This window comes from Candidatus Synechococcus calcipolaris G9 (assembly GCF_029582805.1).
GTDB lineage: Bacteria > Cyanobacteriota > Cyanobacteriia > Thermosynechococcales > Thermosynechococcaceae > Synechococcus_F > Synechococcus_F calcipolaris.
Map to the genome: position 1 here is coordinate 346,029 of NZ_JAKKUT010000008.1, position 47,207 is coordinate 393,235.

At 49.8% G+C, this 47,207-nt stretch carries 45 protein-coding genes and 1 other RNA gene (1 of these 46 only partly in view); 29 read left to right on the forward strand and 17 right to left on the reverse strand.

Annotation, left to right across the window (positions count from 1 at the left end; all coding sequences use genetic code 11):
* The 5 genes from rfbB to bioF all read right to left on the reverse strand — a co-directional run.
* A protein-coding gene (rfbB, locus tag L3556_RS15990; RefSeq protein ID WP_277868330.1) for a dTDP-glucose 4,6-dehydratase crosses the window boundary here: on the reverse strand, positions 1–1,003 show its 5' portion. The gene continues 74 nt to the left of window position 1, outside the view; the window shows 1,003 of its 1,077 coding nt (coding positions 1–1,003); it begins with the start codon at positions 1,001–1,003; its stop codon lies off the left edge, out of view.
* Positions 993–1,520: a hypothetical protein gene (locus tag L3556_RS15995; protein ID WP_277868331.1), complete on the reverse strand. Its 528-nt coding sequence runs from the start codon at positions 1,518–1,520 to the stop codon at positions 993–995. Before L3556_RS15995 ends, rfbB begins: the two co-directional genes overlap by 11 nt.
* Positions 1,521–1,524: 4 nt before the next feature.
* Complete coding sequence (locus tag L3556_RS16000; protein ID WP_277868332.1) at positions 1,525–3,129, reverse strand: hypothetical protein; 1,605 nt, start codon at positions 3,127–3,129, stop codon at positions 1,525–1,527.
* A 79-nt stretch (positions 3,130–3,208) separates the two neighbouring features.
* The gene (locus tag L3556_RS16005) at positions 3,209–3,994 is read right to left on the reverse strand and encodes an ABC transporter permease (protein WP_277868333.1); all 786 of its coding nucleotides are present in this window, start codon (positions 3,992–3,994) and stop codon (positions 3,209–3,211) included.
* 55 nt (positions 3,995–4,049) lie between these two features.
* On the reverse strand, positions 4,050–5,246 hold the full coding sequence (bioF, locus tag L3556_RS16010) for an 8-amino-7-oxononanoate synthase (protein ID WP_277868334.1): 1,197 nt from the start codon (positions 5,244–5,246) through the stop codon (positions 4,050–4,052).
* A gap of 114 nt (positions 5,247–5,360) precedes the next feature.
* Between bioF and L3556_RS16015 the strand changes: the two genes are divergently transcribed.
* Entirely contained in the window at positions 5,361–6,734 is a 1,374-nt protein-coding gene (locus tag L3556_RS16015; protein ID WP_277868335.1) for a hypothetical protein, read from the forward strand.
* Positions 6,735–6,797: 63 nt separating this feature from the next.
* Here the strand turns inward: L3556_RS16015 and L3556_RS16020 are convergent, their stop codons facing one another.
* From L3556_RS16020 to L3556_RS16030, 3 genes are all read right to left on the reverse strand, one after another.
* Positions 6,798–7,664: a tetratricopeptide repeat protein gene (locus L3556_RS16020; protein WP_277868336.1), complete on the reverse strand. Its 867-nt coding sequence runs from the start codon at positions 7,662–7,664 to the stop codon at positions 6,798–6,800.
* A gap of 139 nt (positions 7,665–7,803) precedes the next feature.
* Entirely contained in the window at positions 7,804–8,985 is a 1,182-nt protein-coding gene (locus L3556_RS16025) for an IS110 family transposase (protein ID WP_277868337.1), read from the reverse strand.
* A gap of 274 nt (positions 8,986–9,259) precedes the next feature.
* Entirely contained in the window at positions 9,260–9,598 is a 339-nt protein-coding gene (locus L3556_RS16030; protein ID WP_277868338.1) for a hypothetical protein, read from the reverse strand.
* 495 nt (positions 9,599–10,093) lie between these two features.
* Here L3556_RS16030 and L3556_RS16035 point away from each other — a divergent pair, with 495 nt between their 5' ends.
* Together L3556_RS16035 and L3556_RS16040 are read left to right on the forward strand one after the other, a co-directional pair.
* Positions 10,094–10,321, forward strand: coding sequence for a helix-turn-helix transcriptional regulator (locus tag L3556_RS16035; protein WP_277868384.1), 228 nt, complete (start codon positions 10,094–10,096; stop codon positions 10,319–10,321).
* Complete coding sequence (locus L3556_RS16040; protein ID WP_277868339.1) at positions 10,314–10,838, forward strand: hypothetical protein; 525 nt, start codon at positions 10,314–10,316, stop codon at positions 10,836–10,838. The genes L3556_RS16035 and L3556_RS16040 overlap by 8 nt, the downstream gene beginning before the upstream one ends.
* A 53-nt stretch (positions 10,839–10,891) precedes the next feature.
* Here the strand turns inward: L3556_RS16040 and L3556_RS16045 are convergent, their stop codons facing one another.
* Positions 10,892–11,449 carry a site-specific integrase gene (locus L3556_RS16045; RefSeq protein ID WP_277868340.1) on the reverse strand — a complete coding sequence of 186 codons (558 nt, stop codon included), beginning with the start codon at positions 11,447–11,449 and terminating at the stop codon, positions 10,892–10,894.
* 191 nt (positions 11,450–11,640) lie between these two features.
* Here L3556_RS16045 and L3556_RS16050 point away from each other — a divergent pair, with 191 nt between their 5' ends.
* The 9 genes from L3556_RS16050 (at position 11,641) to L3556_RS16090 (ending at position 20,354) form a co-directional block, all read left to right on the forward strand.
* A complete protein-coding gene (locus L3556_RS16050; protein WP_277868341.1) occupies positions 11,641–11,949 on the forward strand; it encodes a hypothetical protein in 309 nt (102 codons plus the stop codon).
* Positions 11,950–12,182: 233 nt separating this feature from the next.
* Positions 12,183–13,634, forward strand: coding sequence for a hypothetical protein (locus L3556_RS16055; RefSeq protein ID WP_277868342.1), 1,452 nt, complete (start codon positions 12,183–12,185; stop codon positions 13,632–13,634).
* Positions 13,635–13,639: 5 nt separating this feature from the next.
* Positions 13,640–16,126 (forward strand): hypothetical protein, encoded by a 2,487-nt coding sequence (locus tag L3556_RS16060; protein ID WP_277868343.1) that lies wholly within the window; start codon positions 13,640–13,642, stop codon positions 16,124–16,126.
* Positions 16,127–16,130: 4 nt separating this feature from the next.
* Positions 16,131–16,943 (forward strand): hypothetical protein, encoded by an 813-nt coding sequence (locus L3556_RS16065; protein WP_277868344.1) that lies wholly within the window; start codon positions 16,131–16,133, stop codon positions 16,941–16,943.
* A gap of 96 nt (positions 16,944–17,039) precedes the next feature.
* Positions 17,040–17,582, forward strand: a complete 543-nt coding sequence (locus L3556_RS16070) for a hypothetical protein (protein ID WP_277868345.1) — start codon at positions 17,040–17,042, stop codon at positions 17,580–17,582.
* A gap of 235 nt (positions 17,583–17,817) precedes the next feature.
* Positions 17,818–18,282, forward strand: coding sequence for a hypothetical protein (locus L3556_RS16075; protein WP_277868346.1), 465 nt, complete (start codon positions 17,818–17,820; stop codon positions 18,280–18,282).
* A gap of 15 nt (positions 18,283–18,297) precedes the next feature.
* Positions 18,298–18,540 carry a hypothetical protein gene (locus L3556_RS16080; RefSeq protein WP_277868025.1) on the forward strand — a complete coding sequence of 81 codons (243 nt, stop codon included), beginning with the start codon at positions 18,298–18,300 and terminating at the stop codon, positions 18,538–18,540.
* Positions 18,540–19,466: a glycoside hydrolase family protein gene (locus L3556_RS16085; RefSeq protein ID WP_277868347.1), complete on the forward strand. Its 927-nt coding sequence runs from the start codon at positions 18,540–18,542 to the stop codon at positions 19,464–19,466. Before L3556_RS16080 ends, L3556_RS16085 begins: the two co-directional genes overlap by 1 nt.
* Positions 19,467–19,724: 258 nt before the next feature.
* Complete coding sequence (locus tag L3556_RS16090; protein ID WP_277868348.1) at positions 19,725–20,354, forward strand: ribonuclease H-like domain-containing protein; 630 nt, start codon at positions 19,725–19,727, stop codon at positions 20,352–20,354.
* On the opposite strand, the gene L3556_RS16095 is transcribed toward L3556_RS16090, so the two are convergent.
* Entirely contained in the window at positions 20,345–22,213 is a 1,869-nt protein-coding gene (locus tag L3556_RS16095; protein ID WP_277868349.1) for a tetratricopeptide repeat protein, read from the reverse strand. The genes L3556_RS16090 and L3556_RS16095 overlap by 10 nt on opposite strands.
* Before the next feature lie 15 nt (positions 22,214–22,228).
* Complete coding sequence (locus L3556_RS16100; RefSeq protein ID WP_277868350.1) at positions 22,229–22,975, reverse strand: Uma2 family endonuclease; 747 nt, start codon at positions 22,973–22,975, stop codon at positions 22,229–22,231.
* Between the two features lie 199 nt (positions 22,976–23,174).
* Between L3556_RS16100 and sat the strand changes: the two genes are divergently transcribed.
* From sat to L3556_RS16165, 13 genes are all read left to right on the forward strand, one after another.
* Positions 23,175–24,350, forward strand: a complete 1,176-nt coding sequence (sat, locus tag L3556_RS16105) for a sulfate adenylyltransferase (RefSeq protein WP_277868351.1) — start codon at positions 23,175–23,177, stop codon at positions 24,348–24,350.
* 31 nt (positions 24,351–24,381) lie between these two features.
* On the forward strand, positions 24,382–25,062 hold the full coding sequence (locus L3556_RS16110; protein ID WP_277868352.1) for a TVP38/TMEM64 family protein: 681 nt from the start codon (positions 24,382–24,384) through the stop codon (positions 25,060–25,062).
* A gap of 7 nt (positions 25,063–25,069) precedes the next feature.
* A complete protein-coding gene (locus L3556_RS16115; RefSeq protein ID WP_277868353.1) occupies positions 25,070–25,972 on the forward strand; it encodes an S-methyl-5'-thioadenosine phosphorylase in 903 nt (300 codons plus the stop codon).
* 40 nt (positions 25,973–26,012) lie between these two features.
* On the forward strand, positions 26,013–27,458 hold the full coding sequence (locus L3556_RS16120) for a circularly permuted type 2 ATP-grasp protein (protein WP_277868354.1): 1,446 nt from the start codon (positions 26,013–26,015) through the stop codon (positions 27,456–27,458).
* Positions 27,459–27,495: 37 nt separating this feature from the next.
* Entirely contained in the window at positions 27,496–27,909 is a 414-nt protein-coding gene (locus tag L3556_RS16125) for a ChuX/HutX family heme-like substrate-binding protein (protein WP_277868355.1), read from the forward strand.
* Between the two features lie 96 nt (positions 27,910–28,005).
* An RNA gene (gene rnpB / locus L3556_RS16130) (RNase P RNA component class A) lies at positions 28,006–28,369 on the forward strand.
* A 166-nt stretch (positions 28,370–28,535) separates the two neighbouring features.
* A complete protein-coding gene (locus L3556_RS16135) occupies positions 28,536–31,844 on the forward strand; it encodes a tubulin-like doman-containing protein (RefSeq protein WP_277868356.1) in 3,309 nt (1,102 codons plus the stop codon).
* Between the two features lie 114 nt (positions 31,845–31,958).
* Positions 31,959–32,093 (forward strand): hypothetical protein, encoded by a 135-nt coding sequence (locus L3556_RS16140; RefSeq protein ID WP_277868385.1) that lies wholly within the window; start codon positions 31,959–31,961, stop codon positions 32,091–32,093.
* A gap of 23 nt (positions 32,094–32,116) precedes the next feature.
* Entirely contained in the window at positions 32,117–33,760 is a 1,644-nt protein-coding gene (locus L3556_RS16145) for an MBL fold metallo-hydrolase (RefSeq protein ID WP_277868357.1), read from the forward strand.
* Between the two features lie 175 nt (positions 33,761–33,935).
* Positions 33,936–35,258, forward strand: coding sequence for a BCD family MFS transporter (locus L3556_RS16150; protein WP_277868358.1), 1,323 nt, complete (start codon positions 33,936–33,938; stop codon positions 35,256–35,258).
* A 64-nt stretch (positions 35,259–35,322) separates the two neighbouring features.
* Positions 35,323–35,751 (forward strand): LptA/OstA family protein, encoded by a 429-nt coding sequence (locus L3556_RS16155; protein ID WP_277868359.1) that lies wholly within the window; start codon positions 35,323–35,325, stop codon positions 35,749–35,751.
* Positions 35,711–36,505 carry an LPS export ABC transporter ATP-binding protein gene (lptB, locus tag L3556_RS16160; RefSeq protein ID WP_277868360.1) on the forward strand — a complete coding sequence of 265 codons (795 nt, stop codon included), beginning with the start codon at positions 35,711–35,713 and terminating at the stop codon, positions 36,503–36,505. Before L3556_RS16155 ends, lptB begins: the two co-directional genes overlap by 41 nt.
* Before the next feature lies 1 nt (position 36,506).
* The gene (locus tag L3556_RS16165) at positions 36,507–37,643 is read left to right on the forward strand and encodes an LptF/LptG family permease (RefSeq protein WP_277868361.1); all 1,137 of its coding nucleotides are present in this window, start codon (positions 36,507–36,509) and stop codon (positions 37,641–37,643) included.
* Between the two features lie 23 nt (positions 37,644–37,666).
* On the opposite strand, the gene L3556_RS16170 is transcribed toward L3556_RS16165, so the two are convergent.
* The 4 genes from L3556_RS16170 to L3556_RS16185 all read right to left on the reverse strand — a co-directional run bounded on the left by L3556_RS16170 (position 37,667) and on the right by L3556_RS16185 (position 41,784).
* Positions 37,667–38,599, reverse strand: a complete 933-nt coding sequence (locus L3556_RS16170; protein ID WP_277868362.1) for a branched-chain amino acid ABC transporter permease — start codon at positions 38,597–38,599, stop codon at positions 37,667–37,669.
* A gap of 400 nt (positions 38,600–38,999) precedes the next feature.
* Complete coding sequence (locus L3556_RS16175) at positions 39,000–39,560, reverse strand: hypothetical protein (protein WP_277868363.1); 561 nt, start codon at positions 39,558–39,560, stop codon at positions 39,000–39,002.
* A gap of 251 nt (positions 39,561–39,811) precedes the next feature.
* The gene (locus tag L3556_RS16180) at positions 39,812–41,476 is read right to left on the reverse strand and encodes a helicase HerA domain-containing protein (RefSeq protein ID WP_277868364.1); all 1,665 of its coding nucleotides are present in this window, start codon (positions 41,474–41,476) and stop codon (positions 39,812–39,814) included.
* 149 nt (positions 41,477–41,625) lie between these two features.
* Positions 41,626–41,784: a hypothetical protein gene (locus L3556_RS16185; RefSeq protein WP_277868365.1), complete on the reverse strand. Its 159-nt coding sequence runs from the start codon at positions 41,782–41,784 to the stop codon at positions 41,626–41,628.
* Between L3556_RS16185 and L3556_RS16190 the strand changes: the two genes are divergently transcribed.
* Positions 41,768–42,355, forward strand: a complete 588-nt coding sequence (locus L3556_RS16190) for a hypothetical protein (RefSeq protein ID WP_277868366.1) — start codon at positions 41,768–41,770, stop codon at positions 42,353–42,355. The two genes, L3556_RS16185 and L3556_RS16190, sit on opposite strands and share 17 nt — an antisense overlap.
* A 16-nt stretch (positions 42,356–42,371) precedes the next feature.
* Here L3556_RS16190 and L3556_RS16195 read toward each other — a convergent pair whose 3' ends face one another.
* The gene (locus tag L3556_RS16195; RefSeq protein WP_277868367.1) at positions 42,372–42,560 is read right to left on the reverse strand and encodes a hypothetical protein; all 189 of its coding nucleotides are present in this window, start codon (positions 42,558–42,560) and stop codon (positions 42,372–42,374) included.
* Between the two features lie 301 nt (positions 42,561–42,861).
* Between L3556_RS16195 and L3556_RS16200 the strand changes: the two genes are divergently transcribed.
* From L3556_RS16200 to L3556_RS16210, 3 genes are all read left to right on the forward strand, one after another.
* Positions 42,862–44,055: a homospermidine biosynthesis protein gene (locus tag L3556_RS16200; RefSeq protein ID WP_277868368.1), complete on the forward strand. Its 1,194-nt coding sequence runs from the start codon at positions 42,862–42,864 to the stop codon at positions 44,053–44,055.
* Positions 44,056–44,189: 134 nt separating this feature from the next.
* A complete protein-coding gene (locus L3556_RS16205; protein ID WP_277868369.1) occupies positions 44,190–45,458 on the forward strand; it encodes an ABC transporter substrate-binding protein in 1,269 nt (422 codons plus the stop codon).
* The gene (locus L3556_RS16210; RefSeq protein WP_277868370.1) at positions 45,439–46,779 is read left to right on the forward strand and encodes a mechanosensitive ion channel family protein; all 1,341 of its coding nucleotides are present in this window, start codon (positions 45,439–45,441) and stop codon (positions 46,777–46,779) included. Before L3556_RS16205 ends, L3556_RS16210 begins: the two co-directional genes overlap by 20 nt.
* Positions 46,780–46,814: 35 nt before the next feature.
* On the opposite strand, the gene L3556_RS16215 is transcribed toward L3556_RS16210, so the two are convergent.
* Positions 46,815–47,207 (reverse strand): Hsp20/alpha crystallin family protein (locus L3556_RS16215; RefSeq protein WP_277868371.1); only part of this gene is annotated, 393 nt, incomplete at its 5' end.

Genomic DNA, 47,207 nt, shown 5'->3' on the forward strand with positions numbered 1-47,207 from the left:
GGTCAAGATACCACTGAATCGTTTTACGAATACCACTATTAAAGGTTTCCTGGGGAGACCAACCTAGTTCAGATTCTAATTTAGAACAGTCGATGGCATAGCGGCGATCGTGGCCGGGACGATCCTTAACATAGGTAATTAAAGATCGGTAGGGAACCTTAGGATTGGGCACTAATTCATCTAGCAAGTCACAAATTGTTTCTACCATAAACTGGTTCGTGAGTTCCATTTTACCGCCAATGGCATAGATAGAACCAGGTTGTCCAGCACAGAGAATGCAATAAAGGGCTTCGCAATGATCCGTCACGTAGAGCCAGTCGCGGATATTTTGACCATCTCCATAGAGGGGAAGGGGATGACCGTCTAATGCATTCAGAACCATTAAGGGAATTAATTTTTCGGGAAACTGGTAGGGCCCATAGTTATTGGAGCAATTAGTTGTCAGGGTAGGTAAACCATAGGTGTGGTGGTAAGCCCTCACTAAATGATCTGCCCCTGCCTTAGAAGCGGCATAGGGACTATTAGGGGCATAGGGGCTATTTTCTGTAAAGGGTAAATCTTCAGGATTTAAGCTGCCGTATACCTCATCCGTAGACACATGGAGGAAACGAAATGTTGCTTGTTGAGTTGTGGGTAAGCCTTGCCAGTAACTAAGACTTGCTTCTAACAGCCGAAACGTACCCATAATATTGGTCTGAATAAACGCATCGGGTTCAAGAATCGAGCGATCGACATGACTTTCTGCCGCAAAATTTATTACCGCATCAGGTTGATATTGCTCAAAAAGATGGAAAAGGAGTTGGGTATCGCCAATATTGCCTTTAATAAAAGAGTACTCTGAATCCGTGGTTAGAGAAGCTAAGTTAGACACGTTAGCCGCATAGGTTAGCTTGTCAAGATTAATAATTTTAGCCCACTGCTTCTGACGCGCCAGCAGGACAAAATTAGAGCCAATGAAGCCCGCCCCGCCGGTCACTAAATAAATAGGGGTATCAACACTCATTTTTACTAAACGTAAATAACTGATTCTGATCCTGCTCTAGGACATAAATCTGATCAAATCCTTTCTCTTTAGCAATTTTACATAGATCAGATAGGGGCATATTTTCCTGGGACTGGGGTGAGATTTGACTATAGTAGGAAAAGCCTACAGTGCTAATATTTTTCTCAAAAAAACAGTCGGGCAACCCACCAATAAGAGGAATACCAGAAACGGCTGGGATAATGAAAGGAGATGAAATACAGTTGTAATGGAGCCAGTTCCAAAATAAATCATAATCTTTAGAAATGTATACGAGGGAGCGACGTTTTTCAACCACAGGTAACCGATCTAATGCTTTTAGCTGCTCATAAATTTCTATTTGCTCAGCATTACTATAAGGCCGATTGCTATAGTACCACATGCTATATACACGGTAGGTTAAATTAATCATTGCTCCAACGATAAATGGAGCTAGTAAGATACTCCAGTACAGTTTTTGGAGAGAAATTTCGCCAATTTTTCTGTAAATATTTTCCATGGTTTTATTTCCTGGATTTTAGATCGGGAGAGTTTTTCAAAGCAGAAGACCGGTATAAAGTTTCTGGAATAATAGATAACAGTAAAACTCGAGAAACCCAAATTTGAACATCAAAGAAATTATAGGAATCATAAAAACCAAAAACAATACTAGGAATAACTCCCAACAAGCAAAATAAGAATAATATTTCTAAGTCCAAAAACTGGTTACTCTGAAACTTTGCTCGGACATTTTTAATGTGATGCACTCCCGCAAACCTAAATCGGAGAAAGGCATAAACAAAGGCCCAAAAGAATAGGAGGTAAAACCACCACAGGTGCAATAGGCTGTGATTGGCAACACGAAGATAACCAAAAAAATGAAATTGAGTGGTATATTCGCCTACTGCGGCAGAGGCATAAGCCATTTTAAAGCTGATAGAAAAGGCGATCGCCGAAATCACTAAACTAGCAATAAGTGAGGGGCTGATATAGGTTTTGAGGCGATAAGCCATTAAAACAATAACAGCAAAGAATAAGGCTCCTGTAGAAATCTTGCTGAGGGTACATAGAAAAATCAACAATGGTAGTAAATAAAAGTAATAGTCCGAATAAAAACCTAATTCACTGGGTACGTCATGACTAATCGAATCATCACTCCCCAAGTCTTTTTTAATTAGAGACTTGGTTACCCGATTAAAAATTTTTGTTTGAGTAAAAACAGAGAAGGTAATAAACAGAAACAGAATTGAAAAGGTCAACGATGGCGGAAAGGTAATGGCCAACCAAATACCGGTCAACCGAGTTGGGAAAAACCCAAACATCAGCAAGGAAAAACAGAGCCAAAATTCCCAAGTTTTCCAAAAGGTTTGCTGTTTTTTTTCTCGATCTCTAAAAATGAGACGAATCTCAAATAGGAGATGAAGAAAAGCATGAAATAACATCGGAATAAAAATAACTGGAAAAATAATTTTGTAAGCGGTATAGGAATCCGTATTCACTAGATTTGCAAATTGGGCAATAAACCAATGGCTACCATAGTGGTAGGGAACATAGGGAATGCCATCTAGTCCAGTCGAGGAAAAGCCGTGGGTACGCATCATACTACTAATAGCAGCATGGAAAAAGGCTTCGTAGTCTGGTTGAGAATAGTAAGGGCTAGGGGGACTTAAAAATTCATGTCCCCAAATTGAACCACTTAGAAATAATGAGAAAATAAAGCCAATAATCAGAAGAAATAGGATATCATTTTTTTTGAAAATTCTAATTGAACAATAAATTTGCTGATAGAACAAGAAAATTACACCAATGATCAGTAATAATCCTGACCAAACATGATTAAATGAAAAGCCTGTTAATCCGATTAAACTGAGTAAGAGCGTAACTATGAGAAGATTAATATTTCTGTTAGATAGGAGAGGTCGCAGAATCGGTTTTTTATGAGATAAATCTACCAAGGCACTAGGTAGAAATATGGTCAATAAAGATAATGCCATGACTAAGACGATGGGTGTCATGGGTTGATTTAACCTAAAGGTCATTAGGTAGTACATTAAAGCAATACCAACGGACAAGGTAGACACAAATAGGCTGATAAAAAAATTATCTCGCAAGCTCAAAATTGGCTTCATTCAGAAAGTCCTTTTATTTTTATCTGGAATTTACTAAAAACACACAAACTTATGTTTATAGATCATTGAAAATCAAGGTTTAGAAATTTCGTCGAGCAAATAGCCACGTTGCCATAGACAAAAGCAAAATTGTATAAATGATGCCGTATATTGCGTTCATTACTAATATCGATGGCTCTGGTAAGATACCATAAACTGCGTCATTCTTTAGGTTTAGGCGGGATAAATCGGGCAAAATCAGGTAAATACTCTGCATGATATGACGAACCGCCGAACTCTCCATGGTTTGACTGAGGGCAACAAGATTCTGGCTAAAGTGTCCCATAAAATAGAGGGCAATGGTCAGGAGCGTGGCAATTAGGGAACTGGTCATCACCCCCAACAACACAGCGGCGGCTGCCATGAGACATAGTTCTAGGGCAATAAATAGGGACGCTAAACTCAACGCACCTAGAGGATAGTCAAAGCCATTAAAACTATTAATAATGAAAAAAACAAGGGTCATTAAAGCCACTAAAACAGCTAAAACTCCGGCTAAACCTAGGTGTTTGCCAATAATAAATTCCCCACGACTAATGGGTTTGGCTAACATAACCAGAACCGTCCGTTTTTCAATTTCCTTATTGATGAGGCTACTACCGACAAAGGCAACAATCACTAAACCAAATAGATCAATGGCTCCCATGCCAACATCTAAACTGATCTTGGACTGATTGCCGGCGGAGACTTCACTTAAGACCATGACGGCTAAGGCATAGGCGATTGCAAAAACAGCCGTGACATATAAAATTCGTTCTCTGAAAATTTCTTGAAAAACATTGCGGGCAATGACCCAGATGCGACCCACATTGACGGCTACGTTCATGGATGCTTTCTTCCCTTCCAACAAGGACAACTCATGCAAATTATTTAGCTAACCATCATTCTAAACAACCTGTTCCCCCTGAGGGTAGCAACTGCTCTAAACCCGCTAAAAGTGCTTCAATGTGAGCTTTGGTATGGTTGGCCATTAAGCTAATTCGCAGGCGACTGTGGGGGACGGTGGGGGGACGAATTCCACTAACCCAGAGACCGAGATCGCCCAAGGTGCGACTCCAGGCTAAAGCCGTTTGGGCATCAGGGGCGGTGAGACAGACAATGGGGCTGGGAATCCCTGGGGTGAGGCTAGGATTGTGAAGCCGATCTAATTTTTTCAGACCATGATGCAGTTGATCAATACGTTGCCATAGATTTTCCCTAGGTTGATTGTTATTTTGAATCACGTTTAGGGCAGCCAAGGCAGCAGCAGTATCGGCGGGAGATAGGGCTGTGGAATAGACCCAGGTGGCCGCCCGATGACGGATAAATTCAATGAGCATCTGGGAACCGGCGACGTATCCGCCTAAGCTTCCTAGGGCTTTGCTGAGGGTTCCCACTTGAATCAGGGGTTGGCCTGAACAGTTGACCTGCTCGATCCATCCACTCCCCCTAGGGCCAAAAACCCCCGTGGCATGGGCCTCATCCACGAGTACCATTGCCTGAAAATCCTGGGCTACCTTAAGGAGTTTGGGAATGGGGGCCAGGTCTCCGTCCATGCTAAAGAGGCTATCGGTGACAATGAGACAGCGGCGGTATTGGTGGCGATGGTGATGGAGCAGTTGCTCTAGGGCCGCAATATCTAAGTGGGGATAGTCTATGGTTTTGGCACCACTGAGTTTTGCACCGTTTTTAAGACTGGAATGGTTATAGCGATCTCCTAAAATCAAATCCCGTTGATCGACCACGGCGGCGATCGCCCCCAGGTTTGCCAAGTACCCAGAACTAAATACTAGAGCCGCTTCCGTACCCTTAAATGTGGCTAGGGCTTGCTCAAGTTCTTGGTGGATTTGCCGATGACCCGTTAGCAGCCGAGAGCCGGTGGCCCCTGTTCCCCAGATTTCCAAGGCATTTTGGCCGGCTTGAATCACCTCCGGGTGGTTTGCCAATCCTAAATAGTTATTACTGGCAAAATTAATGAGTTCTCGGCCCTGAACCATGGCGATCGCCCCCTGACAGGTGGAGCATTGGGGCTGACGATACCAATGGGCGCGGTGAATTGTTTTCAGGGCCGGAGCCAGCCAGTCATAGGGATCTTGCATGGGATGCGTTTAGGCAGTCTTAACCCTTAAAAATTAGAGATAGTCTCCAATCTAGCTAAAAATTGCCCTCAAAAAATGCGATCCTAGGACTGACGGTGCAGCAGGGCCCAACTCATGACCATATCCTACGAAAGTAACTTTTTTCGTTTTTGGCGGCGGCAATGGCAGGGTCTAACGCACCAGTGGCACAGAACCCAACGGCAGGTGAGGTCTTCCCTTTCCTTTGGGGTACAGTCTTTGATCTATCCCTTTTTACAATTCCTTAAAAATCAACCCTGGTTGACCCCAACCCTTCAAGAACAGATTCATCATCAGGGACAGCACCTTCGGGCTAGTACACGACCCCCACACCCCCCCTCTGTAGATGAACCCCTAGATAGTATTCTGGCCAGCTTGGAATTTGAATGGCTTGCCCCTAGCCCCTCTCCCCTACAACTTAGTCCTGAGTCTCAGGGCACACCCAGGCTTAACAAGCAGTCTCCTGGCCGTTTTCAGCCCTTGGCCTGGGCACAACGATTGGGCCGGGGATTCATTCGCAGGATCCGTAAAACCGAGCCTCAGCCTATAGTGATTCAGTTAGACTCCTCTCGGTATATTGCTGGGATGCCCCAAACTCATACTTCGTTGCCCGCGTTTGCTCCGACTTCCCTAGCACCACTCCCATCATCTACCCTAACTTCCCCTAAACCCCTGTCCCTTGTTCAACGTCTGGGGCATTGGTTCGGAAAATTAACTCAACTCAGGAAACAGGGTCAAGGGTCTACGGAACTGCAAGTTATCGAAAAGGGATGCATTGAGAAAGAGTCTAGCCAATTAGCGATCGCAACGATCAAAGGATCGATTCAGGGGGTGGCCTGTCAATTGGGCGATCGCCAGTTAGTTTTAGTGAATACTGCCAATCAAGTCTTGGCCCTCCTTAGTCCTGAGCAACAGCGAATTTTACATCACCGGATTTTTTGGCACGTAGCCCGCTATTACCAGCGATGTTGCCAATGGTCACGGCGTTGGGGCATCCAGGGTTCTAGTCGTCAATGTCCTAATCCTCAATTTCCAGGGAAAGAACCCCAGCGTGCGCCTGTCAAATCGTTGCCTGGGGCCCTCAATCTCTGGGAGCGATTTTCATTGTGGCTATCGGGCTTAGGCTTACCCACGGCCCAACCCCGTTTTGCCCTCGTTGGGTCAATTTCGCCAATAACCCCAGGGGCATCAATCTTTGAAGTAGAGAACATAGAGAACACGATCGCCCCAGTCGCTACCGCCGTCAATGCCATCCATGAATTCAACAGAACGTCCCAACGGATGGAGAGCAGGGATCGCCAGTACGCAGAACAACTGATTATTGATATTGACGCGGCATTTATGGGCTATGAACTCCATTGGCTAGAGAAATGCCTCCTTTGGTGCGATCGCTGGCTGACGCGCCTAGAACACACCCTAGAGTGGTTCATTCAAGGGGTGATTCAATTCATCCTGGGAACGTTTCGCTAGATATTTTCCCGGACAATCAGAAATATTTTAAGCCAATAGATTCAAGCTGTAATCAGGTTGAGCCTATTCGGGAGTTGTTGCCGGTTCTAGCTGGGAAACCACCGCCTGCAACCGGGGATTGGCCAGCAGAGCTTGGGTATCACTCACGAGGCGATCGCCCCAGAGATTTTCTCGCTGAAATTCCACCGTGGCATAGCGGCTATCCAGTTGGATCGCTTCTTCCGCTAGGGGGAGAGCCTGGGCCACCTGACCTTGCTTAAATAGGGCCGTGGCTAGGGCCAGTTTCGGTTCGCTAGCTTTGTCGTCCAGGTCAACCGCTGTTTGCCAGTTTTGAATGGCTTGACGAATATTTCCCTGCTCGTACTGAATTAAACCAATATTATTAAAGGCTGGCCAAAACTTCTTGTCTAGGTTAATGGCTTTGCGGTACTGAGCGATCGCCCGACTGCCTTGGTCAAGCATCATATAGGCATTGCCCAGATTAAACCATTCCTCCGGGGTATCATCTTTGATGGCCAACCCCTGCTCTATCGCCCGCACTGAGCGGCCATAGTCCTTAGTGCGAAAATAGGCTGAACCCAGATTAAAATACACCCCAGAATTTTCTTGGTTCAGGGCCAAGGATCGCTCTAGGGCCGTAATCGCTTCTTCGGCCTGGCCCACCGTCAGATGGAGTCCCCCCAATAGGGCCCATATCTCATAGGTATCCGGGGCCAGTTGGGCCGCTAATTTAGCCCGGACAAGGGCATCCCCAAATTGTTGAAATTGGGCGAGTTGCAACGCCTCTTGGGCCACTGTCAAGCCATCCCGCTCCATATCGGCTGGATTAGGCTCTAGGGTGCGTGGCAATAGAACCTGGGCCCTGGGGGCAGGGGCAGCAATACTGCTCAAGAGAATGGCTAAAATAAACGTTGATAAAAATTTAACCACGGAACTAAAGCCTTCCTGGAAATAGATCGGTTTGTTGCTATGAAAATAATCCTAGCGTCTTCCCTCTAGTCTACTGATCAATCAACAAAAAAGACCCAACCATGATGATCGGGCCTTTAATCTGTGTCACGGGATGGTTTTATTCTGACAAGGCATCTAACAAGTCATAGAATAGCCACTCAACAGCCTTGCGGATAACCCGCGATCGCACTAACTTGATCGGCGTACCTGTTGCCTTCAGGCGGTCAAGTTCTAGGCTTACCTGTTGGCCGCGATCGCTCTTGGGCCGGCTACGCTTAACTTCTATCCTGGTAAAGAGCCACTGCCAGAGGGATAGGCGGCATAGGGTTGATCCTCCTGGTATCCAGCGTTCAGATTTACCGCTGGAGTCTTCCACCAGGCCCATGCCTAGCATTAGCTTAAAACTGTTGAGTGACCGATACCGCTTGCTAGGCTTGCCATTGTTCCCCTTCACTGTTTCCACTATTTCCAGTCCATCAGTACCTAGGAAATTCTCAAGCGGATAAATATGGCTCAAGATGCAACTAGCAACCCGATCACCAAAGCCATATTGACTAAAGACCCGTTGATAGGCGGCAAAACAAGGATTGTGGTATAGGCCAACCATTTCGGCCTCAATCTGGCTGATCTTGTCTTCAATCGTGACTAATTGGTTAGCTAGGAATTGGGTAAAGTCACTCAATCCACTGCCTATGCTGGATTCCAGGCAACGGCCATAGATCGTTTGCATCCTGGCAGGGATGGCCCGGCCGGCAATGAACCGCCATAGTGCCCCTTTGGTTTTAGACTGCGATACCTCGGGCCATTCATGGCTTAACTGTTGTCTCAAGCGGTTCTTAATCTCAGTGGTTAGGGATTCAAGATAACGAATCTGTAAGCCCGATTGTCTCAACTGGTAGCCTGTTGAGTGTAGATCAAAGGCTAGGAAATAGCCTGATTGTCCTAAGTGGCACTGCCCGTACTGTGCCAATGCAAAGGCATCCGCTTGATCATTTTTGTTGGGCAGTCTTAGGGTCAATCGGTAGGATTTTAGTTGAGCATGACCAACCCAAAGCAGTTTTACTCCTGACCCTGCCAGATGATCGGCCCACAATTTTCCGTAGTGAACTCCTGTAGGCTCTAAAACGGCATAATCAGGTTTCAATGCAAGTAAGGCTTTAATTCCAGCGGATTCAGCATCATACCTAGCGATCATCTCCCTATTTTCCCTGAACCATTCTCTGGGCTGATCTACGGGATGATCCAAACTCGCAGCATAAATGAACGAGTTAGAAATATCTAACCCTACAATTCTGGCCATTTAATTAACTCCATCGGGTGAATTTCCAACACTCCCCAATTTTTAGGCTCTGAATCACCCAAACTGTCGCTATTCCCTCTCAAGCCCAAAGGGGAACAGATTTAGGCAAGTGGTTAGGCCGAGAAGACGCAAAGCCCTTAGGCCATTTCAGTCTCAAGCCCTACCACTTGCTTGCATCTGTGCCGATCAGGGTTGGAAGCTGACCCGCGATCGCCCCAATGGATAGGGGCAATTTCGTTCCCTGGCTTCAAGGGAACTCATCAGGCGGATTAATCTAAAACGTGAAGTAATCAGCCTTGTTTAGGGATTCGTACTGGCTGGCTGTGTCAACGGCGGCATCCCAATCTGAGCTAGTTGATTCCTGTTCATTAGGAAAATTAGGGCAGGCTAGACGAACGATCGCGCGATCTGTGATGTCATCCAGAAACGCTAGGATGGCTCGCAGTCTGATCGCCCCCGCACCTGAAACTTGGATCCGTGACTCCCCGATCTGCAAAACAAAAATCATTGCTTTGCCTTCGGCCTGAAATTCAGTAATACAGTCAATCGCTTGTAAGTTAACCCAGTGGTTTCCCACCTTAAAAAAAGTTGGGATGTCTACAAAATCATTCATGGCAGTTAGAGCGATCGTCAGTTCTTAGCCGCGATCGCGATACGGTGAAAAAAAAAGACAGTGACTCCAGGCGGATTAAAAATCATCTGGGTTATCTTGTGGAGGATTTACGGCCCTGACCGAAAACACTGGAAAGTATTGCTCGATCCATTTCTCAAGCTCTAGGGCCTCTGCCATTTCGATAAACAGGGGATCGCCGTCCACAAAGTCTAAACGTACAATCTGAATCTCAGAATCTATCCACTCAATCCTTACTAAGTGTTCAAGGTTGAACGTTGTTTGAATTCTGGGCAGAAATATAAAGTTAGGCATGGGGGAATTAGCGATCGCCGGTTCTTAGCCGCGATCGCGTTAGGGTGAAAAAAAGATGAAAACTCCCTGAGCGATTGCCAACCGGCGATCGCTTTGTTTGTTTTCTGGTTTAAGCGTAAATCAATTTACGCTTACCGTCAATCAGTTTACGGTAAAATGACTAAAAACTACTTATCACCGCTTATGCTACTCAGAACTAAAGTAGGCCTTACCCAGATTGAGCTTGCCGAAGCTTTAGGAGTAACTGAGGCCACAGTTAGAAATTGGGAACGTGGCCGTAGCGTTCCACAGCTATCTATTCCACAGGTAAAGGCCCTTTGCAGAGTTTTGGCAATTTCACTAGACGATCTACCCGATAGCTTTGGCCCTCAACCGATTGAGACTAATCGCCAGGTGCTAGGTGATGGCTAAAGAATTTCATCAGTTCACCATGGATGAGGCCCTGGAGGCCCAAGACCTGGAGCTTGCAAAAAAGCGATTCATTGGGGCCTACTTTGATCTAGATGAGCCAAAACAAGAATCAGAAGTTTTACCCGTTGCTGATGGTTTTGATCCGGTGGAAGTTAGGAAACTTCCCTTATGGCAGCAAATTTGTCGGATGACATTGCCTAAAAATCGGCATAACCCAAGCGATCGCCCCCCATTGAATCCCAGAGAAACCAAAGTAGTAGCTACTAAAAACCCCCCAAAGCCCCCAAAATGCCCCCAAGGGTTTTTAGGCGAATCAACCCAAGCCCAGGAGGATCAGCCTGTTTCTAGCGGTTCTGATGTATGCCAGAATCAATTAGACAGACTGAACCACGACAATCAAACCGCTGGATGGCTAGAACATCGTAGAGTTAATGGTCATGGCCCCTACCTTTACTATTGCTGGAGGGATGCCCATGGCAAACGCAAGGCAAAGTATCTAGGGAAGCAAAACCGTTAACAGCCCCATGCCTACAGCAAAGCGATCGGAGTATCGCGGCGGCCCAACAACTATTAGAGCAGCGCGATCGCCCGTTCTATTTCAGGCTTGGAAGTGTCTATGTATCGCTGTAGGTTTTCTAGGCTACGATGCCCACTAACTTGCTGAATTACCCTTGCGTTCACTCCAGCCCTCGCCAATGTAGTGATCGCCCCCCTCCTGGCAGAGTGTGAAGAATAGCCAACCATCCTTAATTTTTTGAAAGCCTGGGATAGAGCCAGTTTGTAAGTATCAGTGGGAACGGGCCGATTAGGATTCAGATAAGACGGGAACAGCCATGGGCCATCATCTAGGGGAATCTGACTCAATAGGCGGAATATGCTAGGTGTTACCGGAATTTCCCTAGTTACCCGATCCTTGCGGGTGGCCCGAGAAATTACGATCGCCGCTAACGGCTTGCCACGGGAATCAAAACAATCGGCCCGCCGTAACTGGCAGATGGCCCCGGCCCGTTCTACACAATGCCAAGTTAGCCCCAAGATAAATTTATGGGGTGGATTTAGGGCATTGTAAACCTTTGCAAAGGTTTCCGGTGTTAGCGGTTCTGCCTGGCCATTTCGATTAATTTTCACTACGTCTTTAACCGTTAGAATGCGATAAAATACGAATTGAAAATCTCCTAAACAGTTTCTCTAAACCCCAATCCCTTGAACTGGTAACGGTTCTAGGGATTCTTACTAATAGGTATTTTACTTAAAATACGCTGTTGTCAGTGTTAAAAAACAAGGCTTATTCTGATAGTAATTCTAACGGAATAAAAAAAATGACTGCATTCACTACAGCCAACATCCCTAGTAATGTGAATACCTTGGAAGAACTTGCAGCATGGGCAGCTTCAGCCCTAGCTGAGGTCAACCCATCCGCTACTATCGTGGTGGCCCCAGGTCAAGCGGCCCGGGCGGCAAACGTGCAAAGCGTGTTTTTTGAAAATCAATCAACCAACCCGGAACGGTTAGCGATCGTCCTATATCTCCCCTTGGTTGCTGGTTGGCGCGGTCAGGGAAAAATTTGGAGTAATGGGGTGGGCGAATTGTCAGCTACAGCATTACCAACTAGCTACACATCAAACTAGGTAAGGGTAGTTGATTCCCCCCCATCTAGTTCCAGCGGCCGAAGCTTATAAAGAAGAATTACTACGCCAGCGTATCCAGGAGGCGCATCGGCCACTCCCTGACCTTGGGAAGATACCGAAGCACCCAAACCCCCATCCTGGCTCTTTGCCCCCTCAGACCCCGGCCCCAACATAACACGGTAGGGCCCATTTCACTGCGATTTGAAAAGGTCGTAGGTCGCACCGGCTGGTTTATGAGAAATGGGGCCGGCTCCACTTGGTTCGTTTCTGGAGTCACTCAAGGCGGCATTCTGAATGACATTCAAGGAGGTGAGGTATCGTTCTCGCCCGTAGGTCAGCCCCCAATCACGCCTAGCGATCGCTTTCCCCCAACCCCTAGGCCATCTCCTGGAGCTACCCCGGCCAGCCCCCAATCACGCCCCCCGGCCGTTCCTGGAGCATCACCGGCTAACCCCCTACCCAGTCCACAGCCAGAAGCCCCGGCGGCCAACCCTAATAATCCCGTTCCCCCGGCCGGGCCCAACAATAGACCCGTACCAATTCCAGGCGATGCCAACCCGCCGGCCTGGCCATCCTCCCCTAACCCTGAACGGCCCCACGATCCGGCCTATCCCAACAATCCCCCGGACTACAACCCTAACGCCCCCTACTCTCCCCATGCCCCGGCAAGCCCCAACCCATTCAACCCCGATCAGCCTTTGGGTGATCCACCCGTTGAAACTGTCACCCCTAGCAATCCTGACCCCATCCCGTCGGCTACTGAGAACACAGGAACAACCCGGCAACCATCACCCCAACCCCAACCTTTACCCATCACATCCCCCGTACCAGGTGAGCAGGTCACATCTACCACTGACCCCAACCCCCAAGGCCAGGACAATCCCAACCCTAGCCCCAACCCAAATTATCAATTCACCCCCGGCCCGGAAAATCCAACAAACTCAGCAAGCGCGTGCCGGTTTGAGTTAGGGCCATACGGGTTAATTATGACCCTCCTAAACAAAATTCTGGAGGCCTTGAATAAGGAGGATGAACAAGGGGCGGCCAATGGGCCCCAGTTAGAACAAGTTCAGTTAGCCTACGTTACGGGGTCAAGTGGTAGTCGCCAACTAAACAGCCATCAGTTTCAAGTCTTGCCGGGTACAGTACCGGCCGCTACGATTCAAGATTTCAACCAAACGGCCCAATGGGCATTAGTTGATCCGGGCGACTATTCCCGGAAAACCTACGAATTGTTAGGCGGGGGCACGATTTTTAATGAGAATCACCAAGCGGTGATCGCCCCTGAACAACAGGTTAGGCAATCCATAGATCAGATGGCCCCAGATGGTGAGAACCCCGGAAATATTCAAGTATTGGGAATTGCCGGCCTCATTACCGGAATCATTGGGGCGGTGGCATTTCGTCAAGGGTTGCACACATTCCCCCGGTCAATAGAAACATTTGATGAGGTTACAGGCGATCCGGCGGTAGCAGTGGCCAAGAATGCCCTTATAAAGAAGAATTACTACGCCAGCGTATCCAGGAGGCGCATCGGCCACTCCCTGACCTTGGGAAGATACCGAAGCACCCAAACCCCCATCCTGGCTCTTTGCCCCCTCAGACCCCGGCCCCAACATCCCCTAAAATCCCACTCCCTAAAATCCCCAAATTACCCAAACTGCCCAAGCCACCAAGCGGGTTAGGTGGTTTGGGAAAATTGCTAGGGCCGGCCCTTGCCGTCCCTGTTTTGATTGATGAGGTTGGCAAGCTAGAGGATATATCTCGCCAAAGGCAAGCCAGACAGCGAGAGCTTGAAGACTTCTACAACAAAAAACTAAGGGATGCTAACGATGGCTCACCCCTGGCTAACTTTCGGGATGTAGTCACTCGCACCGCGTTGGGGATGCCATTAGTTGACCTAAATCCCCCCGTCAAATATCCCCCCGGCGAAAATGGGCCCTTCTATCCAACAGAAGCCAGCGAAGCCATTACCTATACGGTCAAGTTTTCTAAAACTCAATATAGGCAGAGTGGCACAAGCGGAAACTGGATCACTTCGTCTAATGGTGGCACCTGGGGGAACACGGTAGGGCCCATTTCACTGCGATTTGAAAAGGTCGTAGGTCGCACCGGCTGGTTTATGAGAAATGGGGCCGGCTCCACTTGGTTCGTTTCTGGAGTCACTCAAGGCGGCATTCTGAATGACATTCAAGGAGGTGAGGTATCGTTCTCGCCCGTAGGTCAGCCCCCAATCACGCCTAGCGATCGCTTTCCCCCAACCCCTAGGCCATCTCCTGGAGCTACCCCGGCCAGCCCCCAATCACGCCCCCCGGCCGTTCCTGGAGCATCACCGGCTAACCCCCTACCCAGTCCACAGCCAGAAGCCCCGGCGGCCAACCCTAATAATCCCGTTCCCCCGGCCGGGCCCAACAATAGACCCGTACCAGTTCCAGGTGATGCAAACCCGCCGGCCTGGCCATCCTCCCCTAACCCAGAGAGACCCCATGATCCGGCCTATCCCAACAATCCCCCGGACTACAACCCTAACGCCCCCTACTCTCCCCATGCCCCGGCAAGCCCCAACCCATTCAACCCCGATCAGCCTTTGGGTGATCCACCCGTTGAAACTGTCACCCCTAGCAATCCTGACCCCATCCCGTCGGCTACTGAGAACACAGGAACAACCCGGCAACCATCACCCCAACCCCAACCTTTACCCATCACATCCCCCGTACCAGGTGAGCAGGTCACATCTACCACTGACCCCAACCCCCAAGGCCAGGACAATCCCAACCCCCAAGGACAGCCTAACTATCAGTTCACCCCCGGCCCGGAAAATCCAACAAACTCAGCAAGCGCGTGTCGGTTTGAGTTAGGGCCATACGGGTTAATTATGACCCTCCTAAACAAAATTCTGGAGGCCTTGAATAAGGAGGATGAACAAGGGGCGGCCAATGGGCCCCAGTTAGAACAAGTTCAGTTAGCCTACGTTACGGGGTCAAGTGGTAGTCGCCAACTAAACAGCCATCAGTTTCAAGTCTTGCCGGGTACAGTACCGGCCGCTACGATTCAAGATTTCAACCAAACGGCCCAATGGGCATTAGTTGATCCGGGCGACTATTCCCGGAAAACCTACGAATTGTTAGGCGGGGGCACGATTTTTAATGAGAATCACCAAGCGGTGATCGCCCCTGAACAACAGGTTAGGCAATCCATAGATCAGATGGCCCCAGATGGTGAGAACCCCGGAAATATTCAAGTATTGGGAATTGCCGGCCTCATTACCGGAATCATTGGGGCGGTGGCATTTCGTCAAGGGTTGCACACATTCCCCCGGTCAATAGAAACATTTGATGAGGTTACAGGCGATCCGGCGGTAGCAGTGGCCAAGAATGCCGTAGATGTCACCCTAACCACTAACTCAACGGGTAAGGCGATCATGACGGGGTTAAAGAAGGCCCAACAATTCCTAAACACCATTAGTCAAAGGCTTCACTTTGATCGCGTGACCAATTATCTAACCTTGATCACTACCCTACATAATGGGGCGATGCTATCTAGAAATTTGGGAATCTCAATCCTATTTCTGCTAGACAATGCTTTACAGATTCCTGGCTGGCAACCAAAAGACGAGGAGGGCAACGTGATCAGCGTTGCTCAGTTATTGGGGTCTACTGTAGAGCAATTCCTAATTTCAATCATGGGGGAAGAACTCTATAACGGCGGTGTCAAAACTTGGCATCAGTTGAACAGAATCTATCAAGCGGCCGCGAATATTGTTTGGTCTATTCAATCCATCGGCTATTCAATCCTAGAAGCAATCGAAATTGTAGGGGAATACGTTGCAAAAATTGGTAATGCTCTTAAGCGGTTTAGGGCAGTAGGGGAGCGGGCCTATAGCTGGATGAATCCCCGGCCCAATTTTTCCAATAGATTTTTTACCAGACTTCAGGCCACCCAGGAATTAGTAGATAACCTGGACGCGATCGCCGGGGAAGTGATCAACATTCAGAGCCAAACAGAATTACTAGGCACTCAGAAGCAGGAATTAATGGACGCTCTCGCCGGGGATACTCCAGAGGGTGAAATTGCCGATAACACGGCGATCAAGGATGACTACGAATCGGCATTAGATGATAGTCAATCCCCGGAAATTGAGGATTCACACTTATACCCCCCATCTCCAGAGGATTAACCTAATGAGTTTGCCAGAAGACTTTGATCCGTGTGCCCATCTCTACAGCGTGTTCCTGTCTGCCCATAACCGCTTAGTCAGAGATGAGTTTAAGGATATAGACGATGATGATTTAACCGTACCCAGAAGTAGCCTAAGAATCGCTTGCCTGGTAGAGCGTGAGGATTCGGCCCCCATGTTGCTCCTTAGACTATGGCTGTTTTATGGGATTGTGCGAAAAATGGCCGATATGCAGGCCCCAATCTATGGCCTGCCTACGGATCAGTATCAAGAACAGCAAACCTTTAGGCCCCTGGTTAAACTTCACTTCAGACAAGACCCGGAGGCCGTACCTAGCGATCGCTCTCCAGTGAGGGCCGATGTTAGTTTTAGGCTTCGCAATGAAACTTACCAAACAATCACCCCGGCTAAATTAACCCAACTAGCAAACCGGATCAAAGTACAGTTTGGCGGCGGTGAAGGTTGGCGGTGGTCACGCGGCAAAAAACTAATTACCTACAAGCAACCAGAGAACGGGTTCAATTTCCAAATCTATGCCCTAAGTCAAGCTGAAGCGGTTGGACTAATCCAAAAAATTTGTGCTGTTGCTGAGGTTCCCTACGATGCCAGTTTGATTGTTGAACACTCCAGTAGCCAAAATTACCCAGAGTTAGGGCCACCGGCCGTTATCCTTCAGGAATCAATCAGGCTACCCGCTAGACGTAGGACGGCCTTTGTCAGATTCAGATGGGCCAGCATTTCGATATGGGGCCTCACCCATGATCGCGTTCTAGTAGCTCGGGCCACTGATCGCCGGAATCCAATAGTTGAATTTTGACGTAACAGCACAGGACGAACCCTATAGGGTTTGTTAGCTTCGTTTGCAGTCTAGGGCAGTGGTTAAAGTGGTTTTACAACTAATTCAGGTTCCACAATGGGCAGACGGCACGGATCACGATATTTACGAATTTTGCGCGGGCCTAGCGGTACAGCAAAGCAAATGCTACTCAGCTATTTAGATGGTTCCCGTGAAGTGTCTTATCCAGAACGGCGCGTCCCACGGCCTGATCCGGCTCAAGTCTTGGTTCCCACCTTTAATCCTGATTTTTTAGCAGAAGGGAAAAAACTGATCCAAGAGGTTAACTCACAGCGGTTTGTCGCTCCCATCACGACCTATGTAAACGCGGCCCGCTGTACCCTACGGGCCGGCGGTGATACTACAGGCGTTCGGCTTCGTGGATTCTTGGCCCCACGGGTATCTATCGTTACTGGCCGTCAGGCCCAATCTGAGAACCGGGAAACATCTAAGCTTACCGGACAATCCTATATCAAATACGGTGGCCAGGGTGTGGTCGTTCCCTTTGGGCCGGCCACTGAAACGGAAACGGAAATGGAAGCGGTAGCTGCAATCTTGAATACAGCGAAGGCGGCAAATATCCGTAATCTGGTTAGCTACATTCCCGGTACGGTTTACTAGGGATGAATGGGCAGCTTCTATTCAGTCAGTTAGAGGTTAATCCTGATTTTTTGGGGATTAACCTAACGAATCCTGACCCGTCAGAGGTTGCCCATTATGTTAACCGGAATCAGATTTTGGCCCGGGCCATTAGGGGCGAAGGTGATCCAGACGATTATTTAGAATGCTTGCTAGATCAAGGAATTAACGTAGATCAATTTCTGAGTCACTCAGATGATATTCTGAGGCCGTTTCTATGAATATGCCCCCCATTACTGGAAATTGGGGCCAGTATGGGAACTGGAAAACCTTGCAAACCATTGTTAAGACCGCCGATCCTGATACTCCCCCTGAGTTTGCATTCCCCCTAGAACCAGAAGAAATAATTACCCCTAACTACTTGCTACTGGTTGGATGTTCTAGTCCGATCGCTAAACCCCATTGGCAGTTTGGCGGGATGCTACGCGGTGGATACCTGCTAAATCAGCATGGTTCGGCCCAAATTGGGGAAGTAGCCCTATTTTCTAGCTACAAAATTCCTCTCAACTATTACCAAATCTGTTTTATTCCCCCCAATGGATCAGACTTCTATTTTTGGAAATACTTTATCCCCCCCTGGATATGGGACATCAGAATAGAATTTTGGTATTTCGATAGTGACTATCAATTCCTTGATCCTCTGATGCTAGAACAAATCCATGATCAGACCGTAAATGTGTAGGACTAGGAAACAGTAATGGCCACAGATGATCTATGTCAGAATTTAACCCTTCGCATTGGGGAACTGCTAGGGATGCTGCAAAGTTTGCAGTCTCGCATTACTAGCCTAGAAGAATGCGATCGCCGTCAGTACCAATTAATTGCCATTCTGGTAGCGGTAAATTTGGGATTAAATAACCCCCTGACTAATCAACTTTTTAACATTCAGGATGGCCCGGCGGCCCAGTGGGCCTGTGAAGCCCAGGAGGATCAACGGTAATGATTAGTTTGCGGTTTCAACCAACACCGATCACTGACCACGGCCTGATCCGGTGGCATCTCTCCTTAATGAATGGAGATCGCCCAGTGGATCAAATCAATGCCTATAGCGGTTCACCCTATGCCCAGGCACTAAATACAGGGTCACGCGATTTTCCTGGTAGCTTGCGGCCTCTCCCTCCTGGTCGCTGGAAAATTGGGCCCATTGAAGATGCTGGATCATCATGGGGCGAAGCGATCGGGCGTTACTGGATTGATCTGCTACCCATGGCAGGTACTCAAACCTATGGGCGATCAGCGTTCGGTATCCACCTAGACGCAAACCACCATCAACCTAGGGGCCGTGGTAGTGCTGGCTGTATTGTCACCCCTAGGGAAGCCGATCTAGAGCGGGTATTAGGTTGGCTACGGGCCAAGGCAAAGCCTGAATTTCTAGTGTGTTCCCATTCAACAGCGATCGCCGCCGGACAAGTAACTTACAACATCACCGCAGCGCGGCGGGCCTGGCTGGATACGATCGCATGGGCAGAGGGAACCGACGGGCCTCATGGCTACCGTACAATTTTCAGTTATAAATTTTTCTCTGATTTCTCAGACCATCCACGGCAGATTCAAAAATCTGGCCCCTTGTCCAGCGATGCCGCTGGCCGGTATCAGTTTCTCTCAACAACATGGGATGAATGTAAACACGCCCTTGATCTCCCTGATTTTTCTCCAGCAAGTCAGGATCAAGCGGCCCTATGGCTCATTGACAAGAAACGGGAAGCCTTAGAATTTTGCGATCAATTAATGATAGGGCCGGCATTAGATCGGCTTTCCTATGAATGGGCCAGCTTACCGGCGGCCAGTGGTAGGGGGCGATATGGCCAACCGATTAAATCTGTTCCCCAAATTAGGGCAAAACTTAACCAACTACTCAAGGGTTAGAGATCGCCCCTTAACTAATTGGGGATTCAGTCTAATGCAGGAAAACGCCAAGGGTACTCGGTGGCCCCTATTGTGCCATACTCCCGCCCCTTAGATGGGGTAAATTAACTGGGTGCGGTTCTTCTGGGCGGTTGTTCCTTAGGGTGGGTATGGGAGACTTGAGTGATCCTCAACTAGATTTGTCCCCAACTCAGCCCCGACTTGTCCCCAGATTCAACCTGTTAAAGGCTCTCTTTTTCTTTTGTAGGACTTCAGTAAATGGATTTTCCCCTAGATATTTTTGATGGCGATCTTTCCAGTGCAGCCTTGGACACCTTCCTAGCTAGCGATCGCCTGGCCATTGATACGGAAACCATGGGACTGAACCCCGCCCGCGATCGCCTTTGTTTAGTGCAACTCTGTGATGTCCAGGGAAATGTTGCCGTGATTCGGGTCGTTCGTGGACAGAAGGAGGCCCCCCACCTGAAAACCTTACTGGAGCAGCCCAACTGTCTCAAGATTTTTCACTTTGCCCGCTTTGATCTGGCCACCCTGCGTCATCACCTGGGTATTCAGGTTGCCCCGGTATTCTGCACCAAGATTGCCAGTAAATTAGCCCGTACCTATAGTCCCCGCCATGGTCTCAAGGATTTAGTTTTGGATATTACCGGTGTTGAACTGGATAAATCTGCCCAAAGTTCTGACTGGGGAAATGCGACCAATCTCTCGGAGACCCAACTGCGTTATGCTGCCAATGATGTTCGCTACCTGATTCCCCTCCAGACAGAACTCACTGAAATGCTAGAGCGGGAAGGACGCTGGCCCCTGGCCCAGGATTGTTTTCAGGCCCTCTCGATCATGGTGAATTTGGATTTGGCAGGGTTTGACCGTATTTTTGATCATTCCTGATGCTCTTCTTGAGTCATTTCCCCTAGAACCGTCTTCACTTGGGCGATCGCCTCCGACCAATTGCCGCGATCGGGTTGACGAAATAACCGCGCCGTCGGATACCAGGGCGAATCTTGGCGATTCCATAACCACCGCCAATCGGAAACATGGGGCAATAGGATGAACACTGGCTTGGCGATCGCCCCGGCCAGGTGAGCCACCACCGTATCCACCGTAATCACCAGATCCAGTTGCTGAATTAATGCCGCCGTATCTGCCAAATCATTCAGGTAGGGGCTACAGTCCGTGATGCCCGCCGCCGCGAGTTGCTCAAGTTCCGCTGGCGATCGCTCCTTTTGTAAACTGTAGAATCTCACCCCCGGTATTTCCCCTAGGGCTAGAAATTCCTCCAAGGCGCAGGATCGTTTTGCCGCCGTTTTCGTAACTGTGCGACTGGCCCAAACCAGGCCAACGGTGCGATCGCCCTCTAAGGTTAAGGGAGACGGGGGGGGAGTCAGATACGGGACAGAGCTAGGAATGGTCTCTAGATCAATGCCTAAGTACTGGGGCAAGCTCAACAACGGACTATGGTAATCAAACTGGGGTAGATCATCCCCCGGTTCCAGAAGGGTGACACCAGCTAAACTCTGACACAGACGGGATAGGGCCGGATACCCTTCAAAGAGAACCCGCGCTCCGTTCTGGTGCAATATCGGTAAAAATCGGCAAAACTGAATACAGTCCCCTAAGCCCTGTTCAGCATAAACAAAAATGGTTTTTCCCGCTAAGTCCGATCCCTGCCAGCGGGGTTGGGGATACTGGCGCAATGGGGTGTCCCGATGCCAACGCCATTCGTACTCCCGCCAGCCTTGGTCAAAATCTCCCTGCAACAGCAACAACATGCCCCGATTCAGGCGCAGTTCCGCATCCGTGGGCAGGAGATGAATAGCTTGGTTGTAGTGCTCCAGGGCCGGGCCTAAGTCACCCATTTCAAACAAGGCCGTGGCTAGACCACTGTGGGCCATCCCATTCATGTGATCTAAACTCAGACAACGCTGATAGTGGGTAACGGCCCCTAGGAGATCATTTTCCGCTAAGCAGAGATGGCCCATTTGCAGGAGGGCTTGGGGGTGTTTGTTATTGCGGAGTAATACTTCCCCGTAGCGATCGCGGGCGGCGGTTAAATTCCCATGGCATTGTAGAGCATAGGCCAAATTGTAGTGGGCTGCTAATAATTCTGGGTTGGCCGTAATCGCTCCTTGAAATTCTGCAATGGCATCGGTAAGGCGGTTTAGCTCTAGATAGAGACTACCCAAATTGTTGTGGGCATCGGCATCCTCAGGGTTGAGATGGAGAGCCTGTTCATACCAGGCGATCGCTTCGCTGAGTTGACCTAACCCATGGAAACAAATCCCGAGGTTATACAATGCACTGACTAAATCAGGATTCCGGGCCAGGGCTGCCTGATAACTGGCGATCGCTTCGGGAAATTGCCCTAGGTCTAGATAGGCATTCCCTAAATTATTGTGGGCTTCGGCCCAGTCTTGATTCACCTCTAGGGCCCGTTGGTAATGCTCAATGGCTTCACCGGTACGGCCTTGATGGTGCAGGAGGAGGGCAAAACTATAATGGGCCGGGGCATACCAAGTATCCAGGGCGATCGCCTGCTCGTAGTATTTTCTCGCTTCCAATGGTGCCCCAACCTGCTCCGCCACCAATCCCAACAAATAAAATCCTTCTGCCTGGGGATTATTTTGCACAAAACGCTCCGCCAATTGACGCGCCGCAGTCCATTGCTCCTGCTGATACTGTTGCCAGGCTTGGTGAAGAAGGGAACGTTTCCGCCACATGGAGGTCAGCCCTAGGAGAAGTAAAGTCATGAACAAAGATTTAGATTATCCCAAAGTATTGGGATCAATACCCAGTTCTTCCAGCTTTTGCGCCAAGGCCTCAGCCCGCTGTTGCTCCCGCTCTGCCCGTTCCCGTTCCGTCTCCGCCTGCTCCGAACTCCAAAACAACAGATTTCCCTCCCTATCCCACCAACGTAGCCAAGTTATAGTTTGTCCCAACCGTTTCCCCTGCCAGGTGCCGAGAAAGAGATTCATCTCAGGGATCCAAAATCGTCCATGGGCATCGGCCGTTTTCAGATGGTATTGGTTTCCCTCTAATCGACGCAGTTCCAGACGCAGGGTATAGGGATCAAAAGTGACGTAGTTAGGAACCTTGAAGATTTGCTCATAGACATAGAGTTTGCCGTAGGGGGGGGTGGAACGGAGGGATAGTTCCCCATTGTCTTCATCGGAGAGGAATTCCATCACCACTGCCACAGGATCCCCTTCCAAATAGGGCGTATAACTGCGTCGCAACGTTCCAGGGATCACCGTTTGAACCTGGGGGACGTAGAGCCAGTCAGGGGCCTTAACCACGACGCGATTGTCCACCCTTGCCACCAAGGCAAAATTACTGGCAATGAGCATCTCTGGCTGAATGAATCCATAGGAACCCAGGGCTTCGGTTAGGGCCGCCGCCAGCAACGGTTGTTGAATATTTTCCACCGGCTCATCCGCGAGAACATAATCCTTCGGCAAGGACTCCCAGGTGACCAGTGGCGGCGATTGCACCGGATTAATTTGGAGTACCATTAAATTTTGCCCTCCATTGGAAATCCCATTGGAAATATATCGTCTTCTGGGATAGGGATGTTTCCCTTGAGGGCTAATCCCATCCCTTGACATTCATTCTAAACGGTCGCCAAGTGAAAAATCCGGGAAAAATACAGCTATGGATCGCGATCGCCCCAGGGGTAGGATAGAAAGTCGAGACCCAGTTCAGGAGTTTAAATTGAGTCAAGATGCCATTGCCCCCCACGGCGGTACATTAATTCATCGCATTGCCAATCCAGCCCAACGCCAAGAATTTCTGGATCAAGCCCACTTACTCCCTCGCTTAGTCCTAGATGAGCGGGCCGTTTCCGACTTGGAACTCATTGCCATTGGTGGCTTTAGTCCCCTCATTGGTTTCATGGGCCAGGCGGATTATCAACGGGTGGTCAAGGACATGCACCTTGCTAATGGGTTGCCCTGGTCAATTCCGGTGACGCTTTCGGTGCGCCAGGAGGAAGCCGCCCCCTTGCAACTGGGTCAGTTAGTCCGCTTGGATAATGCCCAGGGTAAATTTTTAGGGGTGTTAGAACTCACGGAAAAATATACCTACGACAAAACCGAAGAAGCCGGGTGCGTTTACTTAACTGAGGACGAAAAACACCCCGGTGTCAACGTCGTCTATCGCCAAGGGGATGTGAATCTGGCAGGGCCCATTTGGCTCCTAGAGCGGCATCCCCATCCCCAGTTTGGCCAATACTGCATTGATCCAGTGGATTCTCGCGCCCTCTTTCGGGAAAAGGGATGGCAAACCATTGTCGGATTTCAGACCCGGAACCCCATTCATCGCGCCCACGAATACATTCAAAAATGTGCCCTAGAAACGGTGGATGGCCTGTTTTTGCATCCCCTCGTCGGGGCCACCAAAGCCGATGATATTCCTGCGGATGTGCGGATGCGCTGCTATGAAATTATGTTGAACCATTACTTTCCCCAGGATCGGGTTATCTTAGCGATCAATCCGGCGGCCATGCGCTATGCCGGCCCCCGGGAAGCGATTTTCCATGCCCTATTGCGGAAAAACTACGGCTGCACCCACTTTATTGTGGGCCGGGATCATGCGGGCGTGGGTGACTATTACGGCACCTATGATGCCCAGCATATATTTGATCGGTTCCAACCAGGGGAACTGGGGATCACCCCGATGAAATTTGAACATGCCTTCTATTGCACCCGCACCCAATCCATGGCCACGAGTAAAACCAGTCCCAGTGGCCCCAGTGAGCGCATCCACCTATCGGGAACAAAGGTACGGGAAATGCTGCGCCGGGGTGAATTGCCTCCTCCCGAATTTTCACGGCCGGAAGTTGCCGCCGAATTGGCCCGGGCGATGGAGCAGCCGGCATTATCTAATTAAAGTTAATTGAAAGTGTGACCTAGAGCGTGTTTTGAAGGGACATTTGCTGAGAAATCCACGGGTTTGGTTAGGGGGGTTGATCCTTGCGGGTTTGGGCCTGGTGCTGGTGGGGCCCCTGCGTTGGTTATTTGACTATGGGGCCCTAGTCGAAGCCATTCGCAGTTGGGGCAATCAAGCGGTTATTCTCTTTGTTCTCCTCTTTGCCCTGACCACGAGTTTAGGGATTCCGGCGACCCTGTTTCCCATTGCCGGGGGGGCCATTTTCGGTCTGTTCTGGGGGAGCCTATGGTCACTGTTAGGGGCCACCTTGGGGGCGATCGCTGCCTTCGGGTTAGCGCGGTATCTTTTCCATGACTGGCTACAACGACGTTTGGGTCATCATCGATTTATGGAACGGTTTAATCAAGCTGTGGTTGCCAATCCATTTATTTTTGTGCTTGCCGTGCGGGTAACCCCCTTTTCCCCCTTTAGTATTGTTAATTTTCTCTTTGGTCTGACCCATATTCAAGCCTGGCACTACAGCCTAGCCACATTCATTGGTTTAATTCCCAGTATTGTGGTCTATACCTGGTTTGGGGTGGCCGGCGATCAGTTGCTCACCACTGGCAACCTACTGCCCTTGGTGGGGGCAAGCCTCAGCTTATTGGTACTTACCCTTTTACCCTTAATTTGGAAACGTTTTCGCAAACACAAGGTAAACACTCCGGATTAGCCAGATAATGGAACCGTTGATCCGGAAATTTACGATGACAGAGCAACCCAAAATTGGCATTATTGGTGGCAGTGGTTTGTATAAAATGGCGGCCCTGGAAAATATCCGCGAAGTTCCCATCGAGACTCCCTTTGGTTCCCCCTCCGATGCCTTTATTGTGGGTCACTTAGACGGTACCCCCGTGGCCTTTTTAGCTCGCCATGGCCGGAATCATCACCTCCTACCCACGGAAATTCCCTTTCGGGCTAATATTTATGGCTTTAAGTCCTTAGGTGTGGAATACTTAATTTCTGCCTCAGCGGTTGGCTCCCTCAAAGAAGAAGTGAAACCCCTAGATATGGTGGTGCCGGATCAGTTTATCGATCGCACCCGGAATCGTATTTCCACCTTTTTTGGCGAGGGAATTGTCGCCCATATTGGTTTTGCTAATCCCATTTGCCCCGGACTCGCGGAGGTTTTAGCCACGGCGATCGCCGAACTTAATCTACCGGATGTGAATCTCCACCCCCAGGGAACCTATATCTGTATGGAAGGGCCTGCCTTTTCCACCTTGGCCGAGTCCCATCTCTATCGCAGTTGGGGCGGAACCATTATCGGCATGACGAACTTACCGGAAGCAAAACTGGCCCGAGAGGCGGAAATAGCCTATGCTACTCTGGCCCTCGTCACCGATTACGACTGCTGGCATCCCCAACACGAAACCGTCACCGTTGAGATGATTGTCGGCAACCTCCAGCGCAATGTCAGTAATGCCCAAACCATTATTCGTACTGCGGTCAAGGCTCTGACGGAGAATCCTCCCCCATCCAAAGCCCATGGAGCCCTGAAAAACGCGATTATGACCCCCCTAGATCAGGTTCCTGCCGCCACCAAAGAGAAATTGGGCCTGTTGTTAGCCAAATATCTCTAGTACCCTAATACATAACCTGTGGTTCATCGGCGAGGTGAAGGTGAAGTTTCAGCAATACGATCCGGAACACTTTTTTGACGAATGGTTTCTTGAGCCAGGCGTTCCCCGCCCCATTGTTGACCCCTTGATTAGCCGGATTCGCGCCCTGCCAGAGGGAGAACTCCAGCGGCGACAGCGGACGGCCCAACAGGCGATGCTGGATATTGGTGCTACGTTCAATGTCTATGGCGAAGAAGAAGGGGCCGAGCGGGTCATGCCCTTTGATGTGATTCCTCGGGTGATTCCCCATCAGGAATGGCAACGGTTAGAAGCAGGTCTGAAGCAGCGCATCCATGCCCTCAATTTATTTATTGCCGATGTCTATGGTGATCAAAAGATCATTCACGATGGCATTATTCCCCGAGAACTGATTGAATCGGCCAAGGGCTATTTACCACCCTGTATGGGGATTAAGCCCCCTGCGGGAATCTGGTGTCATGTCACCGGTACGGATCTGGTACGGGATGAGCAGGGCCAGTGGTACGTCCTAGAGGATAACCTGCGGTGTCCCTCTGGTATTTCCTACGTGCTAGAAAATCGGCGGGTGATGAAAAGCACCTTTCCCCTAGTATTTAAGCAAATGGAAATTCAACCGGTGGATGAATACCCCAGCCATCTGTTGGAGACCCTTCTGACGCTGGCATCCCCTGGATTGCCCGATGCAACGGTGGTCGTCCTGACCCCGGGCCTCTATAACTCGGCCTATTTTGAGCATTCCTTTCTGGCCCAGCAGATGGGAGTGACCCTGGTGGAGGGGCGAGATCTCGTCGTGGTCGATGGCTATGTGCAAATGCGAACCACCAAGGGACTGAAGCGGGTGGATGTGATCTATCGGCGTATTGATGATGATTTCATTGATCCGGCAGTCTTTTGTCCCGATTCGATGCTGGGGGTGAGGGGATTAACGGAAGTGTACCGCAATGGGCGGGTGGCGATCGCCAATGCCCTGGGAACGGGGGTTGCCGATGACAAGGTGATTTACGCCTATGTGCCCCAGATGATCAACTACTACCTGGGGGAAGAGATGCTCCTGCCCAATGTGCCCACCTACCTCTGTTGGGAACCGGATCAACTGGAGTATGTCCTCGATCACCTCGAAGAACTAGTGGTGAAGGCCGCCAATGAATCCGGGGGCTATGGCATGTTAATGGGAACCCAATCCACCCCAGAGCAACGGGCCGACTTTGCCGAACGGATTAAGGCCAATCCCCGCAACTATATTGCCCAACCCACCCTATGTCTCTCCCGTGTGCCCACCCTGATGGGCGATGAATTTGTCGGCTGCCATGTGGACTTACGGCCCTACGTCCTCTACGGTGAAGATATTTATGTTCATCCCGGTGGTTTAACCCGTGTCGCCATGAAACGGGGGTCTCTGGTGGTGAACTCATCCCAGGGGGGAGGCAGTAAGGATACCTGGGTACTGTGCCAGGAAGATCAATGCTAATCGGTGCTAACGAAGTACTAGCTATGGGTATGAATGTATGGATTTGACTGAACCATCCCTCACCAAACTCACGGAATTTTTGGCGGACTGCGGGGCCCTAGGCTTACTTCGCCTCGTTGTTACCAATGATACAGCGGTGTTAGAAGTCCAATCTCCCCTGGAAAACGTCTTTTATGCGGATCTAGCCAAGGGCCACTACGCAAATATGCACGCTGAGGCCTTTGAGTTTCATTTGAACCTCAACCAAATCAGCACGATTCGCTTTGAGTCGGGCCAGGCAAAGCGGGGCAATTTTTCAACCTATGCCATTCGTTTTTTAACCACCGATGGTAAATCGGCCCTGAGTGCCTTTTTGCAGTGGGGTAAACCGGGGGAATACGAAGAGGGCAAAGTTGATGCCTGGCAGGCCTTGCGGCAAAAGTATGGCGAAGAATGGAAAATTCAGGGGTAGGGTTTCTGGGGATAACCGGGGAAAAATCTCTGGGGCCCGTCTTCTGACCGCCCCCTAGAATCCTGCGAACAATTTTAGCTATGATTGACCCAGGAAAGAGTGAGCGAGGTGGTTGCGGGAAGGTATCTTCCTGAGGAAAGTCCGGGCTTCCTAAAGATCAGACTTGCTGGGTAACGCCCAGTGCGCGTGAGCGTGAGGATAGTGCCACAGAAACATACCGCCGATGGAGGGAAACCTCACAGGTAAGGGTGCAAAGGTGCGGTAAGAGCGTACCAGCAACATCGAGAGGTGTTGGCTCGGTAAACCCCGGTCGGAAGCAAGGTCACGAGGGGCGAAGGGTTGATCTTTTTCCCCGTCCCGTTAGCGAGAACCGCTTGAGGCATCTGGTAACAGGTGTCCCAGACAGATAACGACCCTCTGGCAACAGAGAACAGAACCCGGCTTATGTCTCACTCTTTCCTTTTTTTATAGCTGTCGCCTGTTTCTTGAGGATATTGCGGATAAGGGGGGTGTGGGGGCTTCGCCCCCAGCCGCCCCCAGCTAGGGGTGGCACCCCTGCACCTCGTCCTAAACTAGGTAACGATGGCTATAATTTCTAAGACCCCGCCGACGAGGAGGCAATTTCTATGGCAGGCCAAGTCGAAGAAAAGTCCATTGTGCCAACGGTCTTAGTTGGGATTGGTGGCACGGGAACGGAGGTACTGTCACGGGTGCGTCGCTTGGTGGAAGAGACCTATGGCAGTCTCAAATATTTTCCGGTGCTCTCCTTTCTCACCATTGATACCGATCGCGACTATAAGGTTAGCAATCCCTTGGCGGCGGGTTCTCCCTTTAAGGACAATGAAAAGCACTGGGCCAGTGTCAGCGGCAAGAATGTCCAGCAAATCATTCAAAACATGGACAATTATCCCTGGATTGCCTCCTGGTTTCCCAAGGAATTGGAGCGGAATATTACCGCCCTCGAAGCAGGAGCGGGACAAATTCGTGCCTGTGGTCGCTTTGCTTTTTTCTGTAATTACCATGCCATTGCCCAAAAGTTTCAGGCGGCCTGCGATCGCGTCAAGGGCCACGAAACCCTAATGCAAAACCGCTATGGCTTAAAGGTAAATACCAGTAGCCTGAATGTTTTTGTCACCGGGTCAATTTCCGGGGGAACCGGCAGTGGTATGTTTATTGACCTGGGCTATTGTGTCCGCCATTGGCTCAAGGGGCAGTCCAGCCCCCTAGTCACGGGAATTGTGCCCATGCCCAATGCCTTTGCGGGAATTAGTGTGGGCGATCGCGTGTTGGCCAATGGCTATGCCGCCCTGATTGAACTCAGCTATTTCTCCGACTATCGCACCGAATATACCGCCCAGTTTAGTAATAGTTTAGGGGATGAAATTCGCTACAACACTGCCCCCTTTGACTTTAGCTACTTGGTGGGCACGAAAAATGGGGAGAGCGAGTTTAAGCTGGATCAAATTCGGGAAATGATTGCCCAAAATATTTTCCTGGATCTCACCTCAGACTTTGCCCCCCACAAGCGATCGATTCGGGACAATATTAAAGCGGCCTGGGCCGCCCAAGATGCCGGTGGCCGCGGCTATCCGAAAAACTTCATGGCCTTTGGCCTATCCACGGTGGAAATTCCCATTGCCCAAATCCGGGCCTCCCTCAGCTATCGCCTGGCCAAGGACTTTATGGATTGGTGGCTAAACGAGGCCGTGCAATTACCACCGCAAATGATGGAACTGGCGCAAACAATCCTGAAACCCATGAATTTAATGGATATGGATTTAATTCTGGCCTTGGCGGCGGCGGGCGATCGCCCCTATATGCAGGAAATTTCCCGTTGGGTGAATGATCTGCGGAATCAGATCACCAGTCAAAACCTCTTGCAATGCACCCAGCAGGGGGTTGGCGGCATGATGTCCTCAGAAAAAGGGAAAATTTTGCAATTTTTACCCTGGCTCAAGGATCAGGTCGATAACTACAAAGCAGCCCATTTACGGGAATTGAGTCCCGATGAACGGCTCCATGGCGACTTCTTGCAGCGGATGTACGATAATCGCAACCAAATTATCCAGCGGGGTCGTCAAGCCCTAGAGGATGAGTTCTATCGAATCCTAGACGATCGCAATCGGGGCCTCAAATTTGCCAATGCCTTTATTATCCAAATTCGCCAAATCTTCACCAGTCAAGGAGAAAAATACCGCCGCGAAATGGAGCAAACCTGGCAGCCCAATGAAAATAATCGCCAACGCCAGTACGAAAATGCCCTAGAGGATATTAACCATTTCCTTAACCTTTTTGGCCTGTCCAAGCAGGAAAAAATGGAGCAGTTTAAGGAACAGGCCCTTGAGGGCATTGAAGGCAGCTTTATGGCCACCATTCAACGCAAGGCCCGCGCCCTCGCCTTGGAAGTCATGACTCGTCTAGAGGAGCATTTACAACTCCTGGAAACCCGTTTAGCCCGCCTCACCCAAAAATTGGTGCAAACCCGGGATTATTTCAAAGTCTTGGCCGATGACCAAGCCGATAGTGCCGATGCCTTGCGGATCAATGGCTTGAAACTCTACGATCGCCAGGAGTTGAATGGCCTCTACCAAGATCTGATAGAACGTCTAGCGGGGGGAAGCGCCGGCGCTGCCAGTACCTATGACCTTGGCTTAAACCAGGTTTGTACAACGGCCTCCAGTCAAATTCTCCAGGAAGCCAGTCCCCTCTGGAAGGAAAATCGGGCCGCCGATGAAGTGATGCGTCTCTTTGATCTGGCCCAATTATCCGATGTCCAGGAAGGTGATTTCCGGGAGATTATTGCCGAAACCCTCCATAAAGTCGTTGACAATGCTCCGGAAGAAAGTCGCTTGAATAAAGAACTCACCGCCTGCGATCGCCTCTATGAGTTTTACCGCAATGACGAAGCCGAAATTCTCAGTAATTTGCGCCTAGCCTATCAAAAATCCAAACCCCTCCTGCTCCTTTCCCAGGCGGTGATGAGTGGCCAAGATGCGGGCTTTACCCCTTCGGTGAATACCAATATTGCCATTGTCGGTGGTGAAAATGCCTCGGATTTGGCCGCCAAGAAACTGCTCCCCCTCCTGAAAGGCCTGGTTAAACCCAGTGGTCAGAGCGTCACCAATGATGATATTAAACCCCTGGGCGATCGGGAGCGGCATCGGATTGTTTTTGTCCAGGAAATGGGGGGCTTTTCCCTGCGCTGTATTGAAGGAATGCCCGAATTGCGGCAGTCCTACCAGGATTGGCGGGGGCAAATGATTACCGCCAAACGGGCGCGGCTGCGGGGGGAAAACCGAGATTTACCGATTCCGGTGCATATTCAAAAGGATCCGCCCTTCTGGGATGTGTTTCCCGAGAATCCACAGATTTTCCAGCTTGTGATCAAGGCTCGCGCCCTGGATGTATTAAAGTTCCAGGAAAATAAAGCGACCCGGGAACATACCATTCGCTATACCCGCACCACTGCCATTGGTCTGGAAAATGTGGACATTGCCTCCAACTGGGAAGATGTCACCCAGGTGTTAGAGGTGCAGGCTTGTCGCCCCGATCGCGAGGAAATTGAGCGGCAAGTCACGGTGATTTTACAGGCCGCCGAAACCGCCGAGCAAAAGAATGGCCTGTATAACCATCTCATTGCCTATCTGCAAACACGGGAAACTGAACTGGCCAAGGCTGGCGGCCGGGATAGCCTGGACTACAAACGGGAAGCCACCATTCTCCAAGGGGTGATTGAAACCTATAAATTACACCAACAGAAACCGACGGTTGAATCCCCAGAACTGTCTGCTCCTCCTGCCCCATCCCCTCCGGTCGAACCCCAAGAGGCGAGTTCGGGGTTAGGGGAACTGGAAAAACTCATGAAGATGAAGCAGGCGGGCTATTTAAGCGATGAAGAGTTTCAAGCAGCTAAACGAAAACTCTTAGATTTATAAATGGCTATTTCAAAAATCCCTATTTCAAATTGGGGTGTCAGGATCCTTTCTGGTGAGATTGCCCAAAAAAAGGCAGAATACTAACTATCGGCCCGTAAGAGAAGGAGCTTCAGCGTGGATATTGCCATTAATGTCAAGTCTATTTTAATTGCTATTACCCCAGTTTTTATTATTCTCTGCCTGGTATTTGGTACCCAGAATGGCTTTTATGACACGGACAACTACCATGGCAACGGCTCTGCCCACTAGGGGTCAACGGGTATTGTGCTCCGGTGATCATCGAATCTCTCAACTATGGCGTAGGTCAGGGTGATGAGGGAGTCTGCCTCAGTCTATCCCTGGGCCCCTATCGTATTCTTTTAGACTGTGGCCTATCGGATATCAGTTCCCTCAAGGCTGACGGGCTGGGGGATGGCCCCATGGATTTTGTATTTTGTAGCCATGCCCATGGGGATCATGCCCGCGGACTCCTAGACCTCCATCGTGCTTTTCCCCGGTTGCCGGTCTATGCCAGCGAGGTGACGACCCATCTGTTGCCCCTCAACTGGCCAGAGGTGGATCCTATCCCGGCCTTTTGTCGGGCCCTACCCTGGCGATCGCCCATTGAATTTCGCGACGGACTGACAGCGGAACTCTTTCCAGCGGGTCATTTGCCCGGGGCTGCCGCCTGTTTAATTACCTACGAAAATCCATCGGGGGATCAGGCCAGTGTTCTGTATACCGGCGACTTTTTTCTTTCTAATACCCGTTTTGCCGATGGCCTACCCCTAGCCGATGTGCGGGGACTTCAGCCCGATGTTTTAATTATGGAGGCTAGTTTAGGAACGGCCCGCCATCCCCATCGTCGTCAACAGGAAAATCAACTGGCCGATCGCATCCATCAGGCCATTATCCAGGGATATAACATTGTTCTGCCCCTACCTGCCCTAGGCATTGCCCAGGAAATTTTAATTTTGCTGCGGAGCCATCACCGCTTTACGGGGCAAGATTTAGATATTTGGGTGGGGCCGGCCATCGCCCAGGCCTGTAATGCCTATTTAGCAGTTTTACCCCACTTGCCCACCGCCATTCAAAACTTTGCCCAACACCAATCTCCCTTTTGGGATCAACGGGTACGGCCACGGGTTCAACCCCTACCCCAGCCCGATCAATTTCCTGATCCTTCTGCCATTCCCCATATTATTTTGGCCGATCAGGATCAGGTGCTTGACCCCTACCTGAAAAAGGGCGATCGCCCCTGGCTGATCCTCTATCCCCGCCTCCTCTACGGCCATGACACCCAACCGGAAGAATTTATCCCCAAGGGCAACCTTGATACGGAACGCCCCATTGAAGCCGAATCCTTTTTGTTGTCCCTTCACTCCGATGGCCCCGCCACCACCCAACTGATCCATAATATTCGCCCCCAGCACGTCGTCCTCATCCATGGCAACCCCAACTATCTGACGGATCTGGCCAGCTTGAATGAACTGAGTAATCGCTATCATTTGCATACCCCCACCCCCGGCTCCCGGATTGAAATGCCCCTGGGTCAGCTATCGATTACGGCACCCACCACCCTGGTCAATACGGCCTACGAAGGAGATGTCCTAGAGTGGGGCGATCGCGCCGTGGTTAGTTTACCCCTAGAAATTATTACCGATGCCCGTTGGCGACGCTTGGCCGATACTGGATTTATTCTCGCGTCCTGGCAGGGGGAACAGTTGGTTTTACGGGGAATGACCGCAAAGGAGGTTTTAAGCACCTCAGCCGAGATTATTGCTGCCGAAAAGGACTGTTGCTACTCCTGTCAGTTTTATCGGGGTCAACGTTGCTGGAATCAGTTATCCCCCCTCTATAATTTCAAAGTTGCCCCGGAAGGCTATTGCCCTAGTTTTGAGCGGATCGAAGCTACACCGGAACCGTCAGAAGATTAAACTAAATTTAGCCATTTAATCACAAGCTTACGTACAAACGTTACAAACGTCCCAGACTTAGAAACCATAAAACTCACCCATAAAAAAGAGATGCGATCGCCCATGTCAGTTAGCCCACCCCCCCTCCCCCCTGTGGATTATGTTCCGTTTGGGCCTCTTTCAAATGGGCCTGGGAATGATGTCAATTTTGACCCTAGGGGTATTAAATCGGGTCATGATTAAGGAGCTAGTGCTACCGGCAACCCTGGTGACCCTGACCATTGCCATGCACCAGTTTGTCTCCCCGGTACGGGTTTGGTTTGGTCAAATGTCCGATGCCCGACCGATTCGGGGCTACCATCGCACCGGCTATGTGTGGTTAGGGGCAACGGCCTTTTGTCTCACCTCCTTTTCCATTGTCCAAGTCATTTGGCAACTGGGAGAGAGTTTTAATCTCCATGGTTGGAGTCTGGGTACCCAGCTATGGCTCGGCCTCCTCGGTCTCATGTTTGCCTGCTATGGCATCTTTGTCAGTGCCAGTTCCACCCCCTTTGCGGCTCTCTTGGTAGATGTCTCCGAAGAGGAAAACCGGGGGCAGTTGGTGGCCATTGTTTGGTCAATGTTAACGGTGGGAATCGTCCTCGGAGCCATTATCAGCGGTGTCCTGCTGGGTGAATTGGAGCTAGATACCCCCCTAGACCTCCTCCGCAGCAGTATTAATCAACTTTTTTTAGTGGTACTCACGATTGTTTTAGGCTTGGCGGTGGTGGGAACCGCTGGCATTGAGGGCAAATATTCCCGCTATAGCATTCGGGCAAACCTGAGAAGTGATCAAGAGCCAATTACCCTGGGCCGGGCCCTAAAAATCCTCACGGCCAATTCCCAAACCTGGATATTTTTTGTGTTCCTCATTGCCATGACCATTAGCCTGTTTATTCAAGAGCCGGTCTTAGAACCCTACGGCGGCGAAGTCTTTGGCATGGCCATTGGCGAAACCACCCGCTTGAATGCTTATTGGGGGATGGGAACCCTGGCGGGACTCAGTTTGACCGGCTTTTTGATCGTGCCCCGCATTGGTAAAATTGCCACGACTCGCTATGGTTGCATGGGGGTTGCAGCCAGCTTCGCCCTACTCCTCTTTGCCGGATTTACGGGCCAGCCCTTGCTCTTTAAGATCGAGTTATTTATATTTGGCATTGCGGCGGGAGTCACCACCACCGGTGCCCTCAGCTTGATGCTAGATTTGACTGCGGCAGAAACGGCGGGAACCTTTATTGGGGCCTGGGGGCTGGCCCAGGCGATCGCCCGTGGTTCCGCCACCGTTTTGGGGGGAGCCGTCCTGGATCTGGGTCGCCAACTCTTTGATACGCCAATGATGGCCTACGGAACCGTTTTTTGCCTACCGATTATAGGCATGACCCTGGCCGTATGGTTATTGCGGCGAGTGGATGTCTCTCAGTTTAAGGAGCAATCCCAACAGGCGATCGCCCAAGTCCTCGCCGAAGACCTAGATACTTAATCACTTTTAAGGATATATTACCTTCCATAGACTAGGATAGTAGCGTTAGCCATGGGTGCGGAGAATGGCCATACGGCAAATTGGATTGGGGTTAGTGGTGGGTCTCAGCTTGGCGATCGCCCCTGGGGCGGTCAGAATTGCCGGTTCCCAAAATCCATCCCAGCAGGCGGTCACTATTTTGGCCGATGTGCAACAGGCCAATGCCATTACTGGCGTGATTACGGCACGGGGGAATGTGCAAATTCGTTACCCGGCCCGGCAAATGCAAGCCACCGCGGCCCAAGCCCAATATTTCAGCCGTGAAGGGCGCATTGTTTTAAGTGGGAATGTATATGTCCTCCAACAGGGAAATAGCCTCCGTGCTGATACCATTACCTATCTGATCAATGAAGAAAAGTTTGTGGCTACCCCAAATGCCAGTCGCCAAGTAGAATCGATTTTGATGATTCCTGATGACCCTAACCGACAAATTGCCCCAGTCCTCCAGCCCTAATTCTGCGACTGTCACCAGTACGCCGACTAAAATTTCCCTTGAAGATGTCCGTAAAGCCTACGGTTCTCGCATCGTTGTCGATCATATTAGCCTCTCAGTCAGTCGCGGCGAAATTGTTGGCCTATTGGGCCCCAATGGGGCCGGCAAAACCACCACCTTTTATATGGCGACGGGGATTGAAAAGCCCGATCGCGGCCGGGTGTGGCTCGACGATCGCAACATTACCACCTTGCCCATGCACCGCCGCGCCCGCCTAGGGTTGGGATATTTAGCCCAGGAACCCAGTATTTTTCGCCATTTGACCGTTAAGGAAAATATTTTGCTGGTGCTGGAGCAAACCGGGGTTCCCCGCCATACCTGGGGCGATCGCCTCGATAAACTACTCCGGGAATTTCGTTTGACCGATATTGCGAATACCCTAGGCTTGCGGGTGTCTGGGGGAGAACGTCGCCGCACCGAATTAGCCCGCTCCCTGGCAGCAGGCAAAGATGGGCCCAGTTTCCTCTTCCTAGATGAACCCTTTGCCGGTGTCGATCCCATTGCCGTTCAGGATATTCAAGATGTGATTGCCCAACTCCGCGATCGCCAGATGGGAATCTTAATTACCGATCACAATGTCAGGGAAACCCTGGCAATTATTGACCGAGCCTATATCCTCCGGGATGGCCGCATCCTCGCTGCCGGTACTGGTGAAGAATTGGCCGCCGATCCCCTAGTGCGCCAGTATTATCTCGGCGAAGATTTTCGTTTTTAGGATGGCACGGCTAGTTTGGCGACGGTTTCCTTGGCCCTGGGTGACGCTCATCGATCGCTATCTGTGGTGGAGCCTTTTACCCAGTTTTATCTTTGCCGCCGCTGTCTTCACGGCCCTGGCCCTATCCGTGGGAACCGTCTTCGATCTGGTGCGCCAGGTAGCGGAGGCGCAAATGCCCTTCTCCCTAGTCCTGAGAATCATTTGGCTTCAGTTACCCTACGTGTTAACCCTCGTCTTTCCCATGGCCATCCTGCTGGCGGTCTTGAGTACGATGGGTCGTCTAGTGGAGGATGGGGAATGGACGGCCCTGCGGAGTGTGGGCATCAGTCTCTATCGGCTACTCATACCCCTGATCCTTTTTGCCCTTCTCGTCAGTGGTATAACGGCTCTTTTGAATGAAACCTGGGTTCCCCTGGCTCGCTACCAATCGGAGCAACTCATGGCAAGTTTTTTGCGCCAGGAAAATTTTGTTGCCCCTGCGGACGATATTTTTTATCCCGAATATGGCCCCAACAATACCGTCAGGCGACTGTACTATGCCCGTCGGTTTGATGGCCTAAATATGCAGGGCTTAACGGTTCTCGATTTTTCCCAACCGGATCTGACCCAGGTGATCAATGCCGAGTCAGCCCAATGGAATAGTCAAGCCCATACCTGGCGAATTTCCAATGGAATTGTCTATCTCATTTCCCAATTAGGGGATGTGCGGGATACGCTCCAGTTTGAACAGCAACAACTAACGATTCCCCGTCCGTCCCAAACAACAGATCTATTGCTGACGGAAATCCGCGAACTATCCATTGTCCAGACCCGCCGCGCCCTCAAAAAAGCCATCGATCAGCGGGATCGGGAATTACAGCGGGCCCTAAATGTCCACCTGCAACAATCCTATGCTCAACCCTTTTTAGCCGTTGTATTTGCGTTGATGGGCGTTGGTTTTGGTCTCAGTCAACGGCAACGGCTGGGCCGCCAAGGCTTTGGTTTAGGGGTGGGGGTTATCTTTGGCCAATATGTGTTGACCTATCTAACGGCGGCCATGGGAATGATTGGCTGGTTAACTCCCCTTCTATCCGCTTGGCTGCCCCATGGCATTGGCATTGGCGTGGCGACCCTACTGATTGTGCGCGTAAATCGCTAAATTAAACTTTGCCTAAACGTTAACTAAACTTTTTCGATGATTTTCCGGCCCATGAGTCCCTGGGGACGGATTAATAGGGTCATAAATAAAATTCCAAAGGCGATCGCATCCCGAAAACCGGAGAGTTGGGATGGCACCATAGCTTCAGCGATACCAATCAAAAAGCCTGCCAAAACTGCGCCGGGAACGCTGCCCAAGCCGCCCAAGACAATCACGGCCAACCCCTTTAGGCCAAAGATCATGCCAAACTGGGGCCCGGTAATACTCACACTGGAGGCCACTAAGGTTCCGGCTACTGCGGCCAAAAAGCTACTGATAAAAAACGTCACCATAATCATGCGATCGCCGGGGATCCCCAACAAACTGGCGGTAATTGGATTTTCTGCCACCGCCTGCATCGCCTTTCCCATGAATGTGTACTGGATCCAATAGGTGAGGAGGGCAACCAGAAAAATGGATACGAGAAAAATCACCAATTGGGCCGTCCGTAGGGTTACTTCTCCCAAGGCGATCGTTGCCGGTAAATCGCCATAGAGCCGATCCGGATAGGTATAAATTTCCGCCCCCACTAAATACTGAATGAAACTGGTCAGGGCCACCGCCACCCCCAAACTGGACACCACCGTCAGGAGACTATCGGCCTGCCGTTTCCGCAAGGGCCGAAAGGCCACCCCCTCGATCGCCACCCCAAGGCATCCGGTCAGGAGGCCACTCACTAGCAAGGCCCAGAAAAAGGGCAAGGAAAAAGGCAACTGACCATGGGCCAACAGACCATTAAAGCCAAAGCGTCCCCCCAACAGGGCATAGGTTAAATAGGCACCAACGGCAAACATGGCCCCATGGGCAAAATTAATCATTCCCAAAATGGAGAATACCAGGGTATAGCCGAGGGCAAAAATGCCATAAACACTGCCAATGGATAGCCCATTGAGGATAATTTGGAGACTATTGGCCATGACTCAAATCCCTTGTTACCTGAGAACCCGATCCTGCTCAGGCTACCATTCAATGAAACATCCAAGACCCAATGGAGTTGATTTTCAATCCCCCAATGACTACATACACAATTGGCGAAACGCTCAACATCACCGTCAAGCTAAGCGATTCTGACTGGCCCACGCACTGACCATGTATGGCCCCTTTTTTGCCGTTTTGTTCATAGGTAACGTCGAACCGTCTTGCCATCAATGTCGATGATTGCGCCATTATTGACTTCTTTGCTGCTCTTGAATCCTCTAGGCTCTGGAAATGTTCTAGCAGGCTTGATGACGATTAGGTGACTTGGGTCATGGCGTGCTATGTAAGCTTATACTTCCAGATTTACTACTTTGGGTATGGGTTTGCCCTGCAAAAAATCTAGACGATCCAATCAACTTCAAAATCCTTAATGTCTGCCAGATCCTCTGGATCCGTGACAATGACAGGACGCTCCGCGTTCCGTGAATCCAGTTGAATATAGGTGCGCTTACCGCCAGTGAGAGTCGCTTTGCTGCCAGAGAGAGTGGATTTGCCATTGGAGATGGTGGTTTTTTCAATCCGGATACTCTCCTTGAGGGCATTGGGGTTGAGGTGGTGAACTAAAAAGTCCACCGTTTCCTTTTTCACCCAACCATTCAAAACGGCTAAGGAGCCAAATCGATAGCTGGTTTGCCACTGTTCTCGGAGAATGGCATTAATCTGATCATCAGACAGTAATCCGGCTCGCTTCAAATAGTACCCTAGGGGCTGATTGGGCGTGGCTTTGACAATTAAGGGCCATTCATCGGCGAAGAAGTCAATGGTTTCTTCCTTGAGCCAGCCGTGCAGGACAATGATTTCGCCAAAACGCATTCCTTGGTAGATCTGTTGCTCAGTTAAAATAACGTCAATTTGCCCTGAGTGGAGCAATCCTGCATTGCATAAAAGAGTGCCGATCATGACTTAAGATTAGCCTATATATTTTTTGTCAAATGAAATGAAAAGTACTTGGGAACCTTTAGATATATTTATGGATTAACAAAAGTAAAAAACGTGAGATAAATCAATGAAATGCGAAATAAATTCATGAAAAATAATTAAATCGAAAAATTGGATTTAAACAGGTTTCTTTTGGAAGATTTATTTGAGCTAACTATAGATCAATATCTTAACAATTTCTCTATATTTTAAGTTCAATTTATAAGTAGTAACTATTCGAGAATTTTTTTGCCCCGTTTTAAGGGAGGTTTTCGCCCTGCCACCGGAGCGATCGCCAATTCTTGGTCTGCAAGGCGATGGGGTTGAAAATAGCTCTGCCACAGGGCTGGGGCATCCAGAGTTTCGCCACCATGTTGACTTAGACGTTGCCGCACTCGACATAAGACCGGCGTATTCACACAGGCACCGGCAATAATCACTTGGCCCTTACTGAGGGCAGGTAACTCCTTGAGGAGATCACGGCCCGCTGCCTCTACCCCATACTTGAGACTATCTTGATCAACAGGGTTAATAATCCGCAGAATAAATTGACTCATACATTGGGAGAGAACATCCGCATCGAGTTTTCCGGGCCGTTGGGTAATTAACCCCACACCTAGGCCAAATTTGCGTCCTTCGCTGAGAATAGTACGAATCACTTGCTTACAGCGGGATGGTTCATGGGCTGGGGCAAAGCGATGGGCTTCTTCTAGCAAAATAAAGACGGGATAGGGCAGATAGGTTTCATCGGCGGGGGTGGCTTTCCCTTTGTGGGTATTCATGCGGGCATGGTTGGCTTGGCGAAGCAGGGCGGCACAGATCACCTGTTGTTCCTCCTGGGAAATTTCATTCATCTGCAGGATCGTCACTTGACCGGGGGTAAATAGATCCTTGGGGAGGAGGTGCTTAAAGGCATGGAAATAGTCAGACCGCGCCAGTTGCTCAAGTTTCCAGTCCAGGGCTTGGGCGGAGGAGCCTGCTTTTTCATTGCCGTCATCGTCCTGGGTTGAATCCACTTCAAAAACTGCTTGAATCAGATCGTTCATATCCCAGCGTTTATCTTGATACCGCTGCCGAATTAAACCATAGGCTTTGTTTAGAATGGCCTGCTGGCGATCGCTCATGGGGGGAAGCAAACTGAGAATATCGTAAAACTCTAGGGAGGAGACGCGAATGGTGATCTGATCCGGGGTAATGATCTTCACCTGGGGTTGATAGCCATCGGCACCCCGAAAGGCTTCATGGCCCCGTAATTCTGCCAGGGTGTGGTATTCACCGTGAGGGTCAAAAATAAGAACTGCGGCCCGATTTTTAGGTAGGAGTAATTCCTCCACTAGAACACCAGCCGTATAGGATTTTCCGGAGCCCGTACCCGCCAAAATGGCCATGTGGGTACTCACCAGTTCCTTGACATCCAAACTAATGGATACGCTATTTTCAGGGCGGAGCAGCAGGGAACCAATGTGGGCAGAGCCGATGTCCTGGGGAGATTTGCGATTGAGGACATGGTTAAGGGTCTGATCACTGGCGCGGTAAACCTTTGTCCCTGGTTCCGGTGGGCGACGTAAGTTACAAAAGCCTAAACGGGGATCGAAGGCACCGAGAACGGCAACCCCCACTTCGTAAAGTTCCGCTGGTTTACAGGTAAAGCCAATCAAGGCGGCGATCGCCCCAGGGTCTAAGCCATGATCCGCAAACATGCGATCGGGGAGATGCTCAATTAAGGAACAGGTGGAAATCTTGCCGAGAATATTCTGCTCTAAGCCAGTGCTATCGACCAGGGTGTAATAGACAAATTCACCAATCGGAACGGGGCCAGGGTCTGAGGTAATGAATAGATACTCGTTGCCGGTTTCGCCGGGGCCTTTGACAATGCCAACGACTTGGGGAGAAGACATAGAAAAACTCTAAAATTGGCACAAGGGGGGGAGCCGGATTAAAAAAGTGGCAAAAGCGGCACAGTCAAGCCCCCATTGCCGGCAAACAAGGTTACAAATAGATAGTAGCCGAGTTTAGCCGAAGATTTAATTCTAGCCGGAATAATCGTCTAGTATTGATGGGCAACTCCTTGGGCCGGTGTTGATTTTGGGAAACCACCAATGACAAGTAGGGTTAAACTAAGTTCCCCCTTATTACTGATGGGGGCGATCGCAACCACGCTGGCGGGATCGTTATTGGGAACACCCCCCGTGGCTGCCCAAAGCATTAGGACCGTTCAAGAACTGCCTGATGGTAGTTATCGTGTCTGTAGTTCGGTTCCGGCGAATCCACCCCTAGGGGCCCTCAGTGGCACCTGTTTTCTATTTCGGAAACAGGGAAATCGTGTGATTGGTACCTATCGGGTGGCCCCCGGTGATCCAACGGCCTGGTGTATGGAAGGAACGGCGGTGGGAAGTGAAATTCGCGGCTTTGTGGCCACCACCGGAACTCTGCCGGAAACCTATTTAATTAATTCCCTGCTGCCCGACAGTCAGTTACGACTTTTGTCGCCGTTCTTGCGGGTAGCCAATATTCAAGTCCGCCAACTGAGTGTTCGTCCCGACACCTTAACGGTGAGCTTAGTACCCTTTGGTGCCCCAGACCCACGGGGACAGCCCGTGCGCATCAATATGCTCCAAGGTAATGATGAGGCAGCACCCCCCTCCCTAGGAGATTCCTTACCACCGCTTGTGGGTGAAATCCGTTACAACACAGCGGTTTTAGACCTCTCTACCTTTTATCTATACAATCTCGGCAATGTGCCCCCTCCCACCAGTTGTCAACCTAACTTTGGCTAATTAATGTCAGTAACAATCAATATCGCTGGCGGAGTAGGGTCAATAAGGCCCAGACTCCAGAGACGATCACGAGCACGCTCAGGACTAAAAAGATAATCCCTGGCACCATGGAGAGTTGTCCAATGCCCCGGAGAATATAAAGGCTGATTGCCAGGGCAAGGAAAACAATAAACAGCTTTGCGGGCACAGGCGGCGGACTATCCATTAGTGGTATAGTTACAAGTAATGTAAAGTCATGGTACTTGTCAACATTGAACCCAATGGCATTGATGGGCTACCCTAGCTTAAACATCTGGTATCTAGGAATAGGCCTGAGGCAACGACGACTCGCAGATCCCACCTTGTCCGTGGTAGATGGCTGTGAAGGGCCCAGTATGGGCTGATCGACCTGCAACTTGAGGTTTGCTACCAAACGTAGTGAACTGGGTCGATCAGAGACTATATAAAAATTTTGAAAAATTCTGGCGCGATCGCCACACCCTAATCCCATCATCGGAAGGTTAGCCATGTCTAAATTCGCTACACCCATTTGTCCTGCGCCCATTGCCACCGATATTAGCGTTACGGATCTCATCGATAACTATTTCACCGCCTACAACTCCGGTCGCCTACGGGAACTGTGCCATCTTTTGGCCCAGGTTGTTTTTCAGCCAGGGGTCACCGTTGGTTTAAGTCTTTCTGGAGCCATGACTCCCACAGGATTGGGGATTTCTGCCTTAGCTCCCCTGGTGCGGGCCGGATTTATTGACTACATCATTAGTACGGGGGCGAATCTCTACCACGATATTCACTATGCCCTAGGGATGGATCTCTACGCTGCCCACCCCTTTGTGGATGATGTGCAACTGCGGCAAGAGAGTAAAATTCGTATCTACGATATTATTTTTGACTACGACGTACTGCTGGAAACCGATGCCTTTTTGCGGCAAATTTTACGTTCCGAACCCTTTCAACATCGCATGGGGACGGCAGAGTTTCATTATCTGTTGGGTAAATATGTCGCCGAAATTGAGCGGCAGCGGCAACAACCCCATACCTGTTTACTCTCCACTGCCTACGAGTGCGGCGTTCCCATTTACACCTCATCCCCTGGGGATAGTTCCATTGGCATGAATGTGGCGGCCTTGGCCTTGGAAGGCTCTCGCTTGATCTTGGATCCGGCCATTGATGTGAATGAAACGGCGGCGATCGCCTACTTTGCCCGAGAATCTGGCGTAGAGGGTCTAGAGGGCAAGAGTGCGGCCTTGATTATTGGTGGGGGCAGTCCCAAAAACTTCCTGCTGCAAACCCAACCCCAAATCCATGAGGTTCTTGGTCTAGAGGAGCGGGGCCATGATTACTTTATTCAGATTACCGATGCCCGGCCCGATACGGGGGGATTGTCCGGGGCCGTGCCCAGTGAAGCTGTCAGTTGGGGGAAGGTGGATCCCCAGGGATTGCGGGATACGGTGGTGTGTTACACCGATAGTACGATCGCCCTGCCCATTTTGACGGCCTACAGCTTAAATCGCTGCCAACCCCAGCCCCAAAAGCGGCTCTACGATCGCCGTGCCGAAATGGTGGAACAGTTGCAGGAACTCTATTTACAGGCCCAGCTTCAGCAGCAGGCCCAGGATAAGGGCTTGACCGCCAACCCCCCTCAAACAATGCATGAACCGGTGGCCACCTACCCCTGCGGCACCCCCATTCGTCGGAGTTAGGTACACAAGCTAGGATCAGGTTTCTTAGGGAACTCTGCGGTTAATCCCCTAGCATTTTTCCGGCACAATGGAGTAGTTCTAGGGGCGATCGCAGGGTCACTATTTTGTTGAACGGCATATCAAGATTTTTGGTAATGGGTAGTATTCTCCTACTCCTGTTGCTGCAATGGGGCTGCGCTACTCCCCTTGGATTGATTGATACGGCGGATGAAGAACCATCGAATCAGGCCCTCCATGGCCAAATCCTCGTTTGGTTTAGCTTTCCTCAAGATACAAGGCCCGAACTAGTTCAGGATTTTGAAAGGAGTCTTCAGGAGGCAGCGCAAGAATTTCAAAACATCCATGCCAACGTTAACATTGTGATCGAATTTTTCCCAGAAGAGGAGGCGATCGCCCAATTTATTGCCCAAAATCGCCAAGGGTTTGGCCCGGATATTCTCTATACCTACAACATTAAGGTTCCTACATTAATCGAAAGTGGCACTATTCGCAGTTTTGCCGTGGATCAATTTGATCTCTCTAGCTACTGGCCGGAAACCCTCGAACACGTTCAGGTAGGTGATCAGCTGTATGCCTTACCTGTTTTTCTGCGTACCCAGGTTTTATGCTACAACCGCTCTAGGGTAGACCAGCCCCCCCAAACCTTAGATCAGTTGGCAGAGCAGGCCAAAAAAGGCTATTCCGTTGGGCTTCCCTCCTCTTTTGCAATGACCGCCTGGGGTGTGGGCCTATTTGGTGGCAATAATGCCTCCCTCTCGAAGCAAGTAACGGCTTGGGCTAAGTGGATTGAATGGTTAAAGGACGCCCGGGCCGCCCCCAACATTATTCTCAGCAGTGATACGGCCAGTTTAAGCGAGGCCTTTGCCACCGGAAACCTCACCTACTTAGCCTGCGCCTCCGAAGAAATTCCCCTATTTCGCCAAGCCCTAGGACAAGAAAATTTGGGTGTTACATTTTTACCCCACACGGATCAGGGAAAACCCACCCCGCCACCCCGCGTAACCGTGGTTGTATTTAATAAGGCATCCAGCCCCCAACAAGCTACTATTTCTTTGCGACTCGGCCGCTTTTTAACCAATGCCGAACAGCAAAAACGGGTTATCTTAGGATTACAATCCATTGCTTCAGTGAATCAAAATGTGATCATTGATCGTCGCTTGTATCCCATCGCCGGAACCGTTGCTGTCCAATCTCAGTTGAATGGGTTTCTAGAAAAGTACAATCTTTCAGAAATCAACGAATTACTCCTTACTGCCGAACCCATCTACGAAAAAGCGATTTCTGGGGAAATTAGTCCGGGAGAAGCCGCCCAAGAACTCCAGACGTTAATTATAGATATTCGTAGTAGGGACGATCTCAATAAGAACTTAGGGCATCGTAACAATGACAGACCCCGGAACTAGCTATTTATTTGAGCAAATCACCAAACTATCCATCTATCTGAATCGTTGGGTCGTGCAACGGCAATTTCTCTTTGTCCTGTTGGCCTTTCTCTGTGCTTGGTTTATCAAAACCCTTTTTTGGAAATATGCACGACAACGAGAGGAGCAGGTTAGGGCATTTTCTAAACGAGCTTGGTTTCAATTTGCAATTCATATTAGCCAAGATACGATTAATCCACTGATTATTTTTCTTTCCTTAAACTGGATTCGTCGATTATTTTTGTGGCAACAATGGAATAATGGATTAGTTATTTTTGCCCTGAGAACCTCAGGGGTTTACCTCCTTTATGCCTTAATTATTACCTTAGCCAAAGAACTGACTTCAGCAAAGATCGTAAGTTTTTACCAAAATCGTCTATTTTTACCCCTGTTGCTCACCTATTTCATTGCCTCTTTTTTAAGTTTAATAACAGACCTATCCTTATTAGTCAATGTGAGTCTCTTCAAGCTATTTGATAGTGCTATTACAATTGGCTCGTTATTATTGATCACCTTCGGATTATATATTTGGTTTACCCTGGTTTCTCTATTGGAATATATCATTAGTCATACGATTCTACGATACTTCTATGAAGAAATTGGCCCCCGACAAGCCACTGCAATTTTAATTCGCTATTTTTTGATCACCCTTGGTATTGTGATCATTATTGGCTCTATCGGCCTTAACTCTACGGTTTTTGCAGCCATGACCGGTGGTTTATCCTTGGGAGTTGGCTTTGGTCTCCGGGAAGTGATCAGTAACTTTATTAGTGGCATTGTGCTTCTGTTTGAAGGGAATTTACGCCCAGGGGACGTTATTACTGTGGAGGGAGAATTGAGCCAGGTCAAGGTTTTAGGGGTTCGCGCCGCCGTGGTAGAGGTCACGAAGGACAATTCCGAAAAAATTATTCCCAATCAAATCTTCTTTACAGAGAGCATTACCACCCATACCCGCAGCAATCCGCTGATCTATCGATCGCTCTTGATATCAGCCCACTATAGTTGTGATCCGAGTCATGTGATTAATGTTTTGCTGGATACGGCGGATAAACACCCGGAAATCCTCGCGGATCCCTGTCCCATTGCCTTTTTTGACTGCTTTGGTGAATCTAGTTTAGATTTTGAGCTAAAGTTTTGGTTAAATAATCCCCTCATTGGTAAACGAGTCACGAGTGAACTTGCCTGTATGGTATGGAAAGCCTTTGAAAGAGAGAATATTCCCATTCCCTATCCCCAGCGAGATGTGCATATCTATCCCACCTCTTCAACAGAAATAAATACCAAAGAATTAGACCCCACCTAGGGCGATCGCCCCAGATGAGATCTATGGAACTTAAATTAACCTAGATTGATGCGAACCACTTTATTTTTTTCTTCATCAGCCTTCGGTAGGGTTAGGGATAAAATACCATCCTGGTAATTGGCACCTACATCCTGATGATTAATCCGGCCCGGCAAGGGAATCACCCGTTGAAATTTACCATAGCGAAACTCACTGCGAGTCACGCCATTTTCTTCACTTTGACGTTCGGTTTTACGCTCCCCAGAAATGGATACCGCTTCCGCCGTCGCCTGAATATCTAAGTCTTTTACATCCATCCCCGGCAGTTCTAGGCGCAGGGTATAGCTATCACCATTTTCAACTAATTCAGCCCGAGGGACAAAGCCAAGACCAATCCCTTCTTGGGAGTTATTACTGGTTACTAGATTATCGAAGAGACGGTTCATTTC

Bases quoted from the DNA above. Each gene is read 5' to 3' on its own strand.
- L3556_RS16040 (WP_277868339.1), top strand. From the start codon at position 10,314: ATGGCTAAAGAATTTCATCAGTTCACCATGGATGAGGCCCTGGAGGCC.
- L3556_RS16150 (WP_277868358.1), top strand. From the start codon at position 33,936: ATGATGTCAATTTTGACCCTAGGGGTATTAAATCGGGTCATGATTAAG.
- L3556_RS16070 (WP_277868345.1), top strand. From the start codon at position 17,040: ATGGGCAGACGGCACGGATCACGATATTTACGAATTTTGCGCGGGCCT.
- L3556_RS16090 (WP_277868348.1), top strand. From the start codon at position 19,725: ATGGATTTTCCCCTAGATATTTTTGATGGCGATCTTTCCAGTGCAGCC.
- L3556_RS16050 (WP_277868341.1), top strand. From the start codon at position 11,641: ATGACTGCATTCACTACAGCCAACATCCCTAGTAATGTGAATACCTTG.
- L3556_RS16000 (WP_277868332.1), bottom strand. From the start codon at position 3,129: ATGAAGCCAATTTTGAGCTTGCGAGATAATTTTTTTATCAGCCTATTT.
- L3556_RS16185 (WP_277868365.1), bottom strand. From the start codon at position 41,784: ATGCTTTGGGCAGCCACGGGGGGTGTTCCCAATAACGATCCCGCCAGC.
- L3556_RS16115 (WP_277868353.1), top strand. From the start codon at position 25,070: ATGGAACCGTTGATCCGGAAATTTACGATGACAGAGCAACCCAAAATT.
- L3556_RS16180 (WP_277868364.1), bottom strand. From the start codon at position 41,476: ATGTCTTCTCCCCAAGTCGTTGGCATTGTCAAAGGCCCCGGCGAAACC.
- L3556_RS16100 (WP_277868350.1), bottom strand. From the start codon at position 22,975: ATGGTACTCCAAATTAATCCGGTGCAATCGCCGCCACTGGTCACCTGG.
- L3556_RS16095 (WP_277868349.1), bottom strand. From the start codon at position 22,213: ATGACTTTACTTCTCCTAGGGCTGACCTCCATGTGGCGGAAACGTTCC.
- L3556_RS16155 (WP_277868359.1), top strand. From the start codon at position 35,323: ATGGCCATACGGCAAATTGGATTGGGGTTAGTGGTGGGTCTCAGCTTG.
- L3556_RS16205 (WP_277868369.1), top strand. From the start codon at position 44,190: ATGGGTAGTATTCTCCTACTCCTGTTGCTGCAATGGGGCTGCGCTACT.
- L3556_RS16195 (WP_277868367.1), bottom strand. From the start codon at position 42,560: ATGGATAGTCCGCCGCCTGTGCCCGCAAAGCTGTTTATTGTTTTCCTT.
- L3556_RS16085 (WP_277868347.1), top strand. From the start codon at position 18,540: ATGATTAGTTTGCGGTTTCAACCAACACCGATCACTGACCACGGCCTG.
- L3556_RS16175 (WP_277868363.1), bottom strand. From the start codon at position 39,560: ATGATCGGCACTCTTTTATGCAATGCAGGATTGCTCCACTCAGGGCAA.
- L3556_RS15995 (WP_277868331.1), bottom strand. From the start codon at position 1,520: ATGGAAAATATTTACAGAAAAATTGGCGAAATTTCTCTCCAAAAACTG.
- L3556_RS16210 (WP_277868370.1), top strand. From the start codon at position 45,439: ATGACAGACCCCGGAACTAGCTATTTATTTGAGCAAATCACCAAACTA.
- L3556_RS16165 (WP_277868361.1), top strand. From the start codon at position 36,507: ATGGCACGGCTAGTTTGGCGACGGTTTCCTTGGCCCTGGGTGACGCTC.
- L3556_RS16065 (WP_277868344.1), top strand. From the start codon at position 16,131: ATGAGTTTGCCAGAAGACTTTGATCCGTGTGCCCATCTCTACAGCGTG.
- L3556_RS16125 (WP_277868355.1), top strand. From the start codon at position 27,496: ATGGATTTGACTGAACCATCCCTCACCAAACTCACGGAATTTTTGGCG.
- bioF (WP_277868334.1), bottom strand. From the start codon at position 5,246: ATGCAAGATCCCTATGACTGGCTGGCTCCGGCCCTGAAAACAATTCAC.
- L3556_RS16005 (WP_277868333.1), bottom strand. From the start codon at position 3,994: ATGAACGTAGCCGTCAATGTGGGTCGCATCTGGGTCATTGCCCGCAAT.
- L3556_RS16015 (WP_277868335.1), top strand. From the start codon at position 5,361: ATGACCATATCCTACGAAAGTAACTTTTTTCGTTTTTGGCGGCGGCAA.
- L3556_RS16075 (WP_277868346.1), top strand. From the start codon at position 17,818: ATGAATATGCCCCCCATTACTGGAAATTGGGGCCAGTATGGGAACTGG.
- L3556_RS16035 (WP_277868384.1), top strand. From the start codon at position 10,094: ATGCTACTCAGAACTAAAGTAGGCCTTACCCAGATTGAGCTTGCCGAA.
- lptB (WP_277868360.1), top strand. From the start codon at position 35,711: ATGACCCTAACCGACAAATTGCCCCAGTCCTCCAGCCCTAATTCTGCG.
- L3556_RS16135 (WP_277868356.1), top strand. From the start codon at position 28,536: ATGGCAGGCCAAGTCGAAGAAAAGTCCATTGTGCCAACGGTCTTAGTT.
- L3556_RS16025 (WP_277868337.1), bottom strand. From the start codon at position 8,985: ATGGCCAGAATTGTAGGGTTAGATATTTCTAACTCGTTCATTTATGCT.
- L3556_RS16080 (WP_277868025.1), top strand. From the start codon at position 18,298: ATGGCCACAGATGATCTATGTCAGAATTTAACCCTTCGCATTGGGGAA.
- L3556_RS16055 (WP_277868342.1), top strand. From the start codon at position 12,183: ATGAGAAATGGGGCCGGCTCCACTTGGTTCGTTTCTGGAGTCACTCAA.
- L3556_RS16200 (WP_277868368.1), top strand. From the start codon at position 42,862: ATGTCTAAATTCGCTACACCCATTTGTCCTGCGCCCATTGCCACCGAT.
- L3556_RS16030 (WP_277868338.1), bottom strand. From the start codon at position 9,598: ATGAATGATTTTGTAGACATCCCAACTTTTTTTAAGGTGGGAAACCAC.
- L3556_RS16170 (WP_277868362.1), bottom strand. From the start codon at position 38,599: ATGGCCAATAGTCTCCAAATTATCCTCAATGGGCTATCCATTGGCAGT.